Raw genomic sequence first — 43,853 nt, forward strand, 5'->3', positions numbered from 1 at the left:
TCATTCCGTCGACTTCCCCCCGAAGGGTTCCGTCGATTTCCTGCGCTCGACTTGCATGTATTAGGCACGCCGCCAGCGTTCGTCCTGAGCCAGGATCAAACTCTCCAAAGAATTTGATATAGCTCTTGAAAATGACGAAGCTTGCGCTTCAATCAAAACTTGTAAAACTTTTTTGCCTCATCGTTCAGTTTTCAAAGTTCGTCTGTCGCTCTTAACGACTCTTACAATATTACAAGTCATCGACACAGTTGTCAACCACTTTTTTAATTCTTTTCCGCTGCCATCAGCGGCAACGTTTATTACTTTAACCCATCCTCAAATAGAATGCAATAGTTTCGGTAAAAGTTTTTCTGAAAAAGTTTCCTGCCACGTTATAGCTTGGCTGTAGAAACCAAAGACCTCTCACCGCAATGGTGAGAGGTCTTAACTTGTTACTGTTGGTGACGCATTGTCGGGAAGAGCAATACGTCGCGAATCGATGGTGCGTCTGTGAGCAACATGACAAGACGGTCAATCCCGATTCCGAGACCACCTGTTGGCGGCATCCCGTACTCGAGCGCTTCTAGGAAGTCGTTATCAAGTTCATGGGCCTCATCGTTCCCAGCTTCTTTTTCAAGTAGTTGGGCTTCGAAGCGCTCACGTTGATCGATTGGATCGTTCAACTCTGTGAACGCGTTCGCGTGTTCACGACGAACGATGAACAGCTCGAAGCGATCTGTGAAGCGCGGGTCTTGATCGTTCTTCTTCGCAAGCGGCGACACTTCGACCGGATGTCCCGTGACGAACGTAGGTTGAAGCAACGTCTCTTCGATTTTTTGTTCGAAGAACTCGTTGACGATATGACCGAACGTCATATGGTCTTGGACTTCTACTCCGTGCTCTTTCGCAAGTTCACGTGCCTGTTCATCAGACATCTGCTGCCAGAAGTCGACACCCATCTCTTCTTTAACCAAGTCGACCATATGGGCCCGCTTCCAACCGACACCAAGATGGATCGTATCTTCTCCATACTTCACGTCTGTCGTACCGAGTACTTCTTTAGCAACGTGCGCAACGAGTTCTTCTGTCAAATCCATGATGTCGTTGTAATCAGCGTACGCTTCATAGAGCTCGATCATTGTGAACTCTGGGTTGTGTCGTGTCGAGATACCTTCGTTACGGAAGACACGGCCAATCTCATAAACACGCTCAAGGCCACCGACGATGAGGCGCTTCAAGTGAAGCTCGATCGCGATGCGCATATAAAGTTCCATATCGAGGGCGTTATGGTGCGTCAAGAACGGACGGGCAGCTGCTCCGCCTGCAATCGTATGGAGCATCGGTGTCTCAACTTCTAAGTAACCGCGATGGTTCAAGAAGTTGCGGATCTCTGAAATGATTCGGCTACGCAAAATGAATGTTTGGCGCGAATCATTGTTCGTGATCAAATCGAGATAACGTTGACGATAACGTTGTTCGACATCTTTTAAGCCATGATATTTGTCTGGAAGCGGACGGAGCGCTTTCGTCAAAAGTTCAAACGTCTCGACGTGAATCGATAACTCGCCGACATTCGTTTTGAACAGCTTACCTTTCACGCCGACAATATCACCGAGGTCAGACGATTTGAACAAATCAAACGCCTCATCCCCTACGTCATTTTTACGGACGTAAATTTGAACCTGTCCCGTGACGTCTTGGATGTGGGCGAAGAAGACCTTCCCTTTTCCACGTTTCGTCATAATCCGTCCTGCGAGCGTGACTTCTACGTCTTGCTCAGCGAGCGCCTCTTTCTCAATCGCTTCATATTGCTCATGTAATTCACCAGCATGGGCTGAGCGTTCGAACCGATGTCCGAACGGGTCGAGACCTTGCGCGCGCATCTCAGTCATCTTTTCAAATCGAACCTGCATTTGGTCGTTCATTTCCAACTCGTGACTCACTACTCCATTCACTCCTCTATACATATTGGGTTTGTTCCTAACAAAAAGCTGTCGACCTCACGGCCAACAGCACAGCCTAAGCTGTTCGCTCTTTGCGTATCACTTTTTCGCCAAACAAGCTTACCATAAATCACTTTTTTACACTAGTTCACACTTCTTGTGGCGCGTTCTCGATCTGTCCGACGAAATCGTAGAGCACACTCCCGACGGCATCCCGTGATTCCAACTCAAAGACTTGCTTACGGACCGGCCCGTTCCCTTTGAGACCTTTCAAGTACCAGGCCACGTGTTGACGCATTTCACGAACCGCCGCCACCTCACCTTTCAAGTCGATCAAACGATCGAGATGCAGCATGCAAATGTCAATTTTCTCGCGTGCCTTCGGCTCGACCGGAAGTTCACCCGTCTCGAGGTACTGCACCGTCTGATAGAGCATCCATGGATTTCCGAGGGCAGCCCGCCCGATCATGACCGCATCGACACCGTAATGGTCGAGGGCATGCTTCGCTTGTTGCGGCGTCGTAATATCACCGTTCCCGATAATCGGGATGCCGGCAATTTTCTTCGCCTCACCAATAAGCTCCCAGTTGGCTGTTCCTTCATACAATTGGGACCGCGTCCGTCCGTGAATCGCGATCGCCGCCGCGCCACCGGATTCGGCCGCTCTGACGTTATCTAGGAGGTAGATGTGCTGACTGTCCCAGCCGGTGCGCATCTTGACGGTCACCGGTTTGTCCACCGCCTTCGATACAGCGTTCACCATCTCATAAACCTTATCCGGATCGAGGAGCCACTTGGCACCCGCTTCACATTTCGTGACTTTCGGGACCGGACATCCCATGTTGATGTCGATGATATCGGCGTTCGTGTTTTGATCCACGTATTGCGCCGCTTTCACGAGCGTGTCTTTCGAACCGCCAAAAATTTGCAGGCTGAGCGGCTTTTCGCGCTCATCGACGTATAACATGCGCAGCGTTCTCGCGTTTTCAAATAAAATCCCTTTGTCGCTGACCATCTCCGCACAAACGAGTCCGGCACCGAATTCCTTCGCAATCAAACGAAATGCCGGGTTCGTCACTCCGGCCATCGGGGCGAGGACCGCCCGATTTTTTATATCAACGTTACCAATTTTGAACCCTGACATTGCTTCACTTCCTTCAATAGCGTTAAACAGAACCGACTAATGACGTTAACGACTGTAGACGTACGACGTCGCGCCGCTCCGATTCCGGCAAGGCGTCGCATAATTGTCGAACCGTCTTCCCATTAACCTCGAGCGTCGGAGCAATCTCCGCGAGCGGGGCAAGGACAAAAGCACGTTCATGCATTCGCGGATGCGGAACAGTTAAGTGCTTCGATTGTATATATTCGCCGTTATAGAGCAAGATGTCAAGGTCGATCGTACGCGGCCCGTTCTTAAACAGACGCTCTCTCCCAAGACCACGTTCAACCTGTTGGAGACGAACGAGCGCATCGTCCGCCCCTAGCGATGTCTCGACTTCGACGACCATGTTATAAAACGATGGTTGATCTTTATAGCCGACCGGTGCCGTCTCGTATACATTCGATTGCTTCGTCACATGAAGACCGGCCGCCTCCATCTCTTGAAGGGCACCGAACAAATAACGCTCCCGTTCACCGATATTCGAACCAAGCGCCACATACATCATCCGTTACGCCTCCGCGTCATCTCGATCGCGACCGAATCGTAATGGCCCGGAATCGGTGGATCCGGTTTGATGACCTTGACCGTCACACTTTGAATCTTGTCACTGTGGGCGAGCACGGCCGTCGTGATCCGTTCACCGAGTGCTTCGAGTAAGTTGACCGCCTCGCCTGTGACGATGTCTTCTGTCAGTTGATAGAGTCCGGCATAGCTGACGCCGTCTTCCAAATTATCGGACTGGCCGGCAGGGGCCAGGTCTAACTCACACATCAAATCAATATTAAATCGCTGACCGAGCCGGTTCTCTTCTTCAAATACACCGTGGTAACCGTAAAAACGCATCCCGTTCACAAACATCTTATCCAACTTGTCCGCCTCCTAACATCGCATCCATCATCCGTGACGCTCGTTTGTTCTCTAACACATCGTGCACCCGTACCCAGGCGCACCCCTTCACAATCCCGAGACATGTCGTCGCGACCGTCCCTTCGACCCGCTCCTCGGTCGGTAAATCAAGTGTCTGGCCGATGAACGATTTTCGCGATGTCCCGAGCAGAACGGGGAACCCGAGATTCGTGATGACGTCGAGCCGATTCATGAGCTCTAAGTTTTGGTTGTAGTCTTTGGCGAAGCCGATGCCGGGGTCTAACCAAATCTGGTCATCACAAACACCGGCGGCACGGGCGATCGCGATTGATTCTTGTATGTCGCCGACGACTTCTTCGATGAAGTGTCCATAGTTTCGGTTGTCTCGATTATGCATCAAAATGATCGGGACGTTAAACTCTTTGGCCACTTCTCCCATCGATTGATCGTCCCACTTCGACCCCCACACATCATTGATGATGTCAGCGCCCGCTTCAAGTGCCGCTCGCGCAACGATAGGTTTGTACGTATCGATCGAGATCAGGACGTCAAGCTCCTCTTTCAAGCGGCGAATGACCGGGACAACGCGGTCGATCTCTTGATCCGCCGTGACGAACTGTGCGCCCGGCCTTGTCGACTCGCCTCCGACGTCGATCGCATCGGCCCCGTCCTGAACGAGCCGTTTAGCGTGTTCGAGCGCTTGCTCGACTGCGTTATAACGCCCACCGTCTGAAAACGAATCTGGCGTCACGTTTAAAATGCCCATAATTTTTGTCATGCTGTTCCCTCGCTTTCAATTGCTCGTCGTAACTCGGACCAACACGCTGTAAATTGAGCACCCTGCTTGCCCGGATACGTCCGGCCGGCATAAGCGGTGACCGGTGCGATTTGTTGCACCGAGTTCGTGAGCCAAATTTCGGATGCATGCTCGAGTTCTTTAAACGTCACGTCACGTTCGAGCACGTCAAACGTCTCCATCAGCCAGTGCCGGGTCACGCCCGCAAGCGCCCCGGTCGCGAGCGGCGTCGTCCATAGCCGCCCATCCTGTTCCACCCAAAAGATGTTTGAGACGAGTCCCTCGACGACACGTCCCGCCTCGTCCGCGAACAAACCTTCCGCTTCCCGGTCGACCAAGGCACGTTTTCCAAGGATGTTGTTCATATAGTGATGTGACTTCAAACGGAACGCCGCTTCCGGTCGACTTCTCGGAAACGGGAGTGCCTCAAGCCGTTTCTCGGTCGGTTCGAACGTTTCCGGTAACGGTTTGACGAGCAGCGTCACGTTCGGCCGTGAGTAACGCCCGTCGTGCAGACCGAGCGGAGCGACACCGGCGGAGACGTTCAGTCGGATATATACGTTCGGCGCCTCGTTTTGACGCACGACGTCTTGAATCGCCTGCACGATCTCCTGCTTCGTATAAGGTAGATCGATCCAAAGAGCGTCCATGCTTTTCTCAAGCCTGTCCCAATGGAGGTCGAACAAGAACGGGACCCCGTCAAACGTCCGGAACGTCTCGAACAACCCCATCCCGTACAAAAAACCGTGGTCGTGAACCGGCACCGTCACTTCTGAACTGCCGCGCAGTTCGCCGTTATGCCAAAGCCACATGACGATACGCCTCGATAAAGTTTTTAATCATGTCTTTCCCATGTTCCGTCAAGATGGCTTCAGGATGGAATTGGACGCCCTCGATCGGCAACTCTTTATGGCGTAGCGCCATGATCTCTCCCGTGCTCGTCTCAGCCGTCACTTCTAAGCAGGACGGCAATGAAGTGCGCTCGACGGCGAGCGAATGATAACGCGTCACGATCGTCTGCTGTGGGATATCTTTAAATAACGTCTTGCCGTCATGTTCGATCGGTGACGTCTTCCCGTGCATGAGGCGGTCCGCATGGACGACTTTCCCGCCGAACGCCTGACCGATCGCTTGGTGACCGAGACACACCCCGAAAATCGGGATCTTCCCAGCAAACGTCCGAATCGCGTCGACGCTGATTCCCGCTTCGTTCGGCGTCCGCGGACCTGGCGAGATGACGAGATAACTCGGACCCATCTGTTTAATCTCTTCGATCGTAACGTCGTCATTACGACGCACGATCAAGTCCTCTCCAAGCTCACCAAAGTATTGAACCAAGTTGTACGTGAATGAGTCGTAGTTATCGATGAGTAAAATCATACCGTCGCCTCCGTCATTTCTTTCGCGGCCCATAGCGCCTTCGCTTTCGACAACGATTCTTCATATTCAGCGACCGGGTCAGAGTCGATGACGATCCCTGCTCCAGCCTGGACGTGGGCCATCCCGTCTTTGACGACCATCGTTCGGATCGTGATGTTAAAGACGAGGTCGTCGTACCAACTGATCCAGCCAAACGAACCCGTGTAAATCCCACGTCGAACCGGTTCAAGTTCCTCGATGATTTCCATCGTCCGAATTTTCGGGGCACCGGTAATCGTTCCGCCCGGGAACATCGCCCCGAGCGCCTCTGACCCGGACACACCGTCTCGCATCGTGCCGCGCACGTTCGAAACGATGTGCTGGACGTGTGAGTACTTCTCGATGACCATCAATTCGTCGACGTGTACCGTCCCATAAGCCGCCACTTTCCCGAGGTCGTTCCGCTCCAAATCAACGAGCATGACGTGCTCGGCCCGCTCTTTCTCGTTGTCGAGCAACGTCCGCGCTAGTTCCATATCTTCTGCCTCGTCCCGTCCGCGCGGCCGTGTCCCGGCGATTGGGCGTGTCGAGATCGACGTCCCGTGTTTCTCAATCAACAGTTCTGGCGAGGCCGACACCATCGTCAAAAAATCATCGACGAAGTACCCCATATACGGTGAGGGATTCATTTGGCGCAATGTGTCATAGACGTGGCGTGGGTCCGCGAGCAGCGCTTCCGATTGGCGGACGCTCAGATTCACTTGGAACACGTCGCCTTCGACGATGTAGTCTTGAATTTTCTGCACAGCTTCGACGAATTCACCTTGCGATAGAGAACGCGCTCGCTCGAGTGGCGCTTGCGCGACCGGTCCGAACGTGTAATGCGTCTCCGTCTGCCATAGGGCAGCCCAGCGCTCGAGCTTCGCTTCTACTTCTTCATCGGCGGTGACCAGCAAATAGAGGAGCGACGTCGCTTCGTCGAATACCGCCACTTCATCAAACAACAAGAACGAGACGTCGGGCGTCCCTAAATCATCTTCGGCTTGACGCGGCAAGCGTTCGAGTGTCCGGGCGACATCGTAACTGACATAACCGATCATCCCGCCGAAGAATGGCGGTGCTCCTTCTGGTCTTGCGGCAACGTAACGGGCCCGCACTTGCTCGACGATGTCGAGCGGTTGGCCATAAAACGTCTCGGTCTTATCTGAAATGACGAGCGTTCCAGTCCCATCTTTCACGTGAAGCGCACCGAACGGCTCGATTCCGGCCATCGTGTAACGTCCAGCCCTCCCGCTCTCGAGCCACGCATAGCGCTCGCCCGCTTCCGTCAACGTCATATACGTCTCATACATTCTCTCTTTTGTCGTTCGCATCGTTTTGAACGCTGTCGTTCTCACGTCAAATCCCCCCGTTCCACTCATTCATGCCTCTAATTGTACACAAGAAAAGGCAGTTACCGAAAGAAGATGTCTTCTGGTAACTGCCGTTTGTTATGCGCGAACGCTATCTGATTCTTCGTCGAACTGATAGAGCGGCGTGCTAAGGTAGCGTTCTCCGTTTGACGGGATGATCGCGAGCACGTTTTTGCCTTTCCCAAGGCGCTTCGCCGTATCGACCGCGGCCGCGATGGCTGCACCTGACGAGATGCCACCGAGCACACCGTTCGTCCGAGCCGCGAGACGCGCGTACTCGAACGCCTGCTCTGTCGTGATTTGAAGGACACCTTCGTAAATCTCAGTGTCTAAAATCGACGGGATAAACCCGGCCCCGATGCCTTGAATTTTATGAGGTCCTGGCTTACCACCAGATAAGACTGGAGAGTCGACCGGTTCGACCGCTAAAATTTGCACGTCCGGATAGTGGGCTTTCAATACTTTACCCGCTCCTGTGATCGTTCCGCCTGTACCGACACCAGCGATGAACGCATCGACTTGAAGACCTGACGCGTCGAACGCATCGACGATCTCAGGGCCGGTCGTCATTTCATGGACATTCGGGTTGGCCGCATTATTGAATTGTTGCGGGAGGAAGTAGCCGTTTTTCTCAGCTTCTTCTGTCGCCCGGCGAATCGCTCCGCCCATCCCCTCAGGACCAGGCGTCAAAATCAGCTCGGCACCGTATCCACGAAGCAGATTGCGACGTTCCATACTCATCGTTTCCGGCATGACGAGAATTGCCTTATAGCCTTTAGCGGCACTGACCATTGCGAGTCCGATGCCCGTGTTCCCACTCGTCGGCTCGATGATTGTGTCACCCGGCTTTAAGACGCCTTCTTCCTCAGCGGCCTCGATCATCGCTAAGGCGATCCGGTCTTTTACACTCGAACCAGGGTTCATATATTCCAACTTCATGTAAACCGTCGCGTCATCCGGTCCAGTCAGCCCGTTCAACTTCACGACCGGAGTCTTTCCAATTAAGTCTGTCACTGAATCTACGATACGCATTTCATTTCCTCCTTCATAATTCCGACTATTCCGATATTGTAATAATACCCTATCGGATTGAAAATATGCAATTTGGAACGACAGCCTCAGCGAGCTTGCTGTTTCATCACTTCGAGCTGTTCAGCCGAGAAGTGATACTTTTCGCCACAGAAGTGGCAAACCGCCTCGGCGCCACCGTCTTCTTCGATCATTTGACGGATCTCTTCGGTACCGAGCCCGATGATCGCACTTTCCATCCGATCCCGGCTGCACGTACAGTTGAACTGTACCGCTTGGTGGTCGAGCACTTCTAAACTATCTCCGAGTAACATCTGTAGCATCTCTTCTGGTGTCTTCTCTTCTCCGATGAGAACCGACACTGGCGGGAACGTTTTCAATGCGTCTTCTAACGCTTGAATCGTTTGCTCTGAAGCGTCCGGCATCAACTGGACGATAATCCCGCCGGCAGCTAAAATCGATTCATCTTCTGGAAGCACGAGCACACCAGCTCCGACGACTGAAGGCACTTGTTCCGACGTCGCGAAGTAGTACGTGAAGTCTTCACTGATCTCACCCGTTTGAATTTCGGACGAACCGCCAACGAAGTCTTTTAGCCCGAGGTCTTTGATGACCGAGATCGTGCCGCGGCCGACGACATCGCCGACTTTCAACTTCGTCAATCCGTGGTCGTTGACGAATGTTCCGCCTTCGACACGCGGATGTGACACGTATCCGCGGACGTCTCCTGCCGTGTCCGCATCGACGATAATTTTCCCGATCGGTCCATCGCCTTCGACTTTTAGGGTAACGCGCGCGGCTCCTTTTTGCATCGAACCGATCATCGTCCCGATCGTCATCGTCCGCCCGAGCGCGGCTGAGGCGACTGGTGTCGTCTGATGGCGAAGTTGCGTTTCGAAAATCGTTTTTGTCGTCCGTACGGCGAACGCCCGGACTTCTCCACCGAACCCGAGGGCACGGACGAGATAGTCGTCTTTCATTTGGTCAAGTAACGCTTGTTGTTCTGGTTGAATCATATTGAGTAACTCCTTTAAAGTTTATTTCTGGTTGCGCTCATAGATGAGACGAAGTCCATCGAGCGTCAAGAACGAGTCGACGACGTCAATCGTTTCAGCATGTTCACTGATCAAACGGGCCAGCCCACCAGTCGCGATGACGGTCGCTTCCCCGACTTCACGCTTGACGCGACTGACGATGCCGTCGACTTGGGCGACATACCCGTAATACGTGCCCGATTGCATCGCTTGGATCGTATTTTTTCCGACGACGGTCGGCGGGGTCGCGAGCTCGATGCGCGGTAATTTCGCAGCCCGTTGATAGAGCGCCTCAACCGAGATCATGATCCCCGGGGAGATGATCCCGCCATGGTAGCGGCGGTTGTCATCGATATAGCAATACGTCGTCGCCGTACCGAAGTCGACGATGATCAATGGACCGTCGTACTTGGCAATACCTGCGACCGCGTTGACGATGCGGTCCGCCCCGACTTCACGCGGATTATCGACGTGGATGTCGAGACCTGTTTTCACGCCGGGACCGACGACGATCGGCCGGACGTTGAAGTAGCGCTGCGACATCTGTTCGAGCGGGAAGATGACCGGTGGAACAACCGAAGACAAAATGACGCCGTCGATTTGGTCAAACGAGACGTTCGAGTGGTCAAACAGCGACTTGACGAGCATACCGTACTCGTCGGTCGTTTTCGTGCGGTCCGTCGAGATGCGCCAATGATGGACGAGCGTCTCACCATCGTACATCCCGAGGACAATATTTGTATTCCCAACATCGATCACTAAAATCATGATATGGTTCCTCACTTTGTTGTCAATTACAGTTCGATCGAATTATAACACGAAAAAAGACGAATGCCTTATTTAGGGCATTCGTCTCTTACACTTACCGTGATTCGTTGTTCGGGCGTTCCGTCGGTGTCGCTTCCGGCTTATCGCCTTCAGGGACAACGTCCGGCTTCGCTTCTTGAACGACTCCAGGCTGATCGATGACTTGTCCGTGCTTGACGGCCGCCTCATCTTTCTTCGCCTCATCGCTTGCATCATCTTTCGATGGTTCAGACGGCTCTTCCGGTTCGTGCGGAAGATATTCGCGCGTCTTGATCAAGTGACGAATCTGTTTCGAATCGAGCGTCTCGACTTCGAGCAACGTCTTCGCGACGAGCTCGAGATCGTCTTTACGGTCCGTCAAAATCTGTTTTGCTTTCGCGTAACAACGGTTGATGATGTCCCGGATCTCGAGGTCGATATCTTGTGCAATCGCATCCGAGTAGTTTTGTTCCGTTTGGAAATCGCGACCTAAGAAGACTTGTCCTCCATGGTTCGATCCAAGTTGGAGCGGTCCGAGCTTGTCGCTCATCCCGTAATCCATGACCATCTTCCGAGCGATACCAGTCGCGCGTTGGAAGTCATTGCTTGCTCCTGTCGATACTTCACCGAAGATGACGTCTTCCGCCACGCGCCCCCCAAGGAGACCAACGATTTTATCTTCGAGTTCAGGTTTCGTCATGAAGTAACGATCTTCTTTCGGAAGCATGACGACGTATCCGCCAGCATTTCCACGTGGGACGATTGTCACTTTGTGTACTTCGTCTGCGTTCTCAAGTTCAATCCCGATAATCGTATGACCCGCCTCATGATAGGCGACGATTTGGCGTTCTTTCTCCGAGATGACGCGGCTCTTCTTAGAAGGACCAGCGATGACACGGTCAATCGCTTCCTCGACATCCACGACCGAGACCGCTGAACGGTCAGACCGGGCTGCGACGAGCGCTGCTTCGTTCAACAAGTTTTCAAGGTCAGCACCTGAGAATCCAGGCGTCCGCTGCGCGATCGACTTCAAGTCAACTGTCGAATCGAGCGGTTTGTTACGGGCGTGAACTTTGAGTACTGCTTCACGGCCTTTAACATCCGGGCGGTCAACCGTGATTTGACGGTCGAATCGACCTGGACGAAGAAGGGCCGGGTCAAGAATGTCCGGACGGTTCGTCGCGGCAATCATGATGATTCCTTCGTTGTCACTAAATCCATCCATCTCGACGAGAAGTTGGTTGAGCGTTTGCTCACGCTCGTCGTGGCCACCACCAAGACCGGCACCACGCTGGCGTCCGACCGCATCGATCTCATCGATGAAGATGATACACGGTGCGTTCTTTTTCGCATTCTCGAACAAGTCGCGGACACGCGACGCCCCGACACCGACGAACATTTCGACGAAGTCAGAACCTGAGATCGAGAAGAACGGTACACCGGCTTCTCCTGCAGCTGCACGAGCGAGTAACGTCTTACCTGTTCCCGGAGGACCGACGAGCAAGACGCCTTTCGGAATCCGCGCTCCAAGTCGCGAGAACTTGCGAGGGTCTTTCAAGAATTCGACGACTTCGATGAGTTCTTGTTTCTCCTCATCCGCCCCGGCAACGTCATCAAACGTTACACGACGTTTTTCTTGGTCGTAGAGTTTCGCCTTCGATTTCCCGAAGTTCATCACACGACCGCCACCACCGCCGCCTTGGGCTTGGTTGAGCAAGAAGAAGAACAAGATGAAGATGATGATGAACGGTAAGATCGCGAATACGATGCTAAACCAGCTACCACTCGACTCTGATTCTTCGATTTGAATGTCGGTATTCGCACGAAGTTGCGAGAGTACTTCGGCGTATTCGGCCTCGTTGGCCGGGATATTCGTTTCATAACGCTGGTCTTCATCTCCTGTAAGGTCACCTGTAATTGAGATGGCTCCCGGGATTTCCTGTACGGTTGCCGTTTCGATCCGATCGTCTTCCACATATTCTAAGAACTTCGAATAAGAGAGCGTTTCGCTCTGGCTACTCGGGTTCTGTAAATATTGAAGGAACAAGATCAAGGCCAGGAAAATCACACCGAACACTAAGGTGTTTTTCACTGCACGATTCATTCTCTGCCTCCTATTCCGAGAAACGATGTTCTCGCCCATTCAGTATATGTGTATACTTTGGGGTATTTCTTTTATCTTAACACGTCACATTTTCAAAAGAAAAACGTTAGCCCCCGTAAACACTCGGCTTGAGCACACCGACGTAAGGAAGGTTACGATATTTCTCTTCGTAATCGAGACCGTAGCCGACGACAAACTCGTGCGGAATCACGAACCCGCTATAGTCTGCCGATAGACCGTTCTTGCGACCCGTCGGTTTATCGAGCAACGTGACGATCTTCACCGACTTGGCTTTCCGATATTTGAGGAGATCGACGAGATAGCCGAGCGTGAGCCCGCTATCAATGATATCTTCTACAATCAGGATGTCTCGTCCTTCTACAGACGTGTTTAAATCTTTCTCGATTTTCACTTCACCTGTCGATGACGTTCCACCGTGATACGTCGATACGTCCATGAAGTCCATCTCTAAATGGATGTCCATCTCCTTGACGAGGTCCGACATGAACGGCATCGCGCCTTTCAATACGCAAACGAGAAGCGGAAACTCTTCTTTATATTCTTCGCTGAGCGTTGTTGCGAGTTCTTTCACCTTTACTTGAATCTCTTCACTTGAAATAAGCACCTTTTCCATATCGTTCATTAATGACATCTTGAAATCCTCCTCTTTCTAATCCGACACAATCATCATTTTACCATTAATCGTGGGCAAATCGCATCTGACTTATCCGGAAAATCCGAAACTCTTACTCCTACTATAGCGACAATCCTCCCTGTCGCGTCAACTACTAAGGGGACAAACGGACGATTTTCACGACGAATTTTCGCATCGATCAAGATTCGGGCGACTTTTTTCGTCCCGATCGAGAGTTTCATCACATCCCCTGGTCGGACGGAGCGGACGGTCAACGGGAACGTGAGCGCCTCGAGCGGGATCCCATCCTTGCCTGTGACGACTTCAAGTGAGAGCCCGCGGTCGCCAAAAGACGCCTGGACCGGGAGGCTCGAGATCACTCGGTCACCCGGTGCTTCAGTCAGCACTGGATCGGTATGTGGGACGAGGCTGATCACCCCATCATACTTTTGTAATCGAGAGCCGCCTTCAAGGTCGTAACGGCCCGTCCCTTTTGGACTGTCCAGAAGCCGACTGATCCCTTCGCCCATCTCGACACCATATCTAGCCGATAAGAGTCGGCCGAGTACGTATCGTTCGGGCCCGTTCAAACTGGCCACGTCTTCAAGTTTCACATGAAACGTTTTCATATCACAACGGACGTAGCGCACCATCCACTTCCCGACGTCGTCGTAGCGCTTATGCCAAATCTCACGCTGTCGACGGGCCGCCTGACCGACGTCTTGAACCACGTTCGGCCAAACATCGAGCAGCCGCGGGATGATGTGGTGTCTGATCTTGTTGCGCAAGTAATCCGTCTGCTCATTCGTCGCGTCTTCTCGCCAGACGAGTCCGTTCGCTGACGCATACGCCAAGAGCTGTCGTTTTGTTTCCGTCAGCAACGGACGAACAATCGTCCCTCCGGCGAACGGTCGACGTTCCGGGATCCCAGTCACTTCGACGACGTTTCGATGAAGCTGGATGAGTACCGTTTCGAGCTCGTCATCGCCGTGATGAGCCGTCATCAGTTCGGTATACCCGTCTTCACGCATGACCGTTTCAAAAAATGCATACCGCGCCGCCCGATAGACGGCTTGTGATCCCCCGTCCGGAAACGCAAGACGCTTCCCGTGAAACGGCACACCGTACGCTTTCGCCAACTGTCTCACGAACTCGAACTCTTCATCGGACTCGGGCCTAAGTCCATGATGGACGTGGGCGATCCCGACGTCAGCACCGCTTCTCACGACGCGGTCTAACAAGACGATTGAATCCACCCCACCCGATACGGCCATCAGCACTTTCGTCATCGTCGCTCCTCCTTGGTATAACAAAAGAAGCCATCTCAACTTGAGATGGCTTCTTTTCGCTTAGGTAAGTGACCCGTACGGGATTCGAACCCGTGTTACCGCCGTGAAAGGGCGGTGTCTTAACCGCTTGACCAACGGGCCTAAATAAAATGGTAGCGGCGGAGGGAGTCGAACCCACGACCTCACGGGTATGAACCGTACGCTCTAGCCAGCTGAGCTACACCGCCATGTTATTGTGTTGTGTCCTAAGCACATTTTCTATAATAACCAGTAGCCACGTCCGTGTCAATTCTTTTTTAAAACTTTTTTCACAAAAAATCGTGTATAGTGCCATTTCATACACTATACACGATTTTCGGTTGATTGTGCATCACGCTTCCGACGGAGCCGGGCGATATTTTTTCTTCCAAGCGATGCGGAAATATCCCCAGAGCAAGAAGAAGCAACCGACCGACACGAGCGCCAAGTATAGAATCGCCCCTTGTAAATAACTGAGCCCGTCCGCCGACAAAATCTCTTTATAGCCGGCCACCGTATACGTCATTGGAAGTAACGCGTTGAACGGCTGCAAGGCACGTGGAATCAATTCAAGCGGGAACGTCCCGGCCGACGTCGTCAATTGAAGAATCAATAAGACGATGGCAACGAACCGTCCCGGGTTCCCGAGCGTCGTGACGAGCAACTGAACAATCAATAAGAACGTAATACTGACGAGCCAGCTGAAACCGAAGAAGCGAAGCGGTGACTCGACCTCGAGTCCGAGCAAAGTCATCATCGCCACGTTTAAGACGAGCGCCTGAACAAAACCGACGACGATTAATACGCCCGATTTCGATAACAACCAAGATAAACTCCGCTTCGGTTTGCCAGCCGGATCATAGAGCGGATAGACGATTGACAACAAGAGCGCCCCGACAAAGAGACCGAGCGACATGAAGTATGGTGCAAATCCTGTCCCGTAGTTCGGTACGTGATGAATCGAGTCGTTCACGATTTGAATCGGCCCCGCCATCATTTCAACGTTCTCATCGCGGATGTCGACGTCAGCCGCTTCCGCACCCGAGAGTAAGGCGTCACGAAGTTTTCCGTTACCGGACTCTAGTTCAGTCAGACCTTCCGCCAGGTCCAAACTTCCAGAACCGAGCGCTTGACCTCCTTCGGCCAGACGAGATGCCCCTTCAGCGAGGGTACCCGTTCCTTGACCGGCCGTTTTGACCCCGTTGGCGAGTTTCGTACTTCCTTCAGATAAGGCGAGCGTGGCGTCAGCCAATTGATCACTCCCCGACGCCAGTTCCGTCGTCCCGTCATGAAGCGTCGTCACGCCTTCGTTCAATTGAATGCTTGCCGATGCAAGTTCACCCGAACGATCCATCGCGGTTTTGATACCTTGCTCGATTTGACCTGACCCCTCGCTCAGCGCCGCGGCCCCGTTGACGAGCTGAGTCTGTCCGTCATTCAACGCAACCAATCCGGCCGCGAGTTCAGTGGCACCGGCTTCTGCTTGTCCCAACCCGTCCCCGAGTGTCGTTTGGCCTTCCGTGATACGAGACGCGCCCTCTGAAAGCGATGTGAATCCCGCTTCCGTTGCCTGCATGCCTGTAGACAACTCGGCGACGATGGCTTGTAACACGTCTGGCGTTGCGGGCGTGCCGGATTCGGCGAGCGCAGACAACTTGGCGATCAGTTGCTCTTGCTGGCCTAACAGCTCCGCTTTCATTTGGTCAATGCCAGCGGTGACACCTACCGTTCCTGCTACAAGTGCTTCGTTTCCGGCACTAGCCGCACCAAGCGCTTCTGCGAGTGTGTTCGAGCCGTTGACGAGCTGGCCGCTTCCGGCCTGTGCGTCCTCGAGTCCGGCTGCGAGTTCATGAATCCCAGCGTCAAGCTGTTGCGTCCCGCTATGCAACTCGCCTAACTTCGAAGAGAACGCGCTCGTTCCGTCGACGAGCTGAGTCGTACCGTCTTTTAGCACGGCGGCCCCGGCGTCGACACGATGGACACCGTCTGACAGCGTGGAACTCCCGGTTTGGATACGTTGGCTCCCGTCGACGAGATCAGCCGCCCCAGACTCAAGCGCACCGAGTCCGTCATCGAGCTTGGCTGCGCCGTCCGCTAGTTCCCGCTGTTTTGAAGCGAGCAGTTGCGAGCCGTCCGCTAGCTTAACGGCTCCTTCTTTAGCAGTCGTTGATCCGTCAGCAAGCTCCGTCGCACCGGTTGCGGCTTCATCTAATCCATCAGCCACGGTTTTCAATCCGTCCCGCATGGCGTTGACGTACTGTTTCGTCACTTCAGTCGACAGTCCGCCTTTCACTTGCTCCATCGCCGAACCTCCGATTTGAGCGGCGAGGAAGTTATACGACTCGTTCGCGATGTACCGAAGTTCTAATTGCTCAGGGTCAGCGGACAGCGCGCTCGTCGCTTTCTCCGAAAAGTCATCCGGGATTTCGATCGCCATGTAAAAGGCGTGATCTTGTAACCCGGCGTCCGCTTCCGCTTTCGACACTTCGACGAATCGGAACGCTTCCGAGGTCGTCAACTTATCGACGAGTTCGTCACCGACAGCGAGTTCCTCCCCTTCAAACGTGGCCCCTTGATCTTCATTGACGATCGCGACGGGCAAATCTTTCATTTGGCCGTAAGGATCCCAAAATGCCCACAAGAACATGCCCGCATACATGAGCGGCACGAGCGCGACCGCGAGAATCGGAATCCATACCCGCGGATTTTTACCGATGCTCTGCCATTCTGCTTTCCACAACTTCCATCCGTTCATTTGTTTCTCCACCTTTACTTATAAAACATAACTATTTTTCATGTTCCCTATTGTGCTCGCTCCATCGAAAAATTGCAACCCTTTTTAGTTATTTTTCATAACAAAAAAGCGTCGACAATTGTCGCGCCATGAAAAAAAGCCACGGACCGGTGTCCGTGGCGTTATCGTTACGAGTAGAAGCTGATGGTTTACGAAGGGTTACCCGCGCTTGGCTCCACGTCCACCGCGTTTTGAATCAGTTTGACGCTTCAACGTTGTAAGGCGTTCGTCGCTATCTTTCAAGAACTTGGTCATCAACGTATCAAACGTTTCTGGCTCACGACGTACTTCACGACGCGCGCCGCCACCGCCACGGGGACCGCCGCCACCGCGTGGGCCACCGCCGCCGCGTGGGCCTTGACCAGGACCACCTGGACGTGGACCGCCCGGACGTGGGCCACCTTGACCAGGGCCGCCCGAACTAGGGCCCCGTGAGAAGCGTTCGCCGGCTGGACGTTCTGGGCGTTCGCTAACAGGACGATCGACAGTTTTTTTGATAGACAACCCGATTTTGCCATCACTTTCGATGTTCAAGATTTTGACTGTGACTTCTTGACCGACCGTTAGGACTTCATTGATGTCTTTGACATAAGAATCTGCCACTTCACTGATGTGCACCAAACCCGTTTTTCCATTCGGGAGCTCTACGAACGCTCCGAAATGCGTAATCCCTGTAACCTTACCTTGTACCTTGCTTCCTACTTCAATTGACATAAAATAATGTACTCCTTTTTTTGAATGATTCCCTACAATTATACGAGTCGATTCGTCAACGGTCAACGAACCTACTTATTCCTCTGGTGAGAAGTAAAAAATAATCTCGCCATCTTTCGAGAACAACAGCTCGTTGCGTGCAAGATTGGCGATGTATTCTTCGTCTTGTAAACGTTCAACCTGCTCTTTTAGCTCCGCTTGTTCTTCCTTCGTTTCACGAAGCTCGACACGAGCCTCGTCTTGCTTTAGCTCTTGATCCGCTACATATCCGACCTTTGAGAAATAGCTCTGACCGATGAAGACAATCAACAACAAAAAGACAAGTGAGGCCACGGCTAGGCGGCGTCGAAGATGGATACGTCGCCGGCTCTGTTCTTTTTCCAGCTGTTCTCTCCGTTCGTCGAGAGCCCGAATCCGCTGTTTGCGTTCCATCGGGTTACGTCCATTCATCGAATCACCTTCCTCTTGACCTATTATATTCAGTATACCTTTTTTTTATGCTTCCGTACCACTGTTCACCTTTTCTTCTTTGATCAACCGGTACATTTCTTTCGCATCCTCTTTCCGGGCATGCTCGGCAATTGAATCGATAATGACCGTCACCAGCTTATTCCCGAATCGGATTTGGAGCTCATCACCGGCCTTGACGTCCGTACTGGCCTTGGCGACTTGGCCATTCAAGCGGATACGGCCTTGATCGGCCACTTCCTTCGCTAACGTCCGTCGTTTGATCAAGCGCGACACTTTCAAAAATTTATCTAGTCTCATAATCCCTTCTCCTTCGCTTCATCCCAAAGCCGATCCATCTGTTCGAGCGTCATGTCGCTGAGCGATCCGTTCGCTTCGATATATTCAAATCGTCTCTTGAATTTTTGATTGGTCCGTTCAAGTGCTTGCTCCGCGTTCAACCCGAAATAACGGGCTACGTTGACGACTGAGAACAGTACGTCCCCTAGTTCTTGTTCATCTTCGGGACTTTCTCGCCACTCTTGTAACTCTTCTTCGAGCTTCTCGAACGCTCCGGTTACGTCATCCCACTCGAACCCGACTTGAGCCGCTTTCTTTTGGAGTTGCTCGGCACGCATTAACCCCGGTTGGGTCATGAGCACACCATCAAGCTGCGAATGTTTATTTTCCCCTTTTTCGTCTTGTTTAATCGCATTCCAGTTCGAAACCACGTCGTCGGCGTCTGCGACCGTCACGTCACCGAAGACGTGCGGATGGCGACGGACCATTTTTGTGCTGATCGCGCCGATCACGTCACGAATATCAAAGTACCCTTCATCGGCCCCGATTTGCGCGTGAAGCATGACTTGGAGCAAGACGTCTCCGAGTTCTTCGATCATCGCATCATCGTCCTCTTCGTCGATCGCCTCGATCAACTCATACGCCTCTTCGAGTAAATATTTCCGCAGTGATGCGTGCGTCTGTTTTCGGTCCCACGGGCAGCCGTTCGGACCGCGGAGTGTCGCGATGATGTCTGTCAACGTCGCAAACTCCCGCGCGAGGTGCGTCTCGTCAGTGAGTGGCGGGACATAGAGCGTCGTCAAATTGTCGACTTCAGCGACCCGGTCCATCTCGTAGAGCGGAACTTCGGAAATTCGCTCTCGTTTCGTCCCGGCCGCCGTGACAAGCTTGACAAGATGTTCGTCCGGATAACGTTCCATCAATTGTACTTTCACATCCCCGGCCACAAACCCGTCGTACACTTGACCGATTAAGACGTGCTGCGTGACTTGGAGCCGTTCAACGTCGAGTGCGGTCGCATCGAGCAGTTGAAATCCATTGATCGGATCAATCTGGAGCGCTTGAAACATGGCGTCCAAAAAGCTCTGTCCGCCGAGGAACGTCACGTCCGCCCCTTGTTCGACGAGCAGTTCGACCGTCCGCTCGGCGACGAACGGATGGCCCGGGACCGCATACGTAATCGCCAGTTCGTCGCTCTTATCGAGCAACGTCTCAACGATTTGTTTATAGACGTCCTCAAATGTATCGTTTGATTCATAAATGTGGTCGAACGATTCAAAATGAACCCCTTCCGCCTCGAGCTCTTTGACGACCGGATGTTCTTTCGTGCGCAACCAGACGAGCGGTTGCTGTTTCAAATGACGATATACCCCGAGCGGAAGTTGCTCGAGTTCGCCGGAGCCGAGTCCGACGACGGTAATTCCATAACTCATATTAGGTCTCCTTTTTATCAATCAAATTGATGAGTCGATTTCCAAACGGGATCATCTCCCATTCTTCGATCGTCAGCACCTGTTCCCTGACCGCTCGCCAGACGTACAAAGCGCCGCCGCACACCACCATCAAACCGAGCCAACCGAGTGCGTTGACGCGGTTTGATGGTGACTCAGACGCTAACGCGTTCAAACCGAGCAAGACGATCCCCATGGGCAGGACGGTCTTTAAAAGCAGTCCGTAATGGTGCAATCGAAACGTACCGAGCGGAATGTTCTGATCGAGCCGATTAAAATTAAAGGCTGCCATCGCTAAAAATGCGAGCGACGTACCGACTGCCGCCCCGTCAATCCCATAACGCGGAACGAGCAGCAAATTGATCACAAACTTTACAATCATGGCAAACAGCATACCAAAGGCGGCCGTCCGCTCTTTGTCGATCGCTTGAAGGCACGTCATACTCGCGACTGCGAGCGAGGCCGCGAACGTACTTGTCGACAACAATACAAGCGCTCCTGTACCGTCAGCGTTTTCAAACAACGCGACGTTCAAAGGCCACATGACGCCCATCAGCCCGATCGTTGCAGCCGCAGCGACCGTGGTCGTCACTCGAATCATCGAACTGAGGCCCGTTGCCGTCGCCGTGAGTCGCCCGGCCCGGTAATGGCGGACTAAGTTCGGCACGTTCGCCATCCCGAGTGCCGTCGTGAAGAGGATCGCAAACTGCACGAGCGGATAGCCACGGTCGAACACGCCTTTACTCACTTTGGCCGAATAATCGCCGCCCATCAAATTGACGATCGTGAATGAATCGACGAGTTGCATCCAAAGAATACCGAGCGACGCAAATCCGACCGCAAGCCCGCTCGTCAAGAGAACACGCAGTACGGCGCGTAGCGTTGTGGCACGGACCGCGACGATTCGGAACCCTTTCGCCCAAATCGACAAGACGACGACGGCGACACTCCCGCCGACTAACGTCGCCGCATAGGCATAGCGACTGAGTTCATATGCGTCACGCCCGAAGTGGACACCGACGAGCAATGAGACGAGCAACACCGCGACCCGAATCAAGTTTTCAAGCACTTGCGACAGCGCGCTCGGTCGCAAGTCATCAATTGATTGAAATGACCCGCGTAGCACCGCAAGCGCAGGCATCAACAAGTAGCTGAGACTGATGACCCGGAGCGTCGTCGCCAGTTCGGGGTCACCGAGCAAGCGCGCGATGACAGGCGCAAGCGCGAACATCGCGACCACAAGGCCGACAGCGAGGCCGAGGAGCGCATAAAAACTGCCCCATAATATTTCTAACTTCTGCCTTGGACCTTGTGCCCCGACCCCGATTTTGGCAATCACGACCGGCATCGCGTAAATCCCGAGCGAGGCGACGATCGCCGCAAACGGATATACCGTCTGGTAAGCGTATAACCCAAAATCACCGGCAATGTTTTGATACGGGACCCGATAGGCAAAACTAATAAATTTTGAAATGTATCCTGCGAGCGCAAATAAGACGACGCCCGTCGCAAACTTACTTGGCGTCCGCATGGACCACCAACCGCTTCACGAGTTCCTCAAGGACCGTGTCGGCATCGTTCAACAGCTCGACAACCGGCATACGTCCGCTGAGTGACAGCTTGAGCGCCCCGTTGTCTTGCCCGACTCCGAGTTTCCGTCCGAGCGGCATCGTCCATTCCATGAACGACGGCACATCGAGTGCCGTCGTCGATTCCATCGATAACACGATGTCGATCCGCTCTGGTGACTGTTTGATCCGTGTCACTTTCGCCAGCTCCCCGTAAATGCGCAGACGCGTCAGTTGGATGAGCAACGCGACCGGTTCCGGGAATTCTCCGAACCGTTCGATCAGCTCGTCTTGAAGCGCGAACAGTGCTTCTGGTGTATCGACATATTTGAACCGCTTATACATCTCGATCTTCAGTTCGCTGTCCGACAAGTAATCGTCCGGAATGTAGGCATCCGCTTGGAACGTGACTTCCGGTTTGAAGACGACTTGTTTCGCTTGGCCGCGCATGCGGTCTTTCCGCTCTTCGATCGCTTCTGACAACATCTGTGAATACAGATCGAACCCGACCGAGTCGATGAACCCGGACTGTTGGGCACCGAGCAGGTTGCCGGCCCCACGAATCGATAAATCACGCATCGCGATCTTAAACCCGCTGCCGAGCTCGGTGAACTCTTTGATCGCTTGCAGGCGGCTCTCCGCAACTTCGGTCAACCGCTTGTCTTTCCGATACGTGAAGTACGCATACGCGATCCGGTTCGATCGGCCGACGCGTCCTCGAAGCTGATACAGCTGCGACAGACCCATCTTATCGGCGTCGTGCACGATGAGCGTGTTCACGTTCGGGATGTCGATGCCGGTCTCGATAATCGTCGTCGAGACGAGGACGTCGGCTTCTCCTTCAAGAAAACTGATGAGCTGACTTTCAAGCTCGGTTTCGGTCATCCGGCCGTGCGCCGTCGCGATACGGGCATCCGGCAACAGCGCCCGAATCTCTTCGGCTTTCCGCTCGATCCCTTCGACTCGGTTATATAAGAAGAACGCTTGGCCGCCACGGGCGAGTTCGCGCTCGAGCGCTTCTCGCAACACGATGCCGTCGTATTCCATGACGTACGTCTGAACCGGATAACGGTTCTCCGGCGGTGTCTCGAGGACAGATAAATCACGGATTCCGATCATCGACATATGAAGCGTCCGCGGAATCGGTGTCGCCGTAAGCGTCAAGACGTCGATGTTCGTCTTCAGCTGTTTCAGGCGCTCTTTATGCTTGACCCCGAACCGCTGTTCTTCATCGATGATGACAAGGCCAAGATCGGCGAACGTCACGTCTTTCGACAGCACGCGGTGCGTCCCGACGACGACGTCGATCGTTCCCTCTTTCAGTCCTTTTTTCGTCGCCGCCAGCTCACTCTTCGAACGGAAACGACTCATGACCGAGACGTTGATCGGGAATTCACTGAACCGTTCGAGCATCGTCTCATAATGTTGCTGCGCGAGCACCGTTGTCGGCACGAGGAATGCGACTTGTTTGCCCGCGAGAACGGATTTGAACGCCGCCCGGATCGCGACTTCGGTCTTGCCATATCCGACGTCACCGCAAAGCAGGCGATCCATCGGGCGCGACCGTTCCATATCCGCCTTGATCTCGGCGATCGACCGAACTTGGTCTTCCGTCTCGGCGTACGGGAAGGTCGATTCGAACTGGCTCATCTCGTCATCGTCCGCCGGGAAGGCGAAGCCGACCGATGCCTCTCGGGCCGCATAAAGTTTGATCAACTCGTCGGCAATGTCTTCGACCGACTTGGCGACTTTTGATTTGACCTTCTTCCATTCCGTCCCGCCGAGTTTATAAATCTTCGGCTCTTTCCCTTCGGCCCCGACGTACTTTTGGACGAGGTCGATTTGATCGACCGGCACGTAAAGCGCGTCATCCCCGGCGTACACGAGATGGAGGTAGTCTTGATGGATCCCGCCGACTTCGATCGTTTTGATACCTAAGTATTTCCCGATTCCGTGATGGATATGAACGACATGATCATTCGGCTTCAGCTCTTGATAACTCTTGATCCGTTCGGCGTTCGTCAAATTCTTCGTCTGCCGTTTCCGTTTCGTGACCCGCTTGAACAGCTCCGTTTCCGAGACGACGACGAGGCGGCTCGTCGATAACTCGAACCCTCCTTCGACCTGTCCGATCATGACGTGGACATGGCGTGGCAACAGCTCCCCGTCAACGTTTGTGAACGTGGACGGGATCCCGTAGTCTTCCAGGAGCGCCACGACTTTGTCTGCCCGCATTTGATCCCCGGCGAGGAAAACGATCCGGTGATCACTTTGTTGCCACCGCTCGACCTCTTGCTTCAACAAGTGCATCTGTCCGTGGAAGGCAGGGAGCGGGCGGCAACTGAGATGGACCGTATTCGTCTCCGGGATCCCCGAACGCCGTGATGGCAGCAACGAGAACGCGACTTGTTTCAAGCTTCGGAACACTTTGTGCATCGGCACGGCGAGGGTATAGTTGCTGACCGACTCCCCGCGTTCGATCAGTGACGAGAACCATTCGGCCTCTTCACGGTCTTGCACGTCCGCCGCGTCCTCGATGCGTGCCACTTCGTCCAACATGAGGACCGAATCAGCACCCACATAGTCAAGCAGCGTCGACGTATAAAGTAGCGGCGTATACTTCCCGAGCTTCTCCGGCACATCACCGCGCCCGAACTGTTCGATGTCGCGGGCGATACCTGATTCAAGCGCTTGTCGAATCGTCTCGGTTTCAATCAGCTCGAGCGTCCTTTCGTATTGCCGTTCGAGCGCTTGTCCGGCTTTCTTCAACTGTTCGACCGATGCGACGAACTCGGTCGCCGGCGTGATGACCGCTTCCGAAACGACACCTAACGACCGTTGCGTCTCCGCATCGAACGTGAAGACGGAATCGACTTCCGTGTCGAACAAATCAATTCGATACGGTCTCGCTTCCGTGAGCGGATAGACGTCAAGAATACTGCCGCGGACCGAAAACTCACCTGGCGCCGTAACCGTGGCCGTCCGCTCGTAACCAAGTTCAATCAGTGTTGAGGCAAACGGCTTTAAATCAAGCTCTTGCCCTGGTTTGATCGTCCGATGACTCGCCAGCCAATCGGTCGGACTCGGCACGAAACGACGCAAGCCACCGAGCGGTACGACAAGGACGCCTCCCTCTTCGGTCAGGAGGCGTGTTCTGGCTTCGATTCGCGCGGCGAGGAGCTCGGGACTGGATGTGAGCGACAGTTCCCCGGCGAGCGTCTCGTCAATCGGATAGAGCAACGTCTTGCTCGGTCCGACAAGTGGCTCAAGCTGGTCGAACATCTTTTGGGCTTGGTACATGTTATGGGTGACGACAACGAGACGGCGTGTCGACTGTTTCGCCAAACCGGCCAAAACGAGCGCTTTGGCACTTGTCGTCAATCCCGTGACGAGTTGACGGTCGACTTTAGGCAACCGGTCTCGAATCACGTTCGTCTCCGGCAGTGTCACCATAAATCTCTCTAAAGCGTTCATTTGTTTTCCTCCACCTTATACGACAAAAAAGGGTGCTGTGACCCTTTAGTTATATCGATTCATGAGCGCGACCCAGTCCGTGTCCACAAAATCTGTTGCGGCGGCCACGGCTTGGTCGAGCGTATCGTTCAATTCGGACATATCTTCTTTTCGATAACTCATCAGTACCCAATCAACAACTTTGATCGGGTGCGGCGGACGTCCAACGCCAAGCTTAAGCCGTTTAAAATCCATCGTCCCTAGATGCTGAATCAATGACTTGATGCCATTATGTCCACCGGCACTCCCTTTCGGACGCAGGCGGAGTTTACCTGGGACCATGTCTAAATCATCATAGATGACGAGTAAATCGTCGATATCGATTTTATAGTAATCGAGAATCGGACGGACCGCTTCACCTGATAGATTCATGTACGTGAGCGGTTTGACGAGGACGACCCGCTCTCCATTGATTCTTCCCGTTCCAATGACTGCTTTAAACTTGGCTTCGTCAAGCGTGATCCCGTGCTTGTCCGCTAACCGATCAATTGCTAAAAACCCGATATTATGACGGGTCATTCCATATTTCTTGCCCGGATTCCCGAGACCGACGATACATTTCATCATGTTCCTCCTGAACAAAAAAGCCCAAAGGCGAACGCCTTCGGGCCTCGTTTTTTTAATCGAACAGCGTGCTCACCGATTTGTGCTCGTGGACACGCATGATCGCTTCCCCAAGCAAACGGGCAACCGACATCTGCTTGATTTTGCTCGAGCACTCGCGACCAGTCAAATCGATCGTGTTGAGGACGACGAGTTCTTTGATTGACGAGTTGTCGATTCGCTCCATTGCCGGGCCAGACAGAACCGGATGGGTACATGAAGCGTATACTTCTTTTGCTCCCGCTTGGACGATTGCGTCTGCTGCGAGCGTGATCGTACCGGCTGTGTCGATGATATCATCGATCAAGATGGCTGTTTTGCCTTCAACGCTGCCAACGATGTTCATGACTTCGGCCACGTTCGCTTCCGGGCGTCGTTTGTCGATGATGGCGATTGGCGCTTTCAAACGTTCTGCGAGCTTCCGGGCGCGCGTGACACCGCCGTGATCTGGTGAGACGACGACGATATCTTTTGCTTTGAACTCATCTGTCTCAAAATACGTCGAGATGAGCGGAACGCCTAACAATTGGTCTACTGGAATATTGAAGAAACCTTGGATCTGAGCGGCGTGCAAGTCCATCGTGATGACGCGTGTCGCTCCGGCTACCGTAAGCAGATCGGCAACGAGTTTCGCTGTGATCGGCTCACGCGACCGTGCTTTACGGTCTTGGCGTGCGTAACCATAGTACGGGATGACGACGTTGATCGTGCGAACCGAGGCCCGTTTCAGCGCATCGATCATCACGAGCAGTTCCATGAGCGTTTCATTCACTGGTGAGCTCGTCGATTGGATGATGTACACATCGTCGCCTCGGACGCTCTCCTCGATATTGATGTAAAGTTCTCCGTCGCTAAACCGCTTCACTTGGCAGTCACTGAGTGGGACACCGATTTCTTTGGCAATTTCTTCAGCTAACGGGCGGTTCGAGTTTAAGCTAAATAGGCGAATTTCACGTTCATATACAGTAGACATGTTTAGGATTCTCCTCCATCGTTTTCCATAGTAATAGGCAGCAACTTAGCGTTTCGTGTAACCTTCTTTGTTCGTTTGACGCTCGCGCGCAATCGCGAGAGCTTCTTCAGGGACATCGTTTGTAATCGTTGAACCGGCAGCGACGATCGCGCCTTTCCCGACTGTCACCGGGGCAATCAAGTTGACGTTGCATCCGACAAACGCGTCTGCTTCAACGACCGTCTCAAACTTATTCTTACCATCATAGTTGACCGTGATCGATCCACATCCGAGATTGACACGTTCACCGATCGAGGCATCTCCGATATAGCTGAGATGCGATGCTTTCGCACCGTCCCCGAACGTTGATTTTTTGATTTCCACGAAATTGCCGACGCGCGTATTGGCGCCAAGGACTGCTTGTTGACGAAGGTGGGCGAACGGCCCAACTTGCGCATGACTTCCGACACGGCTATCACTGAGTACCGATTGACGAACGGTCGCACCGTCTTCAATCACACTGTTGCGGATGTCCGAGTTCGGTCCGATCACGCACTCCGAACCGATGACTGTCTTGCCAAGAATGACTGTCCCTGGGTAGATGATCGTATCTGATCCGATGACGGCGTCCGGCGAAATGTATGTCGAGGCCGGGTCCATGAAGGTTACGCCTTCGCGCATAAGGCGTTCGTTCGTCCGCTTGCGCATGAGTGTTTCAGCCTGCGCGAGAGCGACACGATCGTTGACACCGATCGTCTCGCCGAACGTCGGCGCGGTATGGGCCGCGACAACTTCGCCTGCTTCTTTCGCAATCGCGATGACGTCTGGCAAGTAATACTCACCTTGAACGTTATCGTTACCGACTTGTTTGAGGGCATCAAACAATAATTCGTTGTCAAACACGTAAGTTCCCGTATTGATTTCAAGAATCGCTTGCTCTGCAGCAGAGGCGTCTTTATGTTCGACGACTTTCGTCACGTTACCGTCTTCTCCACGGATGACACGACCATAACCGGTCGCATCGTCAGCGATCGCCGTCAGTACCGTTACTTTCGCTTGCTGCGCCTCATGATGGGCAAGGAGCGCCTCCAACGTTTCCGCTGTGAGAAGTGGTGTGTCACCACAGACGACAAGCGTCGCACCTGATTTACCAGCGAGCTCAGCTTCTGCCATTTGAACCGCATGGCCCGTTCCAAGTTGCTGTTCTTGGACCGCGTACTCGACGCGCGAGCCTAACGTCTCTTGTACCGCTTCAGCCCCGTGACCGACGATGACGATTTGACGACTGACTCCGATTTTGTCGAGTTGGTCGACGACATGTTCGACCATCGGTTTTCCGAGGACCGGATGAAGCACTTTATAGAGCTTAGACTTCATACGCGTCCCTTTACCTGCTGCCAAAATGACTGCAAAACGATCCATTCTTGATTCGCCCCTATCTTAATCGACTGTTTTTATTCAATCGTTCGGTTTTTTCTATATTTAAATCCTGAATACACCGTTTCTACTATATCGAAACCGTGACGCGGTTTCAACCGTTGTAACCATTCGTAACCAATCAAACGCAAAAAGGCAGCGGAAGGGTCCCCATCCGCTGTCGAGTCATTATTCGTTTATACCGTTGTATGATTCCTGTGCTTCGTAAGTGGAAACATCGACCGTGCCGTAGGCTTCGAGCACAGCCGCCTCGACTTTTTGGCGCATATCTCCATTGATCGGGTGAGCGATGTCTCGGAAGATGCCTTCCGGCGTTCGTTTACTCGGCATCGCGACGAAGAGCCCGGTGCTTCCTTCGATGATTCGAAGGTCATGCACGACAAACTCTTGGTCGAGCGTGATTGAAGCGAGCGCCTTCATCCTACCTTCCGTCGTCACTTTGCGAATTTTTACGTCTGTGATCTGCATGTTTCGCATCCCCTTTTCTTCGTTGTCTATGCCATGGTGTACTTTCACTAAAAGGTTAAAGTGATTCAAGCGAACCGATTGACTCCGTATGACTGATATACCCTCTCATCATAAAACGAAATCAAATTTTTGCCAATCACTTTAAGAACTGTTCGACGTTACCGCGTGAAATTGTGACGAGTCCTTCATCTGCATCAACGTTCGTCAACTTCATCAAGCTGACGTACTCACTCACCATTTTCTTCTCGGCACCTTCGGCTTCCATCAAGACACCGACACCAGCTAGGTTTGCCTCGAACTCATTCAACAGGCTCATCATCCCACGGATCGTCCCGCCTGCTTTCATAAAGTCATCGATGAGCAAGACGTTTGCGCCTCGTGGCAAGCTTCGACGTGCGAGTGCCATCGTACGGATCGCTTTTGACGAGCCGGAAACGTAATTGATACTGACGGTCGACCCTTCCGTGACACGGCTGTCGGACCGGACGATGACGAACGGAACACCTAATTGCTCAGCGACCGCGTAGGCGAGCGGGATCCCTTTTGTCGCAATCGTCATGACGACGTCGACTTTACGGTCCGCAAACACCGAGGCGAAGATTTGTCCCATCGGTTTCACTTGACGCGGATTACCAAGCACGTCGGTTAAGTATAAATAGCCTCCCGGAAGCAGACGCTCCGGTTTCGACAGTTGATCGCACAAGCCATCGATCATCGATAGCGACTTGTCTTTGCTCCACCCTGGAATGAACATGACTCCCCCGGCCGCACCTGGGACGGTAATCAATTTTCCGGTACCGTCGTGGGCGAGCATTTCACTGACGATGACTAAATCTTCACTGATCGATGATTTAGCAGACTGATAGCGGCTCGAAAACATCGATAACGAGACGAGCTGATGTGGATGGTCAAGCATATAACGGGTCATATCGACGAGACGACCACTTCTACGAATTTTCATACGGATTCCCCTTCACTTTGTCAATAATAGACGAATGTTCTAAACAGAATATATCACTTTCATTCGTCTTTTTTCAATGTTTTTTACCGAGAATCCGAACGACGAACACTTCCGGACAAAATCCTTTCAGTCCGTTATAGACGCGGTGCGCTTTTTGCTCGTGCTCGATGAGCGCGAATACGGTCGGGCCGCTGCCGCTCATCAACACGCCATCAGCACCACAATGCAGCATCGTCTCTTTGATTTGACGGACTTCGGGATGCAGTTCAAGCGTGACGCCTTCAAGCGCGTTGCCGAGGTTCGCACAAATTCCGTCAAAGTCCCGTTCACGAATCGCTTTAACCATCGCCGCAGTGTTTGGATGGATGATTTTCTCCATCTGAACGGCTCGATACACGTCAGCCGTTGATACACCGAGCTTCGGCTTCGCCAATACGACATAGCACGGCGGCGGTGACGGAACCGCCTCTAATATCTCACCGCGGCCCCGGGCGATCGCGGTTCCACCCATCACACAAAACGAGACGTCTGAACCGACCGCGGCTCCGAGCTCTGCTAACTCCTCGAGCGTTAAACCGAGGTCGAACAGTTCATTCATTCCCCGAAGCGTCGCCGCAGCATCACTTGACCCTCCCGCGAGCCCTGCTGCGACCGGGATTTGTTTATCAAGGACGATTTCGACTCCTTCTGTGATGCCGAACCGCTTCCGCAACAGATCGGCCGCACGGTAAGCCAAGTTCCGATGATCGCTCGGGACATAGGCATGCTCAGACTGGATTCGAATCTCATCCGTATCAAGTACGGTCAATTCGAGCCGGTCGGACAAGTCCACCGTCGTCATCACCATTTCTACTTCATGATAGCCGTCCGTCCGCTTCCCGAGGACGTCTAGTGTCAAATTGATTTTTGCCGGCGCTTTCACACTGATCGTGCGCATATCGTTCACCCTTCCCAATGTATCTCCTGTTCGCCATTGTACCGTAAACGGACGCACAAAAAAAGAAGCAGCTGCCAATGCATCCGCCCCTCATTTATCGATCAATTACTGAATTCAATTTTAACTGTATCCGTTAGGACATCAGCGTAGCTATACGAGACACGTTCCACATTATGGTAGTCTTCATCCAACTTGACAACGAACACCGCAGGATACGTCTCAACGAGCGTTCCAAACCGAGTAACGACTTTCTTACGACCGCCGTTTGCTTTCAACGTCAATCGTTCTCCAACATGTGATTCGAGTTTTTGTCTGATTTCTTGCAACGTCTTTGGCATACGCTTCACCTCACTGTTACAAGTATAGCATATTCTAAAACGGAAATAAAGATTAAATATTATAGCGACTCCCTATCCGGTCGTCAACTATTTTTAAGTGGTAAAATTGTGTCTGCTAAGCGTGCAAACTCTTCAAGCGAAAGCGTTTCGCCTCGCCGTTTCGGGTCGATTCCCGCTTCATTCAAGAGACGTTCAAGGTCTACTTTTTTATCTTTGCCGAGATGATTCGTCAAGTTGTTCAAAATCGTTTTTCGACGTTGCGCGAAACTAGCGCGGGCGATTTCAAAGAAAAAGGCTTCGTCTTCGACATCGACGGCCGGGCGCGGCCGCATCTTGAGCGTGATCACGGCCGAGTCGACGTTTGGAGCCGGCATGAATACGCTTTTCGGTACGATAAAGCTTACACTCGCTTCCGCATAATACTGGATCGCGATTGATAACGAACCGTACGCTTTCGTGCCAGGTTTCGCCCCGATGCGCTCAGCCACCTCTTTTTGAATCATCATGACGAGCGAACGGAACTTGATCCGGCTCTCGAGCAAACGCATGATAATCGGCGTCGTCACATAATATGGCAAGTTGGCGACGACCGCGATATCATCGATTCCTTCATTCAAGAACTCACGTTCGACGATGCTGCGAATGTCGAGCTCGAGCGCGTCCCCATGAATGACGTGAACGTTCGGGTAAGGCGCCATCGTGTCTTCAAGGATCGGCAGAAGGCGTTGATCGATTTCAAGCGCGACCACTTTTTGCGCCCGCTTGGCCGATTGTTCCGTCAACGAGCCGATTCCCGGACCGATTTCGAGCACACCGCTCGCTTCACCTAGTTCTGCGGCGTCGACGATTTTATTTAATATATTCAAGTCGATTAAAAAGTTTTGTCCGAGCGACTTTTTGAATGAGAAGCCGTGACGTTGTAAAATCGCTTTTGTGCGATGAATCGTTGCAATGTCTTTCAATGATTTTCCTCCTCTAACTGAGCGAGCGCCCGCTCCCATTCTTCGATGGTCACACGCAACGCTTCGACTCGTTTCACAAATTGCTTGGCGTTCGGTTCCCCGATGCGGAGCAAAACACCTAGACGCTTGCGACGAGTTGCGGCGTCAGCCCCGCCGATCAAATCGGCCTCGAGCACCATCTGTCGTGTGACGAGCGGCTCGTCCGTCTCAACTCGCGTTTCATAAACCGCCTCGAGCACACGACGGATTGTCGCAGGTGTCGCGTGTTCGACGCCGATTTTCCCTCGTTTGTCTTTCGCCTCGGCCCGAGGGAGGTAGGCGTGTTTACAGCCCTTCACTTGCTCTTCGACGATGGCCCGGATCCGGTCGCCCGGATAGTCCGGGTCGGTCAAGATGATGACACCGCGTGTCTCCTGGGCACGTTTGATCCGTTCGATCGTCTGTTTTGACACGGCCGACCCGTTCGTTTCAATCGTGTCGACGTCGTACACTTCTTGAAGCCGGGTCGTATCATCGCGTCCTTCGACGACGATCACTTCTTGTATTTTCTCACGCATTGTCAGTTCCTTCTTTCTCTTCTTGCTTCGGGATCACCCAAATCGTCAGTGGCTTACGACCAAACGTGACCGCTTCCTCTTTCGTATCCATCATGATATCGATAATATTGCCTTTAATCGCGCTGCCTGTGTCGAGAGCGATCGCCATGCCAAACCCTTCGATATAGACACGGGTTCCGAGCGGAATGACGGCCGGGTCGACCGCAATGATCCGCATTCCTTCATACAGGATCGTATCCGTCACGTCATAGCCGCTGCGCGTCAGTACTCTGCCGTCATACGTCACGGTGTCTTCTGCGTTGTTCGTATAGGCGGTGGCCTCGACGAGGAGCTGTTTGGCTGATGTGAAGTCGAGGACATCGTCGGCCCGAGGCGTTTCCTCGATTTTGATTTCCGCTTCCTCGCGGAATGGACTTGTCGAGTCAACGGGCTCAGCCGGCGCTTCGGCTGCTTCAAACTCGGCTTCGCGCTCGGTTGCGACTTTCGTACCGACCTTAATGATTTGCGGTCGGACTGTCTGCACCATTTCGACGTCTGTCTCGGTCCGATTTGTAATTGTACCATTTTCAACTGTCAGTGCATACCGCGTCCGCTCTAGACCAGGGACGCCGACTTGTGACACTTCGGTCGTCCCGACTGTAAGTGTCGCATCCTCTTCTTCAATGATCTCAAACGGGATTAAGCGGTTCTCATATTGAACGACGTCTCGGCTCATGTTGACGGTGATCGTCATCCCATCACGCACTTCGGCCGTGAGCGCCGGAACGACCGTATCTTTATCTGAAATCTCAATTCGGGCTTCTCGTAACACCTCTTCCACGGTCGATGCCATCGTATGAACTTTCGTCGCATCATCGCCTATGATCAAATCAAGCGCCACGACCGGCTGATAGCGAATCGTCATTCCTGACGTGATCGGTGTTCTGACCGACGGATAGACATCATCGCCTTCTCGTACGCTCACACCGTATCGGAGCAGGACATCACCAACGGTCCGCTCACGGGTATCGATCGTTTCCATTTGGCCGTAACCGATCTGGAGCGACACCGTATGGGCCCGTTCGATATGAATGACACGCTCCGGCGGGATGTCCGCACTGAGCGCCGGCGTCACATAGTCGGCCTCATCGATCGTGATCCCGGCCTCGGCGAGCACTTCGATGACCGAATCAGCCTGTGTGTCGTGCTCAATCTTGACACCGTTATCGATAATCGTAATCTGCTCCGGCTGCATCATCATGTAGGCGAAGACGACAACGACAATGGCGCCTACACTTAACACGAAACGTCTCATCATCATGGAAGTCGGAACAGCCGTTTCGCATTGGCGGTCGTCGCCTCGGCGAGTGCTTCGTAAGGCATGCCGCGGAGCGCTGCAATCTCTTCAGCGACGTAAGTGACGTATGCCGGTTCGTTTCGTTTACCGCGGAACGGTGTCGGCGTCAAATAGGGGCAATCCGTCTCGACAAGAAGACGGTCGAGCGGTACCTGCTGCGCTACTTTCTTCGGCACTTTGGCGTTTTTGAACGTCACCGGTCCGCCGAGCGAGATATAAAAATTCAACTTCAAACAGCGCTCGAGCAGTTCGACAGACATGCTGTAACTATGAAACACGCCGCCGACAACTTCCGCGTGCTCTTCTTCTAGCAGATCGAGCACGTCCGCTGTCGCTTCGCGGTTATGGATGACGATCGGCATGTTCGTCCGCTTCGCGATCGCGATTTGCTGACGGAACACACGCTGCTGTACATCTTTCGGTGACTTGTCCCAATGGTAATCGAGGCCGATTTCCCCGAGTGCCATCACTTTAGGATGTGCCATAAGCGCTTCAATTCGGTCGAGTTCAGCTTCGGTGCAGTCGATCGCGTCGACCGGATGCCAGCCGACGATGGCGTAGACGTCCTCATACGCCTCGGCCAACTCAATGGCACGGTCAATCGTAGGTGTATCGAATCCGACGACGAGCATCGGCGAGACGCCGGCAGTGCGAGCACGCTCGATTGTCGCCTCGACATCTTCATTGAACTGCTCAGCGTTAATATGGGTGTGCGTATCAATCAACATGATGCATCCTCCTTCTTTAGACAAAGAGAGGGAGACCGAAGTCTCCCTCAAAATTATTTGACGATGGCCCCGTTCGGCATATTTTCTGAGACGGTGGCGAGTTCTAGCTTACCATCTTTATCGGCTGCTAAAATCATTCCTTGAGACAGTTCACCGCGGAGTTTGACCGGTTTCAAGTTGGCGACGACGATCACTTTTTTACCGACTAAGTCTTCCGGCGCATACCATTCGGCGATTCCCGAGACGATTTGTCGCGTTTCGCCGCCAAGGTCGACTTGAAGCTTTAATAGTTTTTTCGCTTTCTTGATCTTATCTGCTTCGACGATTTGCCCGACCCGAAACTCAACTTGGTCGAACACATCGATCGTGATTTCTGGACGGACGTCCTCATCTTCAGCTTCAGCCGGCGTTGCTTCCGCTTCGATGCGCGCTTGCGAAGCTTGACGCATCATCTCTTGAATCGCATCGACTTCTTCTTTCACGTCTCGACGTGGGAAGATCGGCGTTCCGTCCGTCACGACCGCTCCATCAAAGGCAGCGAACGTATCGAGCGCTTCCCATGACATGTCTTCGTCAACGAGTCCGAGCTGACGGAACATTTCTTTCGGCGCCCGTGTCATGAACGGTTGAATCATGATCGCGACATGGCGGAGTACGCCCGCGAGGTGTGTCATCACAGATGCAAGCTCATCACGCTTCGACTCATCTTTTACGAGCACCCATGGTTGTGTCTCATCGATATATTTATTGGCTCGGCTGACGAGTTGCCAAATACTTGCGAGGGCGACCGAGAACTCCATGTGCTCCATCGCTTCTTCTGTCTTGTTCGTCGTGTCGTTTACCATACGGAGAAGTTCCGCATCGAACGCCGTCACGTTCCCCGCATAAGCCGGTACGTTGCCATCGAAATACTTCTTGATCATGGCAACAGTCCGGTTGAGAAGATTCCCGAGGTCGTTCGCGAGATCAAAGTTCAAGCGATCGACGAACGCTTCCGGTGTGAACGTGCCGTCCGCACCGAATGGGACTTCACGGAGCAAGTAGTAGCGAAGCGAATCAAGGCCGTAGCGGTCGATGAGTGGAATCGGATCGACGACGTTCCCTTTCGACTTCGACATCTTACCGTCTTTCATGAGCAACCAGCCGTGCGCGAACACTTGCTTCGGTAACGGTAGGTCAAGCGCCATGAGCAGCGCCGGCCAAATGATCGTATGGAAACGAACGATTTCTTTCCCGACCAAGTGTACGTCTGCCGGCCAGTAACGATTGAACAATTCGTCGTTATCTGTCCCGTAGCCGAGCGCGGAGATATAGTTCGTGAGCGCGTCGACCCAGACGTATACGACGTGTTTCGGGTTCGACGGGACTTGTACGCCCCAGTCGAACGTCGTCCGCGAGACTGCCAAATCCTGAAGCCCCGGCTTCAAAAAGTTGTTGATCATTTCAGTTTTACGCGATTCCGGTAAAATGAAATCCGGATGTGACTCGAAGTACTCGATCAACCGGTCCGCATACTTGCTGAGGCGGAAGAAATAGCACTCTTCGCGCACGAGCTCCACCGGATGGCCGCTGTCAGGACTTTTTCCATCAACGAGTTGTGATTCTGTATAGTACGTCTCGTCCGGAATCGAGTACCACCCTTCGTACTCACCGAGGTAAATATCATCATTTTTGAGCAGCGTCTCAAACACGTGTTCGACGACCGCTTTATGACGGGCGTCAGTTGTCCGGATGTAATCGTCATATGAGATCTCAAGCTTGTCCCAAAGCACACGGATGTCTTTGACGACTTCATCGACAAACGCTTGTGGCGTCACGCCAGCTTCTTGGGCCTTTTCTTGAATTTTCTGTCCATGCTCGTCGGTCCCAGTCAAGTAACGGACGTCAAATCCTTTTAAGCGCTTATAGCGAGCAATCGCATCGCCGGCCACCGTCGTATAGGCATGACCAATGTGTAGTTTCGCACTCGGATAGTAAATCGGAGTCGTGATATAAAAAGTTGGCTTCGCCATAGTATGTTCTCCATCCTTTCGATATTTGCAATTTCCATTATACACGGTTCGACAAAAGAATTTCCAAACCAATTGTTTGGAATTAATTTGATGCTGATTCATAAAGAATGTTCCAAAAAAACCCTTTCTTTGTTTCGTGTTCAAATAATCGGGGAATTTTATGGATATACGATTCCCTTATCGTCATTATTCGAAAATGTGTATTTCCAATAGTAAGCAGTTGACTGCAATTGGAAAGTTTAGTATGCTTTTTGCTATAGCCACATTGTCGAATTTTGACGATTCATGTCACCACGAGATTTCGACATCATTGGAGGAGGAAATACAAAATGAAATCTACAGGTATTGTACGGAAAGTTGACGAGCTCGGGCGCGTCGTTATTCCAATTGAATTGCGCCGGACACTCGGTATCGCTGAAAAAGATGCACTCGAAATTTACGTCGACAACGAACAAATCATCTTGAAAAAATACAAACCGAACATGACATGCCAAGTGACAGGCGAAGTATCTGACGACAACTTCAAGTTGGCTGACGGAAAACTCATCCTTTCACCTGAAGGCGCACAGCGCGTTCTCGTCGAGTTGAAAAACATGCTCGAGAACTACTACAGCGAAGAGTAAGCAAGGGAATCCTTGCTTACTCTTTTTTGTCGACTTGATGATACGCATCGTAGACTTCGCTTCGTGCCAAGCCACGCTCTTTCGCGACTTGCTTAATGGCCGCGTTCGGTTTGAGTCCGTCTTCGATGTACCGATCGACATGCTCTAAAGGCGACAGCGTTTCCCACCAGTCGCTCGTCGGTGCAGACTCTGTAGAGCCGCTCACCATGACGACGAATTCACCACGCACCTCACCCTCGCACCAAGCGAGCGCCTCTTCAACCGTGCCTCTTAAAAACTCTTCGAACGTTTTCGTCAACTCTCGACCGAGCACGATTTCGCGATTACCGAGTACGTCCTTCACCCCGGTCAACATCTCTTTCAACCGATGCGGCGCCTCATAAAAGATGAGCGTGCCCGGTTCATATTGAAGGGAAGCCAACACTTCGGTCCGCTCTTTCTTTTTACGAGGTAAAAAACCATAGTATAAGAACCGTTCTGTCGCGAGGCCAGATGCGACGAGTGCTGTGAGTGCCGCGTTCGCACCCGGCAAGACGACGACCGGTAGCTTCGCCTCGATCGCGAGTCGGACGAGGTCACTCCCCGGATCTGAAATACCAGGCATGCCCGCATCCGATACGACGGCGACGGACTTACCGTTTTGAATGTCTTCGATTAAACGGGGTCCGCTCACTTGCTTATTGTGCTCATGATAGCTGACCAATTTCGTCTCGATCTCGAAATGACGACATAGTTTCATCGTTTGCCGCGTGTCTTCGGCCGCAATCAAATCGACTTCACGCATGATGCGGACGGCCCGGTACGTCATGTCCTCTAAGTTGCCGATCGGTGTCGGTACGACATAAAGCGTCGGCCCCTCAGTTTGATAACTTTTCTGTGAATTCATTGGTCGTCCCCTCCATCAGCTGCTGTTTTTGAGCGCGGGTCAATTGTTTGATCGACCATTCATACCGCATCGCTTCCTGTTTCGTCTCGAACGACTTGACGTATCGAAGACTGACCGGGAGACGCGCCCTCGTATATTTCGCACCTTTACCGGCGTTGTGTACAGTGACCCGTTTTTCGATATCGGTCGTGTAACCGGTGTAGTAGGTTTGGTCACTGCATTCGAGAATATACGCATAATAGTTACGCATCGAGGATGTCTCGCATCGTTTTCGTATACGTATCATCTTCCTCATAAACGATAAACGGAGGTAAGATCGTGAGTCCTGGTTTTCCATCTTTAGACCCCTCTATAAGTAATGTGTTCGCATCTCGTCCTGCCTTCGGATAGACGAGCTGCATCCGCTTCGGCTCAATGCGGTATGCCCGCATGAGCGTGACGATATCGAGCAGCCGTTCGGGCCGATGGACGAACGCGACTTTCCCGCCTGGCTTCACAAGCTGACTTGCCGAACGAATGCAATCTTCAAGCGTACAGAGTACTTCATGACGAGCAATCGTATGGTGCTCATTTTGATTGCGAAGCGACGTCTCATTGGCCAGGAAGTAAGGTGGGTTACACGTCACAACATCATAACGGGCATGGCCGAGACTGGAGGCGGCCGTTTTCACATCTCCTTCGATGATGTGAAGCCGCTCTTCGAGACCGTTCACCTCAATGCTGCGATTCGCCATGTCGACGAGCCGGGGCTGAATCTCGACGCCCGTCACCGTCCCTTTCGTCCGATAAGATAAAAAGAGCGGGATTGCGCCGGTGCCAGCGCATAAATCGACCAACTTTCCTTGTTGAATCGGTACCCAAACGAATTCGGCGAGTAGCACCGCATCCAATGAGAATGAAAAGACATCATCACTTTGGATGATTTTACCAGGGCGTCCAAGCAAATCGTCAAGGCGCTCCCCTTGTTTTACAGTCACGCTGTTTCCCTCCTATATAACAACAGAGGCGACGGACAGAGATTTCCTCCGTCTATCGCCCCCGATTAATGCTTATTTAACATCGACATACAGAAGAGGCAATCGCCATCTTTTCTGACTTGTCCGTAGTGCAAGTTGCAAATATGGAACCCTTCCTGATAGAGCGCCGCCAAGTTGTTCTGTCCTTTTCCGGACAAAGCGATTTGCGGATCGCCATCAGGGGTTTCGACTTCTGCAAGCTGCTCAACCTTTTCACGCAGGTGATGGTTCTCGAGATACATATGTTGGTTTTCTTCAAGCAAATAGGCGAGTTGTTCTTTGAGCACGCTTAAATGCTCCGTCAACACGTACATCTGTTGCTCGATGGCATCGACCCGCATCATAACTTCTTTTTTATCCATTCTCTCCACTGCTCAGCACCCCATCACTGTTTCAACGGTTTTCGTTTGACCGCACCGACTTCGACGAGTTCATCGATCGTATACGTCACAACACGAGTCCGGTCATTCAATTCGACTTGAATCAACTGATCCAAGATGTTGAGACCGACGACACGTCCGTCACCTTCTGGAATTTTGATTCGCTTCCCGACGTCTGGCAAGTCTCGTTTCAATTCTTCATACGTATCGTTCTCATATTTGAGACAACACATGAGACGACCGCATACACCGGAGATCTTGTTAGGGTTCAAGGAAAGGTTTTGATCCTTGGCCATCTTGATAGACACCGGTTCGAACTCGCCTAAGAACGAGGAACAACACAGCACTCGACCACAAGGACCGATTCCACTGAGTAGCTTCGCTTCATCCCGCACCCCGATTTGTCGGAGTTCGATCCGTGTCCGGAACACGCTCGCTAAGTCTTTAACAAGCTCGCGAAAATCAACGCGCCCCTCAGCCGTGAAATAAAAAATAACTTTATTACGATCAAATGTATACTCAACATCTACTAATTTCATCTCAAGTCGATGTTCGCGAATTTTTTCTTCACAGACGGCGTGAGCGTCAACAGCTGCCAATTGGTTGTCTTGAACGATTTCGGCATCTTTTTGATCGGCGACACGAAGGATCGTTTTCAACGGCAAGACGACTTCGTCTTCACCTAGTTGTTTACCAACTTGGACGATTTCACCGTATTCGATTCCTCGCACCGTCTCGACGATGACATGGTCTCCACGTTCAAGCGTTGCTTCGCCTGGTGAAAAGTAATAGATTTTTCCCGCTTCTTTAAAACGGACTCCAACTACTTCAAGCACGCTCTCCTATCCCTTCTGCAAATCGAACGTTAACCGTTCGAACGTTAATTGAGGATTGACGTTTGCCTCGAGCCGTCGAATCGCTTCATGAACGAATTCGATGGCATGGACGATTTTGTGTACCGGACGATCATTCACGAAAGCCGTATATAACGACTGCTCTTTCGTGAACAGTTCCGGGACATAATCGGTTCGAACTTTGAAGTGGAGAGCTTCCTCCAACCAACTTTCGAACAGTTCGAGGCCGACTCGGAGTTCATTGCGCCCTTTGAAGTGACCGAGCCACTTCTCTTGGGCGAACAAAAGCAACTCTTGCGGCCGTTTTGTCAATACTTCAACTAATTGTACCACTAGCCCGTACGCCTGTACAAACCAGTCGTTGTGAAGTGCCTCGCGCGCATCGTCCCATTTCGGATAAACGGTCAGGGCAAGACGTGCCAAATCGTTCGTGCATTGCATCTCTTCTGCCAGTTTTTCAGCAAGGCGGACCCGGTCAATGGGGCGAAATACTAAGTGTTGAGCCCGTGAACGAATCGTCGGGAGAAGCAGTTGAGGTTGCGTCGTCACCAAAATGGCGAGTTTGCCGACACCGGGTTCCTCAAAAAACTTTAATAAACTGTTCGCTGCTTGCGTCGTCATCTTATGCGCTTGATGGATCACATAGACTTGACGATCGCCCTCGGCTCCCCGTAACGACAGGTCGCTCAATAGCTGCTGGATTTGTTCTTTTTTGATACTGGCCCCGTCCGGTTCAACTTCCATGTAGTCGACGATATTGCCAGAATCCATCCGTTTGCAGTTTCGGCAAACGCCACAAGGTTCAGCCCCGCTAGGCATCCCACAAAAAAGTGCCTTGGCAAATAATTGGGCCGTTTCAATCAGATAAGGTTCATAGTCACCCGAAAAAATGTAGGCGTGCCCGATTTTTTGAGCGGCAATCGAATTCTCAATCACTTTTGCTACGACTTTCTGTGATTCAGTCAACTCTTGGAATCGCATATGTGTGACCATTCCCATTAAAACTGATGAAATCCTTCAATCGGCAAGACGAAAATAGTCGCTCCGCCAACTTGGACTTCAACAGGATACGGAATGTATGAATCGGCATGTCCACCCATAGGCGAGATTGGCGTAATCATTTGATCGCGGCTTGAGCAGTTCGATTTGATCAAACCTAGCAAATCGTCAAGGCGTTCTTTCGGGACACCGATCATGAACGTCGTATTGCCTTCCTTCAAAAAACCTCCGGTCGTAGCCAATTTCGTCGCTCGAAAATCTTCTTCAATTAAAGCGTCTGACAAACGCGCGCTGTCTTTATCGTGTACGATTGCGATTACCATTTTCATAATTCGTTCACTCCTCTTTCGTGTAGTCGTTCTATCGTGATATCGAACACTTCATCTTGGATGATTTCAATCGTCTGGCTTGCGTCGATTCGGACCATTCGGCCAGGATTTTGTTGAAGTAACGTCAAGAAACCTTCATAGACGCGTTGATGAAACGCCTCGTCCCGACTCTCGATTCGATCTAACTGCCCGCGTTCTTTCATGCGATGACTCGACTGCTCTGGACTTAGGTCGAATAAGAAAGTCAAATCGGGTGTGACCCCAGCTGTCGCCCACTTATTGAGCGATACGACTTGCTCTAAGTCATACTGAAGACCATACCCTTGGTACGCGATGGATGCATCGACAAACCGGTCACAAACAACGATGGCACCCCGGTCGATGGCCGGACGAATCACCTGATCCACGTTTTGTGCACGAGACGCTGCATACAGCATCATTTCGGTGCGTGGTGTCATTTCGTCATGTTCTGGAGACAATAACACTTCCCGGATGCTATTCCCGACTTTCGTTCCTCCTGGCTCTCGTGTCATAACAACCTCATACCCTTTTTTAGTCAAGGCGTTAGCCAGCAATTGCAACTGCGTCGTCTTTCCAGACCCGTCTGGACCTTCGACAGTGATGAACATACCTTTCACTTTTAAAACTCCTCTACGATAACATCAATTTGTTTTATCATAACATGTCTGTTCGCCTGGAGGTTCCGTCCCAACGAAATCCACTCTTTTAACACACGAATTTTCTCATCCGTCACGGTCTCACCTTTTAAAATCCAAGGAATTCCTGGCGGATAAGGGATAATCGTCTCAGCTGCAACGAGTCCGATCGCTTCATCGAACGGAAGGCGCACGACGTGTGTATCTTCTTTTATAAGATGAAGGCGCGAAACAGGCTCCGTCATCGGAAACGGATAAATTGTTTCATCCTCGTCAATGAGTGGGACATGCTGAGAAGCATTTTTAATCAGCTTCACCCAATGATGGATCTCTTGCGTTTTTAATTCCCGGAACGGCAGACAGAATAACACATGGTCCTCGGCTGCAAGTTCAATATCAATTCCAATCGAAGATAGATGTCTACTAAAGATCAAACCGTTCTTCGGATAAGTCAGCACTGTCATTTTTGTGAAATCATCGCCCACTTTTATTGTGAAACCGGCACGTCTCATTTCCATAATAAAAGCTAAATGACTCGTTTGAATCAGTGACCAATCTCGGTCACTCAAATTTTCGAGATAAGCTCGAGCATGATCAAGCGACGCCATGATCAAGTAAGACGGGCTAGACGTTTGGAAGGAAGAGAGCGCATGAAATAAACGCGATTCATTAATATCTTCCTTATAGTGGATCCAGGCCCCCATCGTGAATGCCGGAAGTGTCTTATGGGCGGACTGGACGACAGCGCTCGCACCTTCAAAAATCGCTGAGCGGTTTGGAAGATTCGGATGAATCAAGTGTGCCCCATGCGCCTCGTCTACGAGTAAAGGAATCGTTAACGTCTGCAGAAAACGACTGATTGCCCGTACATCTGCCATATCCCCATAGTAAGTCGGGGACGTAAGCAGTAACGCTTTTCCTCCGGGATATTGCGTAACCGCCGCTTCGACGGTACGAAGGGACACGACTGTCGGCAGACCACTGCCCCGTTCTAGTTCAGGAGTCAATAAAATCGGCTCTAAGCCCAACCATTCAATTGCGTTCCAAACTGATTTATGTGAGTTTCGCTGGACGTATACCCGCTCACCTCGTTTGACTGTCGCAGCTAACATGCTCCAGTTGCCAACGGTCGATCCGTTGACTAACCACTTACTCTTACTTTGATACAGGGTCCCAAGAGCCTCTTCACCTTGCTGGATAATCCCTTCAGCGTGATGAAGGTCATCCAGATGTGCAAGTTCGGTTAAATCATACGGCATGATTTTATTAAATGCTGTCGGGAGGCTATCATCTGTCACGGTCCCGTTATGATGACCTGGCACATGAAACGACACACGTCCTTCCCGAACGTGCTGTTCAAGCATTTCCATAAACGTGAATGGATTATTTTTAGGCTTTCGAGTCATGTGGAAATCCTCCTTATCCGACACCGTACGCATAAATTATACAAAAAGAGACGACCAAGCAGATGCTTGGTCGTCCTTCATATGGCCTGGCAACGTCCTATCCTCACAGGGGGAGACCCCCAACTACTTTCGGCGCTGAAGCGCTTAACTTCCGTGTTCGGCATGGGAACGGGTGTGGCCGCTTCGCTATCGCCACCAGACAAGGGAATGT

At 52.2% G+C, this 43,853-nt stretch carries 43 protein-coding genes, 2 tRNA genes and 2 rRNA genes; 1 reads left to right on the forward strand and 46 read right to left on the reverse strand.

Features of this window, described 5'->3' with window-relative positions:
• The 36 genes from EVJ26_RS13095 to metG form a co-directional block, all read right to left on the reverse strand.
• Positions 1–111: ribosomal RNA gene (locus EVJ26_RS13095) — 16S ribosomal RNA — on the reverse strand; the annotation flags it as partial.
• Positions 112–431: 320 nt separating this feature from the next.
• Positions 432–1,922, reverse strand: a complete 1,491-nt coding sequence (gene lysS / locus EVJ26_RS13100) for a lysine--tRNA ligase (RefSeq protein WP_070329362.1) — start codon at positions 1,920–1,922, stop codon at positions 432–434.
• A 148-nt stretch (positions 1,923–2,070) separates the two neighbouring features.
• A complete protein-coding gene (gene dusB, locus EVJ26_RS13105) occupies positions 2,071–3,066 on the reverse strand; it encodes a tRNA dihydrouridine synthase DusB (protein ID WP_131458701.1) in 996 nt (331 codons plus the stop codon).
• 22 nt (positions 3,067–3,088) lie between these two features.
• A complete protein-coding gene (gene folK / locus EVJ26_RS13110; RefSeq protein ID WP_131458700.1) occupies positions 3,089–3,592 on the reverse strand; it encodes a 2-amino-4-hydroxy-6-hydroxymethyldihydropteridine diphosphokinase in 504 nt (167 codons plus the stop codon).
• Entirely contained in the window at positions 3,589–3,954 is a 366-nt protein-coding gene (gene folB / locus EVJ26_RS13115) for a dihydroneopterin aldolase (RefSeq protein ID WP_070329365.1), read from the reverse strand. The genes folK and folB overlap by 4 nt, the downstream gene beginning before the upstream one ends.
• A complete protein-coding gene (gene folP / locus EVJ26_RS13120; RefSeq protein ID WP_131458699.1) occupies positions 3,947–4,732 on the reverse strand; it encodes a dihydropteroate synthase in 786 nt (261 codons plus the stop codon). The genes folB and folP overlap by 8 nt, the downstream gene beginning before the upstream one ends.
• A complete protein-coding gene (locus EVJ26_RS13125; protein WP_131470664.1) occupies positions 4,729–5,562 on the reverse strand; it encodes an aminotransferase class IV in 834 nt (277 codons plus the stop codon). Before EVJ26_RS13125 ends, folP begins: the two co-directional genes overlap by 4 nt.
• Positions 5,546–6,130: an aminodeoxychorismate/anthranilate synthase component II gene (gene pabA / locus EVJ26_RS13130; RefSeq protein WP_131470666.1), complete on the reverse strand. Its 585-nt coding sequence runs from the start codon at positions 6,128–6,130 to the stop codon at positions 5,546–5,548. The genes EVJ26_RS13125 and pabA overlap by 17 nt, the downstream gene beginning before the upstream one ends.
• On the reverse strand, positions 6,127–7,506 hold the full coding sequence (locus EVJ26_RS13135) for an anthranilate synthase component I family protein (RefSeq protein ID WP_304988546.1): 1,380 nt from the start codon (positions 7,504–7,506) through the stop codon (positions 6,127–6,129). The genes pabA and EVJ26_RS13135 overlap by 4 nt, the downstream gene beginning before the upstream one ends.
• 93 nt (positions 7,507–7,599) lie before the next feature.
• Positions 7,600–8,553, reverse strand: a complete 954-nt coding sequence (gene cysK / locus EVJ26_RS13140; RefSeq protein WP_131458696.1) for a cysteine synthase A — start codon at positions 8,551–8,553, stop codon at positions 7,600–7,602.
• A gap of 86 nt (positions 8,554–8,639) precedes the next feature.
• Positions 8,640–9,566 (reverse strand): Hsp33 family molecular chaperone HslO, encoded by a 927-nt coding sequence (gene hslO / locus EVJ26_RS13145; protein ID WP_131458695.1) that lies wholly within the window; start codon positions 9,564–9,566, stop codon positions 8,640–8,642.
• Between the two features lie 21 nt (positions 9,567–9,587).
• Positions 9,588–10,352 (reverse strand): type III pantothenate kinase, encoded by a 765-nt coding sequence (locus tag EVJ26_RS13150; protein ID WP_131458694.1) that lies wholly within the window; start codon positions 10,350–10,352, stop codon positions 9,588–9,590.
• A 94-nt stretch (positions 10,353–10,446) separates the two neighbouring features.
• Positions 10,447–12,474, reverse strand: coding sequence for an ATP-dependent zinc metalloprotease FtsH (ftsH, locus tag EVJ26_RS13155; protein ID WP_131458693.1), 2,028 nt, complete (start codon positions 12,472–12,474; stop codon positions 10,447–10,449).
• Positions 12,475–12,580: 106 nt separating this feature from the next.
• Entirely contained in the window at positions 12,581–13,126 is a 546-nt protein-coding gene (gene hpt / locus EVJ26_RS13160; protein WP_016509617.1) for a hypoxanthine phosphoribosyltransferase, read from the reverse strand.
• Positions 13,127–13,161: 35 nt separating this feature from the next.
• The gene (gene tilS, locus EVJ26_RS13165) at positions 13,162–14,397 is read right to left on the reverse strand and encodes a tRNA lysidine(34) synthetase TilS (RefSeq protein WP_236635576.1); all 1,236 of its coding nucleotides are present in this window, start codon (positions 14,395–14,397) and stop codon (positions 13,162–13,164) included.
• Between the two features lie 69 nt (positions 14,398–14,466).
• A tRNA-Glu gene (locus EVJ26_RS13170) sits at positions 14,467–14,538 on the reverse strand.
• Between the two features lie 9 nt (positions 14,539–14,547).
• Positions 14,548–14,624 (reverse strand) — tRNA-Met (locus EVJ26_RS13175).
• Between the two features lie 143 nt (positions 14,625–14,767).
• Entirely contained in the window at positions 14,768–17,170 is a 2,403-nt protein-coding gene (locus tag EVJ26_RS13180) for a YhgE/Pip domain-containing protein (protein ID WP_236635582.1), read from the reverse strand.
• A 198-nt stretch (positions 17,171–17,368) separates the two neighbouring features.
• Positions 17,369–17,923 (reverse strand): S1 domain-containing RNA-binding protein, encoded by a 555-nt coding sequence (locus EVJ26_RS13185; RefSeq protein ID WP_070329375.1) that lies wholly within the window; start codon positions 17,921–17,923, stop codon positions 17,369–17,371.
• Between the two features lie 75 nt (positions 17,924–17,998).
• Positions 17,999–18,373: an FtsB family cell division protein gene (locus tag EVJ26_RS13190; RefSeq protein ID WP_131458690.1), complete on the reverse strand. Its 375-nt coding sequence runs from the start codon at positions 18,371–18,373 to the stop codon at positions 17,999–18,001.
• A gap of 45 nt (positions 18,374–18,418) precedes the next feature.
• Positions 18,419–18,691 (reverse strand): RNA-binding S4 domain-containing protein, encoded by a 273-nt coding sequence (locus EVJ26_RS13195; RefSeq protein WP_070329377.1) that lies wholly within the window; start codon positions 18,689–18,691, stop codon positions 18,419–18,421.
• Positions 18,688–20,103: a bifunctional methyltransferase/pyrophosphohydrolase YabN gene (gene yabN, locus EVJ26_RS13200; RefSeq protein WP_131458689.1), complete on the reverse strand. Its 1,416-nt coding sequence runs from the start codon at positions 20,101–20,103 to the stop codon at positions 18,688–18,690. Before yabN ends, EVJ26_RS13195 begins: the two co-directional genes overlap by 4 nt.
• A 1-nt stretch (position 20,104) precedes the next feature.
• Complete coding sequence (locus EVJ26_RS13205) at positions 20,105–21,652, reverse strand: polysaccharide biosynthesis protein (protein ID WP_131470670.1); 1,548 nt, start codon at positions 21,650–21,652, stop codon at positions 20,105–20,107.
• Positions 21,636–25,163 carry a transcription-repair coupling factor gene (gene mfd, locus EVJ26_RS13210; protein WP_131458687.1) on the reverse strand — a complete coding sequence of 1,176 codons (3,528 nt, stop codon included), beginning with the start codon at positions 25,161–25,163 and terminating at the stop codon, positions 21,636–21,638. The genes EVJ26_RS13205 and mfd overlap by 17 nt, the downstream gene beginning before the upstream one ends.
• 45 nt (positions 25,164–25,208) lie before the next feature.
• Positions 25,209–25,766, reverse strand: a complete 558-nt coding sequence (gene pth, locus EVJ26_RS13215) for an aminoacyl-tRNA hydrolase (protein WP_070329381.1) — start codon at positions 25,764–25,766, stop codon at positions 25,209–25,211.
• A 55-nt stretch (positions 25,767–25,821) separates the two neighbouring features.
• Positions 25,822–26,778, reverse strand: a complete 957-nt coding sequence (locus tag EVJ26_RS13220) for a ribose-phosphate diphosphokinase (protein ID WP_131458686.1) — start codon at positions 26,776–26,778, stop codon at positions 25,822–25,824.
• Positions 26,779–26,823: 45 nt separating this feature from the next.
• A complete protein-coding gene (gene glmU / locus EVJ26_RS13225) occupies positions 26,824–28,179 on the reverse strand; it encodes a bifunctional UDP-N-acetylglucosamine diphosphorylase/glucosamine-1-phosphate N-acetyltransferase GlmU (RefSeq protein ID WP_070329382.1) in 1,356 nt (451 codons plus the stop codon).
• 183 nt (positions 28,180–28,362) lie between these two features.
• Positions 28,363–28,662: a septation regulator SpoVG gene (gene spoVG, locus EVJ26_RS13230; RefSeq protein ID WP_070329383.1), complete on the reverse strand. Its 300-nt coding sequence runs from the start codon at positions 28,660–28,662 to the stop codon at positions 28,363–28,365.
• 136 nt (positions 28,663–28,798) lie between these two features.
• Positions 28,799–29,623 (reverse strand): pur operon repressor, encoded by an 825-nt coding sequence (gene purR / locus EVJ26_RS13235; protein ID WP_070329384.1) that lies wholly within the window; start codon positions 29,621–29,623, stop codon positions 28,799–28,801.
• Between the two features lie 73 nt (positions 29,624–29,696).
• Positions 29,697–30,560, reverse strand: coding sequence for a 4-(cytidine 5'-diphospho)-2-C-methyl-D-erythritol kinase (ispE, locus tag EVJ26_RS13240; RefSeq protein ID WP_131458685.1), 864 nt, complete (start codon positions 30,558–30,560; stop codon positions 29,697–29,699).
• Positions 30,561–30,661: 101 nt separating this feature from the next.
• Positions 30,662–30,898 carry a Veg family protein gene (locus EVJ26_RS13245; RefSeq protein WP_016510694.1) on the reverse strand — a complete coding sequence of 79 codons (237 nt, stop codon included), beginning with the start codon at positions 30,896–30,898 and terminating at the stop codon, positions 30,662–30,664.
• A gap of 83 nt (positions 30,899–30,981) precedes the next feature.
• On the reverse strand, positions 30,982–31,860 hold the full coding sequence (gene rsmA, locus EVJ26_RS13250) for a 16S rRNA (adenine(1518)-N(6)/adenine(1519)-N(6))-dimethyltransferase RsmA (protein ID WP_131458684.1): 879 nt from the start codon (positions 31,858–31,860) through the stop codon (positions 30,982–30,984).
• Positions 31,857–32,417, reverse strand: a complete 561-nt coding sequence (gene rnmV, locus EVJ26_RS13255) for a ribonuclease M5 (protein ID WP_016510695.1) — start codon at positions 32,415–32,417, stop codon at positions 31,857–31,859. The genes rsmA and rnmV overlap by 4 nt, the downstream gene beginning before the upstream one ends.
• Positions 32,410–33,699: a 3D domain-containing protein gene (locus EVJ26_RS13260; protein WP_236635584.1), complete on the reverse strand. Its 1,290-nt coding sequence runs from the start codon at positions 33,697–33,699 to the stop codon at positions 32,410–32,412. The genes rnmV and EVJ26_RS13260 overlap by 8 nt, the downstream gene beginning before the upstream one ends.
• Positions 33,700–33,713: 14 nt before the next feature.
• Positions 33,714–34,481 carry a TatD family hydrolase gene (locus EVJ26_RS13265; protein ID WP_131458682.1) on the reverse strand — a complete coding sequence of 256 codons (768 nt, stop codon included), beginning with the start codon at positions 34,479–34,481 and terminating at the stop codon, positions 33,714–33,716.
• A gap of 53 nt (positions 34,482–34,534) precedes the next feature.
• Complete coding sequence (gene metG, locus EVJ26_RS13270; protein WP_131458681.1) at positions 34,535–36,493, reverse strand: methionine--tRNA ligase; 1,959 nt, start codon at positions 36,491–36,493, stop codon at positions 34,535–34,537.
• Between the two features lie 329 nt (positions 36,494–36,822).
• Between metG and EVJ26_RS13275 the strand changes: the two genes are divergently transcribed.
• Positions 36,823–37,116: a transition state genes transcriptional regulator AbrB gene (locus tag EVJ26_RS13275; protein WP_070329391.1), complete on the forward strand. Its 294-nt coding sequence runs from the start codon at positions 36,823–36,825 to the stop codon at positions 37,114–37,116.
• 16 nt (positions 37,117–37,132) lie between these two features.
• On the opposite strand, the gene rsmI is transcribed toward EVJ26_RS13275, so the two are convergent.
• The 10 genes from rsmI to rrf all read right to left on the reverse strand — a co-directional run bounded on the left by rsmI (position 37,133) and on the right by rrf (position 43,842).
• The gene (gene rsmI / locus EVJ26_RS13280) at positions 37,133–38,002 is read right to left on the reverse strand and encodes a 16S rRNA (cytidine(1402)-2'-O)-methyltransferase (RefSeq protein WP_131458680.1); all 870 of its coding nucleotides are present in this window, start codon (positions 38,000–38,002) and stop codon (positions 37,133–37,135) included.
• The gene (locus EVJ26_RS13285) at positions 37,974–38,252 is read right to left on the reverse strand and encodes a GIY-YIG nuclease family protein (protein WP_016510809.1); all 279 of its coding nucleotides are present in this window, start codon (positions 38,250–38,252) and stop codon (positions 37,974–37,976) included. The genes rsmI and EVJ26_RS13285 overlap by 29 nt, the downstream gene beginning before the upstream one ends.
• Positions 38,245–38,979 (reverse strand): tRNA1(Val) (adenine(37)-N6)-methyltransferase, encoded by a 735-nt coding sequence (locus tag EVJ26_RS13290; protein ID WP_070329393.1) that lies wholly within the window; start codon positions 38,977–38,979, stop codon positions 38,245–38,247. Before EVJ26_RS13290 ends, EVJ26_RS13285 begins: the two co-directional genes overlap by 8 nt.
• Positions 38,980–39,044: 65 nt before the next feature.
• Positions 39,045–39,380 carry a DNA replication initiation control protein YabA gene (gene yabA, locus EVJ26_RS13295; protein WP_016510808.1) on the reverse strand — a complete coding sequence of 112 codons (336 nt, stop codon included), beginning with the start codon at positions 39,378–39,380 and terminating at the stop codon, positions 39,045–39,047.
• 23 nt (positions 39,381–39,403) lie between these two features.
• Positions 39,404–40,234: a PSP1 domain-containing protein gene (locus EVJ26_RS13300; protein ID WP_131458679.1), complete on the reverse strand. Its 831-nt coding sequence runs from the start codon at positions 40,232–40,234 to the stop codon at positions 39,404–39,406.
• Positions 40,235–40,240: 6 nt separating this feature from the next.
• Positions 40,241–41,251: a DNA polymerase III subunit delta' gene (locus EVJ26_RS13305; RefSeq protein WP_131458678.1), complete on the reverse strand. Its 1,011-nt coding sequence runs from the start codon at positions 41,249–41,251 to the stop codon at positions 40,241–40,243.
• Positions 41,251–41,580, reverse strand: coding sequence for a cyclic-di-AMP receptor (locus tag EVJ26_RS13310; protein WP_070329395.1), 330 nt, complete (start codon positions 41,578–41,580; stop codon positions 41,251–41,253). Before EVJ26_RS13310 ends, EVJ26_RS13305 begins: the two co-directional genes overlap by 1 nt.
• The gene (gene tmk, locus EVJ26_RS13315) at positions 41,577–42,218 is read right to left on the reverse strand and encodes a dTMP kinase (RefSeq protein ID WP_070329396.1); all 642 of its coding nucleotides are present in this window, start codon (positions 42,216–42,218) and stop codon (positions 41,577–41,579) included. Before tmk ends, EVJ26_RS13310 begins: the two co-directional genes overlap by 4 nt.
• 2 nt (positions 42,219–42,220) lie before the next feature.
• On the reverse strand, positions 42,221–43,642 hold the full coding sequence (locus EVJ26_RS13320; protein ID WP_236634156.1) for an aminotransferase class I/II-fold pyridoxal phosphate-dependent enzyme: 1,422 nt from the start codon (positions 43,640–43,642) through the stop codon (positions 42,221–42,223).
• Between the two features lie 84 nt (positions 43,643–43,726).
• Positions 43,727–43,842 (reverse strand): 5S ribosomal RNA (gene rrf, locus EVJ26_RS13325).
• Positions 43,843–43,853: the final 11 nt, after the last annotated feature.

The sequence above is a fragment of the Exiguobacterium sp. SH3S1 genome (assembly GCF_004337105.1).
Taxonomy (GTDB): Bacteria; Bacillota; Bacilli; order Exiguobacteriales; family Exiguobacteriaceae; genus Exiguobacterium; species Exiguobacterium aurantiacum_A.

What these genes read in the sequence shown, in the direction of transcription:
- dusB (WP_131458701.1), bottom strand. Translation starts at nt 3,066, where the DNA reads ATGTCAGGGTTCAAAATTGGTAACGTTGATATAAAAAATCGGGCGGTC.
- folK (WP_131458700.1), bottom strand. Translation starts at nt 3,592, where the DNA reads ATGATGTATGTGGCGCTTGGTTCGAATATCGGTGAACGGGAGCGTTAT.
- folP (WP_131458699.1), bottom strand. Translation starts at nt 4,732, where the DNA reads ATGACAAAAATTATGGGCATTTTAAACGTGACGCCAGATTCGTTTTCA.
- EVJ26_RS13125 (WP_131470664.1), bottom strand. Translation starts at nt 5,562, where the DNA reads ATGTGGCTTTGGCATAACGGCGAACTGCGCGGCAGTTCAGAAGTGACG.
- pabA (WP_131470666.1), bottom strand. Translation starts at nt 6,130, where the DNA reads ATGATTTTACTCATCGATAACTACGACTCATTCACGTACAACTTGGTT.
- cysK (WP_131458696.1), bottom strand. Translation starts at nt 8,553, where the DNA reads ATGCGTATCGTAGATTCAGTGACAGACTTAATTGGAAAGACTCCGGTC.
- hslO (WP_131458695.1), bottom strand. Translation starts at nt 9,566, where the DNA reads ATGATTCAACCAGAACAACAAGCGTTACTTGACCAAATGAAAGACGAC.
- EVJ26_RS13150 (WP_131458694.1), bottom strand. Translation starts at nt 10,352, where the DNA reads ATGATTTTAGTGATCGATGTTGGGAATACAAATATTGTCCTCGGGATG.
- ftsH (WP_131458693.1), bottom strand. Translation starts at nt 12,474, where the DNA reads ATGAATCGTGCAGTGAAAAACACCTTAGTGTTCGGTGTGATTTTCCTG.
- hpt (WP_016509617.1), bottom strand. Translation starts at nt 13,126, where the DNA reads ATGTCATTAATGAACGATATGGAAAAGGTGCTTATTTCAAGTGAAGAG.
- tilS (WP_236635576.1), bottom strand. Translation starts at nt 14,397, where the DNA reads ATGACGAAAGTGCTGATGGCCGTATCGGGTGGGGTGGATTCAATCGTC.
- EVJ26_RS13180 (WP_236635582.1), bottom strand. Translation starts at nt 17,170, where the DNA reads ATGAACGGATGGAAGTTGTGGAAAGCAGAATGGCAGAGCATCGGTAAA.
- EVJ26_RS13185 (WP_070329375.1), bottom strand. Translation starts at nt 17,923, where the DNA reads ATGTCAATTGAAGTAGGAAGCAAGGTACAAGGTAAGGTTACAGGGATT.
- EVJ26_RS13190 (WP_131458690.1), bottom strand. Translation starts at nt 18,373, where the DNA reads ATGAATGGACGTAACCCGATGGAACGCAAACAGCGGATTCGGGCTCTC.
- EVJ26_RS13195 (WP_070329377.1), bottom strand. Translation starts at nt 18,691, where the DNA reads ATGAGACTAGATAAATTTTTGAAAGTGTCGCGCTTGATCAAACGACGG.
- yabN (WP_131458689.1), bottom strand. Translation starts at nt 20,103, where the DNA reads ATGAGTTATGGAATTACCGTCGTCGGACTCGGCTCCGGCGAACTCGAG.
- EVJ26_RS13205 (WP_131470670.1), bottom strand. Translation starts at nt 21,652, where the DNA reads ATGCGGACGCCAAGTAAGTTTGCGACGGGCGTCGTCTTATTTGCGCTC.
- mfd (WP_131458687.1), bottom strand. Translation starts at nt 25,163, where the DNA reads ATGAACGCTTTAGAGAGATTTATGGTGACACTGCCGGAGACGAACGTG.
- pth (WP_070329381.1), bottom strand. Translation starts at nt 25,766, where the DNA reads ATGAAATGTATCGTCGGTCTCGGGAATCCGGGCAAGAAATATGGAATG.
- EVJ26_RS13220 (WP_131458686.1), bottom strand. Translation starts at nt 26,778, where the DNA reads ATGTCTACTGTATATGAACGTGAAATTCGCCTATTTAGCTTAAACTCG.
- glmU (WP_070329382.1), bottom strand. Translation starts at nt 28,179, where the DNA reads ATGGATCGTTTTGCAGTCATTTTGGCAGCAGGTAAAGGGACGCGTATG.
- spoVG (WP_070329383.1), bottom strand. Translation starts at nt 28,662, where the DNA reads ATGCAGATCACAGACGTAAAAATTCGCAAAGTGACGACGGAAGGTAGG.
- purR (WP_070329384.1), bottom strand. Translation starts at nt 29,623, where the DNA reads ATGAAAATTCGTAGAAGTGGTCGTCTCGTCGATATGACCCGTTATATG.
- ispE (WP_131458685.1), bottom strand. Translation starts at nt 30,560, where the DNA reads ATGCGCACGATCAGTGTGAAAGCGCCGGCAAAAATCAATTTGACACTA.
- EVJ26_RS13245 (WP_016510694.1), bottom strand. Translation starts at nt 30,898, where the DNA reads ATGCCAAAGACGTTGCAAGAAATCAGACAAAAACTCGAATCACATGTT.
- rnmV (WP_016510695.1), bottom strand. Translation starts at nt 32,417, where the DNA reads ATGCGTGAGAAAATACAAGAAGTGATCGTCGTCGAAGGACGCGATGAT.
- EVJ26_RS13265 (WP_131458682.1), bottom strand. Translation starts at nt 34,481, where the DNA reads ATGTTGATTGATACGCACACCCATATTAACGCTGAGCAGTTCAATGAA.
- metG (WP_131458681.1), bottom strand. Translation starts at nt 36,493, where the DNA reads ATGGCGAAGCCAACTTTTTATATCACGACTCCGATTTACTATCCGAGT.
- EVJ26_RS13275 (WP_070329391.1), top strand. Translation starts at nt 36,823, where the DNA reads ATGAAATCTACAGGTATTGTACGGAAAGTTGACGAGCTCGGGCGCGTC.
- rsmI (WP_131458680.1), bottom strand. Translation starts at nt 38,002, where the DNA reads ATGAATTCACAGAAAAGTTATCAAACTGAGGGGCCGACGCTTTATGTC.
- EVJ26_RS13285 (WP_016510809.1), bottom strand. Translation starts at nt 38,252, where the DNA reads ATGCGTAACTATTATGCGTATATTCTCGAATGCAGTGACCAAACCTAC.
- yabA (WP_016510808.1), bottom strand. Translation starts at nt 39,380, where the DNA reads ATGGATAAAAAAGAAGTTATGATGCGGGTCGATGCCATCGAGCAACAG.
- EVJ26_RS13305 (WP_131458678.1), bottom strand. Translation starts at nt 41,251, where the DNA reads ATGGGAATGGTCACACATATGCGATTCCAAGAGTTGACTGAATCACAG.
- EVJ26_RS13310 (WP_070329395.1), bottom strand. Translation starts at nt 41,580, where the DNA reads ATGAAAATGGTAATCGCAATCGTACACGATAAAGACAGCGCGCGTTTG.
- EVJ26_RS13320 (WP_236634156.1), bottom strand. Translation starts at nt 43,642, where the DNA reads ATGACTCGAAAGCCTAAAAATAATCCATTCACGTTTATGGAAATGCTT.